This window comes from Martelella radicis (genome assembly GCF_014196625.1).
In the GTDB taxonomy this organism is placed as follows: Bacteria; Pseudomonadota; Alphaproteobacteria; order Rhizobiales; family Rhizobiaceae; genus Martelella; species Martelella radicis.
In genome coordinates, this window is record NZ_JACIDZ010000012.1 from 112,835 (window position 1) to 170,086 (window position 57,252).

Consider the following 57,252-nt stretch of genomic DNA (forward strand, 5'->3'; position numbering starts at 1 on the left):
TTCTCGGATCGAGGGGACGAAGGCGCCGGACATGCGCTCGCGCTGCAATCTCAGCATCATCACCACGTCGGCGTCCCTCAGCCCGTCTTCCATGTTGTCGAACACCTCGACGCTCATGTCGCGGATCCCGGCGGGCAGAAGCGTTGCCGGGCCGACAACGCGCACCCTGGCGCCCATCGTGTTCAACAGAATGATGTTGGAGCGGGCGACGCGCGAATGCAGGATGTCGCCGCAGATGGCAACCACGATATTGTCGAGCCGGCCCTTGGCCTGTCGGATGGTCAGCGCATCGAGCAGCGCCTGTGTCGGGTGTTCATGCGCGCCGTCTCCGGCATTGATGACCGAGCACGCGACCTTTTGCGAAAGCAGTGCTGCCGCGCCTGCCGAAACATGGCGGATCACCAGCACGTCGGGGTGCATGGCATTCAGCGTCATCGCCGTGTCGATCAGCGTTTCGCCTTTTTTCACCGATGAATTGCCGACCGACATATTCATCACGTCGGCGCCCAGCCGCTTGCCGGCCAGCTCGAAGGAAGCTTGCGTGCGGGTCGAGGCTTCGAAGAACAGGTTGATCTGGGTGAGCCCGCGCAGAACGCTGTTTTTCTTTTCGCGGGAACGATTGAATGCTATGGCCTCTTCGGCCTTGTCGAGAAGTGTCCCGATATCAATGGGCGAAAGGCCCTTGATGCCGATCAGGTGGCGGTGGGGAAAGAAGACCATGAAGCTTTCCTCCATATGAGGCCGTGCGGTCTATCGCTTGAAGTCCTGGCGTCTATAATGGCTCGCCGGCTCGGCTGCAAGCTTTGACAGATTATATCGAAGCATGCCAACTCTGTGATCTGTCTTCAAAAAGAAGTGCGTAAACGGCGATGCCCGATAATGATGTATTCAAGACGCTGAACCAGCCCAGGCCCTGGAGCGGGTACAACGCCTTTCATTCCGATCCGCTTCTTGGTGATCTGACGCGCAATCTGGCGCGTCCGTTGCGTGATGAGTTCGACACGATCGGGCGCTATGTGACTTCGCCGGAAGCGCAGGAACTGGCGCAAATGGCCAATACCAGCCTGCCGCAACTGAAGACCCACGGTCCCGCGGGCGAGCGGCTGGACACGGTCGCCTTCCACCCGGCCTGGCACGCGCTGCTGCGACGCTCGATGTCCTCCGGCCTGCATTCCTCCCTCTGGGAGCCGCCGCGCGACGCCGATTCGAAATCGAAGGCGCACAAGCTGAGAGCCGTTCGGCTGTTCCTGACGGCACAGCTTGAGTGCGGCCACCTGGAACCCTTGTCCTCCACCTCCGCCTCGCTTGCCGTTCTGGCGGCCACGCCGCAACTGCGTTCGGAATGGGCGCCGAAAATCCTGTCGCGTAAATATGATTCCACAAACCGTCCGCAGGCGCAGAAGACGGCGGCGACGATCGGGCTCGCGATCACGGAAAAACAGGCCGGCAGCGATATGCGCGGGCTTACCACGAAAGCCGCGCGCGTCAGCGAGGGCGTCTATCGCCTCACAGGCCACAAATGGTTCGTTTCCGCGCCGATGAGCGACGCTTTCATCATGCTCGCCGATGTCGACGGCAAGCCGGGCTGCTTCCTGGTGCCGCGCCTTCTCGACGAAGGACGGACCAATGCGCTTCGCTATCAGCGGCTGAAGGACAAGCTCGGCCTGCGCTCGAATGCGGCGGCCGAGATCGAGTTTTCCGATGCCTTCGGCTTTCTGCTCGGCGCGCCGGATGGCGGTCTCAGGACCATTCTCGACATGCTGACCCTGATGCGGCTCGACAGCGCGGTGATGGCATCCGGCCTGATGCGCGCCGCCCTTGCCGAGGCGACCCATGCCGCGCGCGGGCGCAGTGTGCAGGGCCACGCGCTGGTCGGCCGGCCGCTGATGATGCGGGTCCTGGCCGATCTGGCGCTCGATGTGGCGGCCGCAGGCGCGCTTTCCTTCCGTCTTGCCGAGAGCTTCGACCGCGCCCGCGACAGCGCCGAGGAAGCGGCCTACGCCCGGGTGATGACGCCGGTGACCAAATACTGGACGACCAAGATCGCGCCTGCCGTGGTGGCCGAGGCCATGGAGGTGATGGGCGGCAACGGCTTCATCGAGGACCGGCCGATCACCCGTCACTATCGCGACGCGCCGGGGCTTGCGATGCATGACGGCGCAGGCAACATGATGGCGCTTGATCTGAGGCGCGTCGTCGAGCACGGCAGCGACCTGTTCGAGGCCGTTTTCCAGGTGATCGCGCGGGATCTCGGGGCCTCCGGCGCCAAGATCGTCGAATTGCTCAGGGCCGCCATGGCGCTGTGCAAGAGCCATGAAAGTGCCGCCCGTATCTTCATCGAACAGTTGGCGCTTGCGGCAGGGGCCGCCGAACTCTACCGGCTGGGCGCCGGCCGCATCGCCGACGCCTTCCTCGAAACCCGGCTGGCGGCGGGCTGGCGCTCGACCTATGGCATGCTCGATACGCGGTTCGACGCGAGCTATGTCGTGGAGCTGCTGTTTCCGGAGATGGACTGAGGCCGACCATGAGGAAAGGGCCGTACCTTGCAGTACGGCCCTTCAGACTGCCGACAAGGCCTGTTGCAGACAGAAGCAGCTTACACACCCACTGTCCGTCATGCCGGCTCAAGGCCGGCATGACGGATGCGAGAGGTGAAAACATTTGCCAAAAGAAAGGGCCATGCCTTGCGGCACGGCCCTTGTTTTGCTGACCTGCGGCGCTCCGCGAGCGGGGAGGACGCTCAAGCAGATTGCGGGGTCTGCACGACGCTATTCTGGCGCCGGAACTCGGCTCGATTAGAACAACATCGAGCTGTTGGCGTTGCGGCGCAGTTCTGCGCGGGACTTGCCGATCTTCTTCAGGGACTCATCGTCGAGCTTCAGCAGTTCGGCATTGACGAAGCGGTTGGCCTGGCTCTGACGGGCATTGGCAATGTTCTTGTAAGCGCTACGGAAGAAACCCATTTCAGTTCTCCTTTTCCTGCGGATCGCACCGGACGGCCCTTCCGTCCTTCGATCCATTTTGCTTCGCGGCTATCAGTCCTGATCCTTTTGATCACCACCGGCGCGAAGCCTTCATCAATCAACTGTCTGGAATATAGATCGTCCCTTCCGCCTCTGGCAGGTGGGAAGCCGAATGGGAGCCATGCAGAAAACGCATGCACTTTTCGGGAACTGGCAAATCCCCTGTCATGATGCACGAATATTGTGCACCACTGCCTGAGCCGGATGCAGCCCCCGCCAAAAGCGCGGCGAGCCATTGCAAAGCCGATTGTTGTGATGCCGCCGCAAAGGCTCTATCGTCGCGCCGATCGAATTGATTGGTGATTTTCATGTTTCAGTCCTATGACGTTTCCGCCCGCCCGGAGCAGGCCGCCCCGCGCATCAAGGCCCTGCGCGCCTTGTTCCCATCCCTCGGCATCAACGCCTTTCTCGTGCCGCGCACGGATGAATATCAGGGCGAGTACGTGCCGCCGTCCGCCGAGCGGCTCGCCTTCCTCACCGGCTTTACCGGGTCCGCCGGCGTGGCGCTGGTGATGGCGGAGACCGCGATTGTCTTCGTTGATGGCCGCTACACTTCGCAGCTGAGGATCCAGACCGACCCGGCGCTGATTGCCGGCGGCGATCTCGTCGGCTGCCCGCCTGCTGCATGGCTCACCGAAAATCGCCCGGAAGGGATACGGCTCGGCATCGATCCCTGGCTGCATACGCCAAGCGAGGTCGAGCGGCTGAAGTCTGCGCTTGCCGAGATCGGCGGCGAGCTTGTTCTGCTTGCCGAAAACCCGATCGACCGGATCTGGCAGGACCGCCCGGCGCCGCCCGCAGCGCCGGTGACCGTGCAGCCGCAGCAATTTGCCGGAAAGCCTGCAAAGGAGAAGCTGGCCGAGATTGCGAAAGCGGCGCGCGGCAAGCGAGCAGACGCGGTGCTGATCGCCGATTCGACCTCGGTCGCCTGGGCATTCAACATTCGCGGCAATGACGTCGCCCATACGCCGGCGCCGCTCTCGCGCGCGATCGTGAAGGCGGACGGCAGCGCCGTGCTGTTCCTGTCCCCCGACAAGGTCTCCGGCGAGGCCAGGGCACATATCGATGATCTTGCCGAACTCGAAGCGCCCGAGGCCGTTTCGGCCCGTCTCGCGGCGCTTGCGGGCGAGGCGATCATGCTCGATCGGTCCGCCGTGCCTTATGCCTGTGTGCAGATCATCGAGACGGCCGGGGGCAGGGTGATCGACGCTGCCGATCCTGTCGTCGCCGCCCGTGCGATCAAGAATGAGGGCGAACAGGCCGGCACGCGCAAGGCGCATCTGCAGGATGGCGCGGCGATGGTCTCCTTCCTGAGTTGGCTTGACGGAGAGGCCCCCGGAACCGTCAGCGAAATTGCGGCCGCGACCAGGCTCGAGGCCGCGCGGGCTTCCGTCGGCGAGCGGATGCAGAACCCGCTGCGCGACATTTCCTTCGACACGATCTCCGGCGCCGGCCCGAACGCGGCGATCATTCATTACCGGGTAACGACCGAGACCGACCGCAAGCTTCAGGACGGGGAGATGTATCTCGTCGATTCCGGCGCGCAGTATCAAAACGGCACGACCGATATCACCCGCACGCTCGCCATCGGGGCGGTGGACGAGGAGAAGCGGCGGTTCTTCACGCTGGTGCTGAAGGGTGTGATCGCGCTCTCGACCGCGCGCTTTCCCGCCGGCACGCGTGGCATGGACCTCGATCCGCTGGCCCGCATCGCGCTGTGGAAGGCCGGCGTCGACTATGCCCATGGCACGGGCCACGGCGTCGGGTCCTATCTTTCCGTGCACGAGGGTCCGCAGCGGTTCTCGAGGCTTGGAAGCCCGGAACTGAAGCCCGGCATGATCCTGTCGAACGAGCCCGGCTATTATCGTCCCGGCGCATTCGGCATCCGCATCGAGAACCTGCTTCTGGTGAAGGAGGCGGAGGCGGTCGAGGGTGGCGAAATTCCGATGCTCTCCTTCGAGACGCTGACCTGGTGCCCGATCGACCTGCGCCTCGTCATGGCCGAACTGCTGACAGAGGAGGAGCGCGACTGGCTCGACGCCTACCACACTGAGACGCGCGAGAAGCTGATGCCGCTCGTTGCCGACGACAGGGAGCGGGCCTGGCTTGAAGCGGGGACCCGGCCGCTCAACCTATGATGAAATAGCGGCAGACCATGACCACCGACCAGCCGACCGCGATCATCGGCAATGGCGACTTGAAGCGCAGCCCCGTCAAGAGGGCTGCCCCGATCGCCAGCTTGCTCTCCCAGCCGCCGGCATAAAAGGCAGGCGCCACCAGCGTCGTCAGCACCGCCGCCGGAATGGCATTGAGCGCCGCTTCCGCGCGCGGCGGAATGTCCGAGACCACCGAGAGCAGGACATAGCCGGCAATGCGCGTCATGTAGGTGGCGACCGCCGCGCCGAGAATGACGAGGATCATGTGGTCATTGGTGAAATCGCTCATTGCGCCGCCTCCTTGGTCTTGCCGGGCGGCAGGAGGGCTGCGAGCAGGATGCCGGCGAGCGCGCCGATGCTGACATGCCAGGGCGAGCCGACCGTGGCATAGGCGAGGATCGATCCGAGCGCGCTTGCGGCGACGATCGGCAGATAGTTCGGCCGTTTCCTGAAGCCCATGACCAGGCTAAGGAAATAGATCGGCAGCAGGATGTCGAGGCCGAGCGCCTCCGGGTTCTTGATGAAACCGCCAAGCGTTGCGCCGATCAGCGTCATGATGTTCCAGAGGACATAGAGGACGAGACCCGCGCCGAGATACCAGGAGAAGGTGACGCGCTCCTCCTCTTCGTGGCGCTTAAGGGCTTCGGCAAATTGCGGATCGGTCATCAGGAAGAAGGCGATCAGCTTTTTCGGCAGCGAGAAATGCGCGATGACCGGCGTCAGCGCAGCGGAATAGAGCACGTGGCGGAAGTTCACGGCCACGATCGAGGCAATGATCAGCCAGGGCGCGACCCGTTGGCCGAAGAGTTCGACGCCGACGAGCTGGCTGGCGCCGGCAAAGATCGTCAGGCTCATCATCGCCGTTTCGAACACGCTCTGGCCTTGGGTGACGGACACCGCGCCGAACAACATGCCGAAGGGAGCGGCCGAAAGAGCCGGCACAATGCCGGAGCGAAGGCCGCTTGAAAATTCTGAACTCTCTGGCAAGGAAGGCGACTCCTGATCAATTCGGGCTGGTTCCCCATGGGAAGCGGCGGACAGGCTGCAGGAGGGGATGGGAGGTTGTCCACCCGTTTACCGTCTTTGCGTTGCGTGTACAAATGAGAAGAATTGATAATGCGATCAAACCGGAGGACCGCGTCATGATCAAACTCAGCGCCCGCGAAAAGGCCGCCCTATCGGAACGGCTCAGGGACTATTGCGCCGAGGAACTCGACTGCGAGATCGGCACGCTTCAGGCCGAGCTGTTTGCCGAAGTGATCGCGCGCGAATTCGCGCCGGTCTTCTACAACGCCGGCCTGCGCGACGCCGAGGCCCTGCTGATGAAGCGGATGGAAAGTTTCGGCGACGAGATCGCCGCTCTGGAAATGCCTGAGGCGAACCGCTAGGGCGGAACCGCCTCTTCAGGGGGTCAGGCAACGCCGTCAGCCGGCGATCGGGCGATTGCGGGGCCTGCCAACAGTGCCCGCTCCGCAAGGCCTTTTGTTGTGTCCATGTATTGTGATTGCGACCAGCCGCAGGCGCGCACCAGGCATTCCCAGTTTTCCACCGACAGCAGCATCCACAACAGATCGGTCGCTTCCTCTTCCGTCAGTTCGGCCGTCAGCCGGCCTTCCGCGGCGAGCGCCCGCACGGCGGCCGCGCATCCGTGGCGAACCGCCCGCATCCGGTCGTCCCAGGCATTGGCTGCCTCCTGGTCATTGTCGCGCATGGAACGCAGCGCGACCGATATGCCGTGAATTTCGGGGATATAGCCGGTCCATGCCTCGATGAAGGCATTGAGGCGCTCCAGCCCCGAGCCTGCCGAGCGGCTGGGCGCGAGCCGCTCGTCGACATTCTTCACGCGGTCGATGTGGCGTGTTGTTGCCACCAGGAGATCCGCCCGATTGGGAAAATGCAGATAAAGCGCCTGGCGGCTGATGCCGACCGCCTTGGCGATATCGGACATGCGCACGGCCTTGTCTCCGGATTCCAGCAGCTGCCAGGTGGTTTCGAGGATTCGTGATTTGGTATCGTTTTGATGACTTGACATGACGTCAAGATATCGCTTATTGACACCATGTCAACTTTACACGGTGTCAAGTTATCGGTTTGCACCCATCACGAAGGAGAATCGCAATGAAAGTCATCATATTCGGAGCCACCGGCAGCATCGGGCGTCTCGCCGTAGAAGAAATGCTCAAGGCCGGCCACGCGGTCACGGCCTTTGCCCGCCACCCGGAAAAGCTGAAGCTCGCCCACCCAGACCTCAAGCGTGTGGCGGGCGATGCGCTCAAGGCCGAAGATGTGCTCGAGGCGGTGGCCGGCCATGACGCGGTCGTCATTACGCTGGGCGCTGGTACGGCGCGCAAGGGCGTCATCCGCTCGCAAGGCACATTGAATGTCATCCGCGCCATGCAGGCCCACGGCGTGCGGCGCCTGATCTGCCAGTCGACGCTGGGCGCGCGCGAGAGCTGGCCGAACCTGAATTTCTGGTGGAAGCGGGTGATGTTCGGGGCGTTCCTGACGGAGGTGTTCCGCGATCATGAATTGCAGGAACAACTGGTGGAGGCGAGCGGACTCGACTGGACGATCGTGCGCCCCGCCGCCTTCACCGACAGGAAGACGCGCCGTCCGGTGATCGAGGACGTGTCGCCGGCGGCGCGCGGGCTGGACCTCAAGATCGCCCGGGCTGATCTTGCGCGTTTCCTCTCCCGCCAGGTCAGCGAGCGCACCTATCTGGGCCGCGCCGTCGGTCTGTCGAGCTGAAGGAGGCGCAAACAATGACGTTACTGCTTCTGACGGCCGGCCTTGCGATGGCGCTTCTGGCCGGTGTTCTTCTCAGCTTCTCCGATTTCGTCATGCGCGGGCTTGCCGAGGCGCCGGGAAATGCCGGCGCGGCCGGTATGGTCGGGCTGAACCGCACAGTCTATCGATCGGTCTTCATGGTTCTGTTCATCGGCTTCCTGCCGGGCGCGGCAGTGCTTGTCCTGCTGTCTGTCCTGCTGATCGAGGGGCCGGCGCTCATTCTGGTCCTGGCCGGCGCGCTCGTCTTCTATCTCGGCGTCTTCGCGGTCACCGGATTTGGCAATGTGCCGATGAACAAGCGGCTTGGGCGAATGTCTTCCCGGGCGGATCAGACAGCCGTCTACTGGCCGCATTATGTCCGGCGCTGGACCCGGCTGAACCATGTGAGAACACTCGCCGCAACCCTCACCGCAATGGCCTGGCTGATCGCGGCCAACACGCTCTGAATGGCAGGCGGGGCCAGTCGGTGCTTGTGCAAAAGACGGGCATTGGCGGGTCTTGCCGATCGCCGATGCCCGAGCTTGCCTGATGATTGTGATCTTCCGGTTGCTGCCGGTTCAGGAAGCGGGGCGAACCGCCGCGGCCTTTCTTGCAGCCCGGAGACCCGCTCCGCGCAACGGAGAGACGGCGAGGCGATAGCCGAGCAGAAAGGCAAGCGGGGAGAGGAGCGCGAACAGGAACTTCTGCAGCGCGATCGGCGGGCCCGCAATGTAGAGATGGTCGCGATAGGCATTGAGCTTGAGCGCGGTCGTCAAAAGCTTTGGATCGCCGTTTTTCGAGAAATAATGGGGCTTTTCCGCCGTCAGCCTTGCGAGGTCGATGAAGAAGCGCTGGTGCTGCTGCGCATTGGTGAAGGTTACGGTCGCTTCGGTTTCTCCGTCATGGGCGTTTCTGAAGAAATGCGCCTGTCCCGCGTGCACGGTCGCGCTTTGCCCGGCGTCAACGAAATGCTCTTCGCCGTCGATCGAGACCATCAGCCGGCCGCGCCGGACGGTGAAGATTTCGTCGGTCTTGGGGTGAATATGCGGGATGGCATTGCCGCCGCCCGAGCCGCCTGCGCCGAGAATGACATCGAAGCGCGTCGATGCGCCCCCATCATGGGGGTGGGTGAAAATGAAGGTCTCGCTGTCGAAGGGATTTGTGATGCGCGTTTGCGCCGGCACGATCTGGCCGCTCATGGTGTTCGCTCCGGATAAGGTTGAAAATGTCGAATGCTCAGCTTCAGATTGCCGCAGCCTCCTGAAAAGGCGTATAGAACTGGCGAAGGCACGGTTCAAACACCGTTCCTGCAATGTCGTTCACCGTTTTTGCAGAACCATGGCCGCTTCTATCGATTTTGACGATCTGCGCTTCTTGCTCGCCGTTGCCGAGAGCGGGTCGACGCTCGCCGCCGCGCGCCGTCTCGGAGTCAGCCAGAGCACGGTCGCCCGCCGGATCGCCGCGCTCGAGGCTTCGCTCGGGCGGCAGCTTTTCGACAAGCGTCGCGACGGCTACCGGCTGACCGCCGACGGCGAGAGCCTTCGCCCGGAGGCGGAGGCCGTCGAGACGGCGATGCGCGCCTTCGCGCTCGCGGCCGACGGGCTTTCGCGGGCTGTCGGCGGGACAGTACGCTTCACCACCAACGAGGTCATGGCCGGTCTCTTCGTGCCGGAGCTTGTAAGCCGGCTCAAGGCCCGGCATCCGGGCATCGGACTTGAGGTCGATGTGACGCCTGTGCTGCGGGATCTTGGCGCCGGGGAGGCCGATATTGCCTTGCGCGCGGCCCCGCCGCCGCAACAGGCGGGGTTGGTCGGCGTCAGGCTTGCCGAGGATCACTGGAGCCTCTATTGCGCCAGGACTTATGCAGAACGGCATGGAGCGCCCTCAAATGTGGAGGAACTCTCCCGTCACTGCCTGATCGGTCTTGTGCCGGACGGAAGGCACGACGTCGCGGTTGCCTGGGCGGAGCGGCATTTTCCGCCGGGCAATGTCGTCGTTCGCCAGAACTCCATTCCCTCGGCTTTCGCTTCCATCGCAAGCGGCATCGGAGTCGGATTCTATTCGGACATTCTGGCGCTCGGGCGCGACGACATCGTATTGTGCTTTCGCCCGGACATCCCGCCATCGGCCGAAGTCTGGCTTCTCACTCACGAGCGTCTCAGGCACGCGCCGCGCATTCGTGCGGTCATGGAGGAGACGAAGGCTTTGGTGGCGGGGCGGATACGCGCAAACGGGCAGTAGTTGCAGCCGGCGGGGGGCAAACGGAGAGCATTCGCCCTTGCCTGCGCCCTTCGTCTCCGGTCGCCGATGCTTCAGCCTGCCGTCAGGCTTCGATCGCGGTGCGCAGATCGATGAGCTCGACGCCGGCCTCGCTCATTTCGGCAAGCGCCTCTTCGACGCCGTCCTCGCTGATGCCGCGGCAGCCTTCGAGAATCACGCGGACGGTCACGCCGGGCAGCATTTCGCGCGCGTCGAGCGCGGTAAACCGGACGCAGAAGTCGAGCGCAAGCCCCGCAATGTCGAGCGTCGTGACGCCCTTCTGCTTCAGATAGTCGGCAAGCCCGGTGACGGCATGATGTTCATTGTCGCGGAAAGCCGAATAGGAATCGATCTGCGGATCCTGCCCCTTGCGCTGAATGTAATCGACGGCGGCGATGTCGAGATCGGGGTGGAATTCGGCGTCCTGCGTTTCCTGCACGCAGTGGTCCGGCCACATCACTTGCGGTTTGCCGTCAAGCTCGCCCATATCGAAGGGATCCTTGCCGGGATGGACCGAGGCAAACGAGCCATGACCTTCCGGGTGCCAGTCCTGTGATGCGGCAATGACGTCGTAGTCACCTTCGGCAATCAGCCTGTTGGCGATCGGCACGACCGCATCGCCATCGGCGACGGCAAGGTTGCCGCCGGGGCAAAACCCATTCTGGATGTCGACAAGCAGGAGGGCTTTCATGTTTTTGCTCCGAGTTCGAGCAATCGCAAAGGCGGGAGGTGCCCGCGACCGGCTCAGGGGTTCAGGTAGTAGGAAGCCGGCTGCGGAGGGCTGAAAAGGAAACCTTGAAGGCCTTCGCAGCCCTGATTGCGCAACCATGCTTCCTGTTCGCGCGTCTCGACGCCTTCAGCTATGATCGATATGCCGAGATGGTGGGCCATGGTGATGATCAACTCCACCAGCGATGTATCGCTGCTGTCATGCGGCACACCGGCAATGAAGGTCTTGTCAATCTTGAGTTCGTTCAACGGAAACTGCTTGAGATAGACAAGGGCCGAATAGCCGGTGCCGAAATCATCGATCGACAAACGGATGTTGAGCGCCCTGATTTTCCTGAGCTGCGAAAGCGCCAGGTCGAAATTGGCGATCATGAGGCTTTCCGTCATTTCCAGCGTCAGCCGTTCGGGCTCGAATTGGTATTGATCGAGCAGCAGCGCAAGGTCGTCGACGAATTTTTCGCGCAGGAACTGGCGAACCGATACGTTCACGGCCAGATGCAGGTCGGGGTTGCGGGCAAGCATCCTGCAGGCCTCCTCCAGAACCCAGGCGCCGATGGGCACGATCAGTCCCGTTGCCTCGGCGACATGGATGAAGCTGCCGGGACCGATGATGCCGCGCTCGGGATGATCAAGCCGCAGCAGCGCCTCGAAATGCCGTCCCGGCGCGCCCTCGATGATCTTTGGCTGGAGAAACAGCCTGAGGCCGCCGTTCTGCAGGGCCTTCTCCAGCGCGGTCTCGACATCGAACCGGGCAACGAGATCCTCCACCATTTCGGCGTGAAACCAGGTGATGCTGCCGCGACCGCGCGATTTGGCGTTGTGCATGGCCAGATCGGCGCGGCGCAATTCCTCATCCGCGCCTTCCGAGGAGGGGCTGACCAGAACCGCTCCGGCGCTGGCGCTTGGCGTGAGCTGGTTGCCGTTGATGAAGGCCTGGCGCGAAAGGCAGGCGTGCAGGTCCTCGATTTTCGCGTGCGCGGCGGCGCGTGCCTTGTCTTCCTCGCCTCCAAGCGCCGTCAGGAACACGACGAATTCGTCGCTGGACAGGCGTGCCGTGAAGGATCCGGCATCGATGTTGTCGCTCAGCCGGCGGCTGGTGGTTTTCAGCAGCGCGTCGCCGATATTGTGCCCGAAAATCGAGTTCACGGCGGCGAAACTGTCGAGGTCGAAGATCGCGATCGCCATATGTTGGCGGTTGACCCTGTGGGTCGCGAGGAAGCCGAGAAGCACTTCCTGTGCCTTGGCCCGATTGGCCAGCTTCGTCAGAGGATCGTAATAGGCAAGCGCCTCGATCCTGGCTTCCGTGCGCCTTCGCTCGGTGACGTCGCGCCAGACGCTGACCGAGCCGAGACGTTCGCCGCGCGCGTCGATCACCGGCGCCTTGATCATTTCCAGCGTGTACTTGCGTCCCGCGGGATTTGTGACCTCACCCTGATTGATTAGCTTGCCCTGGTTGTTCACGTCGGAGAAGACCTGCTGCATCAACAGCGCGTCTGTGCTCTTGCCAAAAATCTCCCGATCCGTCTTGCCGACGATCAGCTCGGCCGGCATGCCGACAAACTCGGCGGCGGCCTGGTTGCAGGCCTCCAGCGTGCCGTCAGGTCGCTTGAAATAGATCTGGTCGGGAATCGCATCGATCACGACGCGCAGGAGAAGGTGCTGTCGGCCGAGCGCGCGCACCAGCTTGCGCCCGCGAATGAGGACAATGGCGAGAATGATGACGATGCTCAGCAGAACCGCAATCGCGGAAATGAGCGTCAGGTTCAAGAGACCGTCGGTCGCCTTGAGTTCGGCCGATGTCTGACGAACGGCGTCTTCCAGATTGGATGAATAGGCGGCCAGCGGCTCGTCGCCCATGTGCAGGTTTTCGGCCTCCGCGATTACCGAGAAAAGCCTGGTCTTCTGCTGGAAAATGATAGGCCAGGAGAATATCCGGACCGTGTGGATGGACCCGTCCTTGAAGCGGTGGGGGAACAGGAAATAGCGCTGTTCGCCGTCGCGCGCATTCTCCATCTGTCGCTTGATCTTGTCTTCGGACATCTGGTTGAGATCGTGCACGAACAGTTCCCTGAACTCGGTGGAAGTCCAGCCGTAAAGGGATTGCGCGGCGTGATTGGCAGCAAGGATCTTGCCGTCGGCCGGCTCGATCAGCAGCATTGCGACGGGGCTGCCCTCGAAAAAGTCGGGAAGGCGGATGAGCGGGACCTGAGCCCTGAGTTGCGCGGTAGCGACGGCCATGAACATGAAGACCGCCAGGAAAACGCCGGCCAAACGGCGTTCGTATCGTTGCGCCTTTCTCATTGCCATCTGCATGTTACGGGGAGGCCCTGTGAATCGAGATGAAACGTGTACCCAATAAAACCTATGAGCGAATAAACGGAATACGATTAGTGTGTAAGCTTACACTAAATAACGGCAGGTTAAATAAATAAAAAAATCTTCCCGGACCTTGCATTGTGCAGTGCAAAAGGCAAGGGGGGAAGAGCATTGATCTAACACTGGGATACACGAACGAGCGCGTTGCAGGCGTCTCAGATCGCGACGGGCGCCTGTTTTGGCCGAGGCGGTGTCTGGATGTGAGCTTGGGGTGGCTAGATAGGGTCGGGGCTGCCGTGCGATAGCCCCTGGATTGGCGCCAAGGTGTCGCCGCCGAGGAGGCTGTTCGCCGAACGGCAAACCTAGTCATGGCATTCCTTTTCGAACTGCGGGAGCCCGTCTGCCGGCCCAGCGGCCGGCACCCGCGCGAAGAGGGGCGGCAACGGCTAGGCCGGCTTGACGAAACCATCCAGAACCCGCTTCTGTCCGGCCTTGTCAAAGTCGATCGTCAGCTTGTTGCCCTCGATCGCAGCGATGTTTCCATTGCCGAACTTCAGATGAAAAACGCGGTCGCCGATGGCAAACCTGGACGGCGTCTCTTCGCTGCTGCGGGCAACGAGTTCTCCCTCGATCGTCCGTCCGCGCGGGCCGCTTTCGCCATAGCCGATGCGTTCGACGGCATGGCCAGAACGCGTGCCCCAGTTGTCACGGGTTGCATCGGTGCGATTTTCCTGCGCCCGTTTCCAGCCGGGCGTGGCATAGGTATTGGAAAACGGCGCCGCCCGGTCGAAGCGCGACTGGCCGTAACCGCCATAGGAGACTTCGGTCTCGCCGACCTCCACATGGTCTTCCGGCAACTCATCGAGAAAACGCGACGGCATGGTCGACTGCCACAACCCGTGAATGCGCCGGTTGGAAACGAACCAGATGTGGCAATTGCGTTTGGCTCGCGTCAGCCCGACATAGGCGAGGCGGCGCTCTTCTTCGAGGCCGGCGCGGCCGCTTTCGTCCAGCGCACGCTGATGGGGAAAGAGGCCTTCCTCCCAGCCGGGCAGGAACACGGTCTTGAATTCCAGTCCCTTGGCAGAATGCAGCGTCATGATCGAGACGGCGTCCATCTCCTCGTTCTGGTCGGCGTCCATCACCAGCGAGACGTGCTCGAGAAAGCCGCGCATGCTCTCAAACCCGTCCATGGAGCGGATCAGCTCCTTCAGGTTTTCAAGCCGGCCGGGCGCTTCCGCCGAACGGTCGTTCTGCCACATCTCGGTATAGCCGCTTTCCTCCAGAATGATTTCGGCAAGCTCCGTGTGCGGCGTGGTTTCCAGCAACTCCTGCCAGCGGGTGAACTGGGTGACGACGTCGAACAGCGCCTTGCGCGGCTTCGGCTTCAGTTCGTCGGTGTCAATCATCTCCCGGGCAGCGGCCAGCATCGGAATGTCGCGGGCACGGGCATAATCATGGATCTTGCGCACGCTGGCATCGCCCAGACCGCGCTTCGGCGTGTTGATGATCCGCTCCAGCGCCAGATCGTCGGCCGGCTGGCAGGTGAGGCGGAAAAACGCCATGGCGTCGCGGATTTCGAGCCGCTCGTAAAAGCGCGGTCCGCCGATGACGCGGTAGTTGAGGCCAAGGGTCACAAACCGGTCCTCGAATTCGCGCATCTGGAAGGAGGCGCGCACAAGGATGGCCATGTCGTTCAGAAGCTCGCCCCGGCGCTGCAGCTGTTCGATTTCCTCGCCGATCGCGCGCGCTTCCTCTTCGGAGTCCCAGGCGGCGTGAACCTGTACCTTGTCGTCGTCCGGCTCGGCGCGTTCGGTGAAAAGCGTCTTGCCGAGCCGCCCGTCATTGTGCTCGATGAGTTTGCCGGCAGCGCCGAGAATATGCGCCGTGGAGCGGTAATTGCGCTCCAGCCGGACGACCTTTGCGCCGCGGAAATCCTTCTCGAAGCGCAGGATATTGTCGACCTCCGCGCCGCGCCAGCCATAGATCGACTGGTCATCGTCACCGACGCAGCAGATGTTGACCGGTCCGTCGTCCTCGCCGGGGCGCTGGGCCAGAAGCCTCAGCCACATATATTGCGCCGTGTTGGTGTCCTGGTATTCGTCCACCAGAATGTAGCGGAAGCGGCGGTGATACTCCTTCAGAATGTCCGGGTTTTCGCGGAAAAGCCGGATCGGATGCAGCAGAAGGTCGCCGAAATCGCAGGCGTTCAGCGTCTTCAACCGGTCCTGATAGGCTTTGTAGAGCTCACGGCCCTTGCCGTTCGCGAAGGCGCGGGCGTCGCCCTCCGGGATGAGCTCCGGCGTCAGGCCCTTGTTCTTCCAGCCGTCGATCATCGAGGAAAACTGTCGCGCCGGCCAGCGCTTGTCGTCAAGCCCTTCGGCCTGGATCAACTGCTTGATGAGACGGATGACATCGTCCGTGTCGAGAATGGTGAAATCGGACCTGAGTCCGGCCAGTTCGGCATGGCGGCGCAGGAGCTTGACGCCGATGGAGTGGAACGTGCCGAGCCAGGGCATGCCCTCGACCGCGCCGCCGACGAGGATGCCGATACGCTCCTTCATCTCGCGCGCAGCCTTGTTGGTAAAGGTCACGGCCAGGATCTGGCTTGGATAGGCCCGCCCGGAGGCAAGAATATGGGCAATGCGGGTTGTCAGCACCCGCGTCTTGCCGGTGCCCGCGCCCGCCAACACCAGAAGCGGGCCTTCGATGGTCTCGACCGCGTCGCGTTGTTCGGGGTTGAGCCCGGTCAGGTAATCGGGGGCTTCCGGCGCGCGCCGCGCCGCCATGGCGCGCGCGGCAAGGCCGCCCGTCTGCCGCGCGGTCTCTCCGGATCGGGGCGCCGGCTTGCGCGGTTCGTCGTCGTCATCAAAGAACGGTATGTCGTCGTGGCCGTGAATCATGGGGCCAATCTAGTGGCTTGAAGGGCAAAGGTGAAGGCGTGCATCGAAATGAGAACAAAATATGCACAGACGACGCTCCTTCTCCGCCGAAACCGCGCCGCAATCAAAGTGATGAATGGGCCGGAACATTACAATTTTGTGAGGTTCAATTCCTTGGCTTGCAGTGCGACGGGTGATCTGGATAATTCCACTCATATTCTTTTATCTTTCCGCACGCCGCCATTTTCGGCATCTTCTTGAAAACCGGGGTTTTTGATGCGTTTCTACCAACAGGTTGCCGTCAGTGTCTGTCTTCTGGCGATCGGGTCGGCTGCCTGGCTTTTTCTGGCGCCCGGCGGGCGCGCTGTGCTGACTTCCTATGGCGTACTTGAGGCGGAACCGGCTGCCGGCAGCGGCGGACGTCCCCCCGGCGGGTTCTCGGGCGGCGGCATACAGGTCGTGACCGCGCCGGTGACGACGGGCACCGTCAACGACGAACTGACGGCGATCGGCAGCGGCGAGGCGATCCGTTCGGTCACGGTGCTGCCCGAAGAGGCAGGGACCATCACCGAGCTCAATCTTTCTTCCGGCGACATGGTCGAGAAGGGCGAGGTCATTGCCGTGCTTGATGACCGCGAACAGGTGCTCGCCCGCAACCTTGCCGAGGTTGCGCTCGAAAGCGCGACCCGCCAGGCAGAGGTCAACCGCCGGATAAAATCCGCAATCTCCGATCTCGAAGTCTACAATGCCGAGATTGCCGAGCGATCGGCCGAACTCGACCTCGAGGCCGCCGAGCTTGATCTCTCGCGCCGCCGCATCGTCGCGCCGATCGACGGTATTGCCGGCATCGTCGCCGTCAATGTCGGGGATTACGTCACGACCTCTTCCGAAATCGTCACCATTGACGACCGCTCCTCGATCCTCGTCGACTTTTCCGTGCCCGAGCGTTTCGCGACCGCAATCCGCTCCGGCGCGCCGGTGGAGGCGAGCCTCGTTTCCGCCCCCCAGCAGGTGTTCGAAGGTGAGGTGCAGGCCGTCGACAACCGCATCGACGCGGCAAGCCGCACCTTCATGGTGCGCGCGCGGCTCGACAACGAGGACGACGCGCTGCGCGCCGGCATGTCCTTCGATGTGTCCATGCGCTTTCCGGGCGATGTCTATCCGGCCGTCGATCCGCTCTCGATCCAGTGGGATTCCGACGGGGCCTATGTCTGGCAACTCGTCGACGGCAAATCGACCAAGACGCGGGTCCGCATCATCCAGCGCGACCCGGACGTGGTCCTGGTCGATGCCCAACTGGGCGAGGGGGACAGTGTCATCATCGAGGGCATACAGCGCCTGCGCGAGGGGGCGTCCGTCAGCGACATGACCTCCGGCGCGCCGCAGCGCGAAAGCGCGGGGTCCGCATCATGAGCGACCTCGAGAACGACAAGACGCCTGGCGAAGAGACGGCGGCCGAGAACCAGACGAGCGATGCCCGCAGCGAAGCGGAAAAGGCGATCGCCGAGCATGAGAGCGAGCACGGCTTTACCGCTCTCTTCGTGCGCCGGCCCATTCTTGCTGCGGTGTTCAACGCCCTGATCGTCGTGGCCGGTCTCGCCGCCTTTTTCGGCGTCGAAGTGCGCGAGCTGCCCGATGTCGACCAGCCGGTCATCACCGTGCGCACCACATTTTCGGGCGCCGCGCCCGAGACAGTTGACCGCGAGGTGACCAATGTCATCGAGGGCGCGGTGGCGCGCGTACCGGGCCTGCAGTCGATGTCCTCCCAGTCGTCCACCGGCTCAAGCCGGGTGACGCTGGAATTCAGCAAGGATACGGATATCAATGTCGCCTCGATGGATGTGCGCGATGCTGTCGGCCGGGTCGAGGGGCAATTGCCGGACGATGCCGACGAACCGCGCATCGTCAAGGCGGATTCCGACGCGCAGCCGGTCGTCCGGCTGGCGATCACGTCCTCCACGCTCGATATCGACGACCTGACGGAGCTTGTCAGCGATGAGATCGAGGATCGGTTCGCCGCCGTGCCGGGCGTGGCCGACGTTGCCGTCTATGGCGAGCGGGAGAAGATCTTTCGCATTGATATCAACCAGGCGGCCCTTGCGAGCCGGGGCCTGTCAGTGGCCGACCTGACATCGGCGCTTTCCGATATCTCCTGGGACGTGCCGGCGGGCTCTCTGACCAGCACCACTCAGGCGCTCGGCGTGCGCGCCACCGCCGACATCACCACGCCGGAAGAGTTTGCCGATATCCGCGTAGCCGAAAATGTCCGTCTCGGCGATGTCGCCACCGTCGTCTTCGGACCGGATACGGCGGCAACGGCGCTGCGCTACAACGGCCAGCCCGGCATCGGCCTCGGTATCGTCCGCCAGGCGAAGTCGAATACGCTGGAAATTTCCGAGGGCGTCCACCGGGTCGTCAACGAGATTGCGCCGAACCTGCCCGAAGGCACGACGATCCGCGTTTCGAGCGACGACGCCGTGTTCATTTCCGGTTCGATCGAGGAAGTGGTGCGCTCGCTCATCCTCGCGGCGATGATCGTGGTCGCCATCATCTACGTCTTCCTGCGCGACTGGCGCGCCACCATCATTCCGGCGATCACCCTGCCGGTGGCGCTGGTCGGCACGCTGGCCGCGATCTATGTGGCGGGCTTCTCCGTCAATATCCTGACACTTCTGGCGATCGTGCTGGCGACCGGCATGGTCGTCGATGACGCGATCGTGGTTCTGGAAAACATCGTGCGTCTCAGGGCAAACGGCATGGGGCCGCGCGCGGCCGCCGTGCTTGGCACGCGCCAGGTGTTCTTCGCCGTCATCACCACGACCGCGACGCTTGCCGCCGTCTTCGTGCCGCTCTCCTTCCTGCCGGGGCAGGCGGGCGGGCTGTTCCGCGAATTCGGCTTTGTGCTGGCCTTTGCCGTGATGCTGTCCTCCTTCGTGGCGCTGACGCTCTGCCCGATGCTGGCATCGCGCATTCTGGTGAGCCACAAGGATCAGAAGCCGGGGCCGGTCGCGCGTTTCGGCTCGGCCCTTGCGCGGATCTATGCCGTGACGCTCGGCTGGGTGCTGGCCGCGCCGCTGGTGCTGCTGTCGCTGGCCGGCCTGCTGATCTTTGGGGCCTATCTCGCCTATGCCAACCTCACCACCGAGCTTTTGCCGCGCGAGGACCGGTCGATGCTGATGATGCGGGTCTCAGCACCCCAGGGCGTCAGCCTCGATTATACCCGCGACCGCATCCAGCAGGTGGAGGAAAAGCTCCAGCCGCTGATCGACAGCGGCGAGATCGAGAGCGTCTTTTCCATTTCCGGCTTCGGCAGCAACACGAACAGCGGCTTCGTCGTCATGTCGCTTGCGCCCTGGGCGGATCGTGAGCGCACTCAGGACCAGATCGCCCGCGACGTGAACGCGGCCTCGGGCAGCATTCCGGCGGTGCGTGCCTTCGCCTTCCAGCCGAACTCGCTCAATATCCGCGGCGCCGGCAACGGGCTCTCCGTCGCCCTTGTCGGCTCCAGCCATGAACGGCTGACGGAAGCCGCGAGCGCGCTGGTGGCGGCGATGGAGGCCGATCCGATGTTCTCTGCGCCGCGCCTGTCCGAGGATGCGACGCAGGCGCAACTGGCGCTAACGCTCGATCGCCGCCGCGCTGCCGATCTCGGCATCGATATCAGCGGGCTTTCGCAGGCGCTGATGGCCTTGCTTGACGGCCGGTCGGTCGGCGAGGTGTTCATCGACGGCGATTCCTATGATGTCCAGCTTCGCGCCGATACCCGCAAGGTCGACGATCCGAGCGATTTGCGGAATATTTTCCTGCGCACCGGCGACGGCCGCATCGTGCCGCTGTCGACCATCGCCTCGCTCGAGGAAAAGTCCATCGCGCCGACGCTCGAGCGCGAGCAGCAGCAGGCCGCCGTCTCGCTTTCCTCAAGCCTCGGGGCTGGCGTGGCGCTGGGTGACGCCTATCAACGGCTTCTGGAACTTGCCGAGCCGCTTCTGCCGCCAGGTTCCCATGTGGAAGCCCAGGCGGAAGCCGCGGCGCTGGATGAAAACGCGTCCGGCATGGGCATGGTGTTCGGCTTTGCCATCATCATCGTCTTTCTCGTGCTTGCCGCCCAGTTCGAGAGCGTTTGGAGCGCGCTGATCATTCTGGCGACCGTGCCCTTCGGCATCGGCTGCGCCTTCATCGCCATGCTTCTGACCGGGACGAGCCTCAACATCTATTCGCAGATCGGCCTCGTGCTTCTGATCGGCGTGATGGCGAAGAACGGCATTCTGATCGTCGAATTCGCCAACCAGCTCAGGGATCGCGGCGAGAGCGTGCGCGATGCGATCGAACATGCGACCATGCTCAGGCTTCGGCCGGTGATGATGACGATGATCTCCACCGTGCTCGGCGGCATTCCGCTGGTCGCCGCCTCCGGCGCAGGCGCCGAGGCGCGTATCGCGCTCGGCTGGGTGATCGTCGGCGGGCTTGGCCTTGCCACCATCGTCACGCTCTACGTCACGCCGGTCGCCTATTACCTGCTTGCGCGCTTCTCCAAGCCGAAATCGGATGAGGAGCGGCGTCTCAATGCGGAAATGCACGAGGCGGCGTCGATCAGTCACTGACGGTGAGGGTATCCGCTTTGGTTTCCATGGAAAACCTTGCTAAAGCGGGCACTATACTGTTGTTATAGGCCTTCAACGCAATGATCGGCATGACCGATTCCGATAGTCCTGAAGGGGGAAACATGAAAGCCAAGATCATCACGGCCATCTTCGCAACCGCGCTGCTTGCGGGCTGCGCGGCCAACACGCAGAACAGCGTGAACCAGGCGCCCGAGGAAGTATCGGTCACCAATATCTCCGTCAGCGATCCGGCGGCCTATATGGACCGCCAGGAAAGCGAGATGCGCCAGCAGCTCGAAGGCACCGGCGTTACCATCGTGCGCACGCCGAAATATATCGCGCTGGTCTTCGATTCGAGCATCACCTTTGCCACCGACAGCTCCGATATCGTGCCGTCCTTCGGCCCTTCGCTCTCCGTCGTTGCCGGTCTGTTGCAGAAGTATAACGCCACCGATATCGACGTGAACGGCTATACCGATTCGACCGGTTCGGACGCCTATAACCTGAAGCTCTCGCAGCAGCGCGCCAATGCCGTTGCCGGCGCGCTGATCCAGCGCGGCGTCAGCCCGCAGCGCATCATGCCGGTGGGTTACGGCAAGGCCGATCCGGTGGCATCCAACGACACGGCCGACGGCCGCGCCCAGAACCGCCGTGTCGAGATCCGCATTGCACCGCCGCCGGCGGCGGATGAAATGGCGGCAGCGACCAACTGAGTTTTTTGAAACAAACGATGAAAGCGGCGGCCCCGGACATGTCTCCGGGCCGCCGTCGTAGCGGTGCGGCGACTCCGCCATATCATTGCCGCAATGAGGCGGCTTGAGATTGATTAAGGCTTTTCTTATTCGAGGGACACCATGCTGAAGAAAATGACCATTGCTGCGGTAAGCGTTGCGTTTCTTGCCGGCTGCACGACCACGGACCCCTATTCGGGGCAGACCGTCAACAACAATACCGGAACCGGCGCGCTCGCCGGCGGCGCGCTCGGCGCGCTGGCGGGCCTTGCCGTTGGCGGTGACGCAAAGGGCGCGGCGATCGGCGGCGCGATCGGCGCGATCGCCGGCGGCGGCATCGGCGCCTATATGGACAGCCAGGAACGCGAGTTCCGTCAGGCTCTGGCCGGTACCGGCGTTACCGTCGTCCGCAACGGCGACATGCTGACGCTGGTCATGCCGGGCAACGTCACCTTCCCGACGGACGGGTATTCGATCCTGCCGAACTTCTACTCGACGCTGAATGCGGTTTCGACGGTGCTGCGTAAATATGACCGCACAGCGGTCAATGTGAACGGCTACACGGATTCGACCGGCTCGGTCGAATATAACCAGAGGCTGTCGCAGGACCGCGCCAACAGCGTCGGCAACTATCTGGTTCAGTCGGGCGTTGGCGCCAATCGCATCTCCGCCGTTGGCTTCGGGCCGTCCAACCCGATCGCATCCAACGCGACGCCGGAAGGCCGGGCGCAGAACCGGCGCGTCGAGATCCAGATCTCCGCCGTCAAGATGTGACGCAGGCCCTGAAGGGCTTGCCGAAACGACAAAAGGCGCCGCGCGGCGCCTTTTTTCATGGCTGTACTCGAAAGAAACCGTCAGCGCAGTCTGAGGTTGACCGGCGCGCGTCCGTCACGGTCGGCGCGGATATAGAGATGGATGCGGGCTGAAGGCTGGACGGCGCGCGCGGCGCGCTCTCCTTGGCTTGTCAGGAGGCCGACAAGCTCCCTTGCCTTGTAGCGGCCCTGGAACCGGGCATATTCCGCCAGCTTCTGGGCTGCTTCGTGGAGCGGATTGAAACCGCTGCGGCGGGCGGTTGCGGGTTCGATATTGCCTGACATCATGCCGGAACGCTGTTTCCTGTTCACTTCAATCCCCATCGCTACGCAGGACAGATAATGGGCTTTTCCATGGCGCCGAAAGCTTTTGCGTTTCTTGCTTTCTGAAACCTTACCGATGAGGCTAGCGGATAAATCTTTCGAAACCCTTTACGCAAAAACGCCGGCCCGCGATGCGGACCGGCGTTTTATTCCGGCATTCTGTGCCGGTGCATGGGAGCACCGGTTTTTAACTTCGGTTTTACTGCAGGCTTGCCCAGCAACTTACGCCGTTGCGCTTCAGCGCGCGGCAAGCCTTGACCGCCTCTTCCTGGTCGGGGAAGCCGCCGAAGCGGGCGCGGTAGATCTCCTGGCCGCCATTGTTATAGGCAAGGGCGAAGGGTTCGGACTTGTCGAGCGCGCCACCGGCCTTGCCCCGGGTGCGGGTCAGAAGCGCGCGGGCGCCTTCGGCGGTTGCGGCCGTGCCGACCTGGACGACCCAGCCGCGCGGCTGACTGATCGAGGCCGTCTTGATCGAGGTGTCGGGCGCGCTTTCCGAGGCCTGGGCCGCGGGAATAATCGCATCGCCGACGGCATCGGCGACAGTGTCGGCCGTTTGCAGCACATCCTCGACGCTCAACCCTTCGTCATTGTCGGCCGGGCGGCGTTCGCTCGGCAGCGGCACGTTGGAGACGAGCTCGGCCTGGACGCCGGTGAGGCCAGCCGAAGCGGTCGGCGCGGCGTTGTCGTTTGCCGCATAGGCAAGCGCGACGCCGCCCTCTGCCACCGGACGCGGATAGGGGATCGGGCCCTTTTCGGGGAAGACCATGGTGTCGGCGCGGGCGATCACGAAATTGCCGCCGCGGCCGTTGGAAGCCTTGGGCAGATAGGTTGTCACCAGACGCGTTGCCCACTGGTTGCGGCTTGCCCCGGTCGCGCCGCCCATGACGATGGCGACGATCGAGCGGTTGCCGGAAACGGCGGAGGTCGCAAGATTGTATCCCGAGGCGTTGGTGTAGCCGGTCTTGATGCCGTCGACGCCCTTCACCTGGCCGAGAAGGCGGTTGTGGTTGCCGATATTGTATTTGCCGTATTTGAAATTGCGCGTGCCGAAATAGTGATAATATTCCGGAAAATGCTGGCGCAGCGCGATGCCGAGCCGGGCTTGGTCGCGCGCGGTGGTCTTCTGCGCGCTGTTGGGCAAACCGTGGGCATTGCGATAGGTCGTACGCGTCATGCCGAGCGCGTGCGCCTTGTTGGTCATCATCCTGGCGAAATTGCTCTCCGAGCCGCCGAGATATTCACCGACGGCGGTGGCGACGTCATTGGCAGAGCGGGTGATGAGCGCATAGATCGCGGTTTCGACGGTAACGCTGCTGCCTGCAGGAATGCCCAGCTTGGTCGGCGGCTCGGCTGCCGCGTTCTTTGAAAACGGGATCTTGGTGTTGAGAGTGACGCGGCCATCATCAAGCGCTTCGAACAGCATGTAGAGCGTCATCATTTTGGTCAGCGATGCCGGATAGCGCGGCGCATCGGGCGCCTCGCTGTAGAGAACTTTTCCGGTATGGGCGTCAATCACGATGGCCGCGTCGTTGGAATCGGCGCGGGCCTCGTTAACGGGTAGGCCGGTGAGGAGGGTCATGAGTGCCGCGAAAACCATCACGGCATTGAAAAACCGGCTCAAACGGAAGCGGCGGTTTGCCTGTCTCTGCATTCGAAAAACTCTTGCGAAATCTGGCGGTTGTTGGTTCCTGGCGAAGCCGTGCCGGCATGATACCGGCCGCGTTCATCCAATACTAGGCTGTGGCGAAATCTGATCAAATCGCGGTTAATATTCGTTTAAGTTACCGGCGCGACGACATTTTTTCGTTCTGCCCGTGTCCGTCAAAGGCGCTGTTGCGGGCCTTTTCTGCCACGTCTGCCGATGCTTTTCAAACGGGGCGCGATCGGATAATCAGAAGCCGAACAGGAGCAAGACCCATGCGCACACCGCGAACCGGCGGCGACCCCTTCCAGCCCCAGAGGCGCGAGCCGCCGATCAACCTTCCGCCGGTCGTGCTGGCGGCACTTGCGGCGCTGTTTGCGGTCTTTCTGCTGCAGGAATTCGTTCTCGGCTACGCGACCAACATGATGGTGTGGCAGGAATTCGGCTTCATTCCGGCGCGTTATGTCCATGCGCTCGGATCCCAGGATCTCGCCTGGCTATGGTCGCCGCTCACCTATTCTCTTCTCCACGGCGGCTGGAGCCACATCATCTTCAACGCGATCTGGCTGGCGATCTTCGGCGCGCCGGTCGCCAAAAGGCTCGGGCCGGTGCGGTTTCTTCTCCTGTGGCTGACAAGCGCTGCCGCCTCCGCCTTTTTCTTCGCGCTCACGGACTGGGGTGCTGCAACCGTGCTGATCGGCGCTTCCGGCGTGGTCTCGGCCTATATGGGCGCTGCCTGCCGTTTCGTCTTTGCCGGCGGACGGTTCCTGCCGCAGGCGCATCTCGGCCCCAGGCTTTCGATCGGCGCGGTCTTCGCCGATCCGACGGCGCGCGCTTTCGTCCTGGTCTGGCTCGTCGGCAATCTTCTTGTCGCCGTTGGCGTCAGCTTCATCGGCGTCAGCGCGGCCGATATTGCCTGGCAGGCGCATGTGGGCGGTTTCCTGTTCGGCTTCCTGGCTTTTCCGCTGTTCGACGTGAAGACGCCGCGCACGCTGATCTTCTAGCGCATCGGGCAAGGAGCGGACCGCACGGGTTTTCTTGCAATCGCCCAATTCCTCATGCACCATAATCGTCCGCGCAGCGCCCTGGAGGAGGGATGCGCAGAAGGTGCCGGAAACGAGGAGGTTTTGATGGCGATCACTGTCAGGATGATACTGGACGAGAAGGGCAGGGCGGTCGTGACCGCGCCGGCGACGACGTCAATTTCCGAGGTGGCGGTCATCCTCCACCAGAACCGCATCGGCGCCGTGGTGATCGCCGACGAGGGCGGCAGGATCGCCGGCATCTTCACCGAGCGCGACCTCGCCGCCGCCGTCGGCAAGCACGGCGCGCGTGCCCTGACCGCGCCCGTCTCCCAGGAAATGACGGACAACGTCTACCGCTGCGACGAGGGCACCACCGTCAATGAACTGATGGAGGTGATGACCAAGCGGCACTTTCGCCATGTGCCTGTCGAGGTTGACGGCAAGCTTGCCGGCATTATCTCGATCGGCGACGTGGTGAAGTCGCGCATTCGCGAGGTCGAGCAGGAGGCCGAGCACATCAAGTCCTATATCGCCGGCTGAGCCTTATTTGCCGTAGACCGCCTTCGGATCGAACGCCTTGTGGTCGTCGATGCTTTCGAGCACGGCCTTGCCGCCAGCGAGCGTCACCTGGCGGTAGAAGCAGGAGCGTCGGCCGGTGTGGCAAGCCGCGTCATGGCCTGTCATCGAGACCTTCAGCAAAACCGCGTCCTGATCGCAGTCAGCCAGCACCTGTTCCACCTTCTGCAGGTTGCCGGAAGTCTCGCCCTTCTTCCAGATCGTGTCGCGCGAACGGCTGTAATAATGGGCAAAGCCGGTCTCAAGCGTCAGCGACAGGGCTTCGGCGTTCATGTGGGCCAGCATCAGCACCGCACTGTCGCGGGCATCGGTGACGATGGCGGTGACGAGCCCCTTGTCATCGAAGCGCGGCGTGAAAACGGAGGCCTCGTCGAGCAGGGCCTTGTCCTGCGGCGGCTTTTCGAATTGCGGCATGGTCTTTCCTGTCGTTGCTGCCGGCGTTGATAGACCGGTCGCTTGCGCTTGGCAATGCGCCGGGGCTTGCCGCAGCCTTGCCGAAATCCCATGTTTTCCTGTAACCAGTCAATTCCGGCCCGCCTTTTCCGGAAAGGGTCCCACGGAAAGCGAAGATGGACGATATCTATTCCGCACGCATCCTCGGCCATGCCGGCAATGTCACCCGGCTGGGCGCCCTTGGCGATGCAGATGCCAGCGCCGCGGCCCACTCGAAGCTGTGCGGCTCGCGGCTGACGGTCTATGTGAAGCTCACGGACGGGGCGGTCAGCGACTTTTCCCATGAGGTGAAGGCCTGCGCGCTCGGCCAGGCCTCCTCGGCGATCATGGCTGCCTCGGTGATCGGCGCGACGCCCGACGAGATCCGCGTAGCGCGCGCCGAGATGCGTTCAATGCTGAAAGAAGGCGGCGACGGACCCGACGGACGGTTTGCGGAAATGCGCTGTCTGCTGCCGGTCCGGGACTATCCCGCGCGACACGGCTCGGTGATGCTGACCTTCGAGGCGCTGGTGAAGGCGCTTGATGAACTGGATGCCGCCGCGCCGGAACAGCATGAGGTCGTCCGAACCGATGTGTGAGAGCCATGGCGGGACGAAGCCGTCTTCACGCAACTGGCAAGGGCCGTTCCGCAAGACGCCCGGTCGCCTGTTCGGGCTTGGCTTCATCCGTTTCTACCAGCTGACATTCTCCAGCCTGATCGGCCAGTCCTGCCGGCATCTGCCGACCTGTTCGGAATATGGTTATGAGGCAATCGCCCGCCACGGCCTCTGGGCCGGCGGCTTCCTGACGCTCTTCCGCGTCGGGCGCTGCGGGCCGGGCGGCACCCATGGCTTCGATCCCGTGCCCGAGACGCTGGACCCCGAGTGGCGCTGGTATACGCCATGGCGTTTCTTCTACGCCGGCCGGCGTTCTCACGCTTCCGAGTAGCGGGCAATCACCAGATAGCCCGGCGTCGGCCTTCCGTTTTCGAAGCGGACATTGATGTCGGTGACGTCGACCGTTTGGAACCCGGCCTTTTCCAGGCTTTCCGTCAGATAGGCAAGGCCGTGGGCGAAACGGTGATGCGGGGCGACCATGTAGTCGCGCCCGGCCAACACGTCATCCGGCAGGGTTTCCGCGGAAAAGGCGAGGATGCCGCCGCCGGCCGTGCTTTTCGCCGCGCCTGAGAAAAACGCGTCGAGCGTGCCGAGATAGGGCAGCACGTCGGCGGCGATGATCAGATCGAACGCCTCCTCGCCGTCGTCGTTGAGAAATTCCTCGACTTCCGCGACGAACAGCGTGTCGTAGAGTTCCTTCTCATAGGCGATCTCGACCATTTTCTCCGAGATATCGAGCCCGGTGATGTCGCCCGCCATATCGCCGAGCGCGCTGGCGCCAAGCCCTGTGCCGCAGCCAAGATCGAGCATGCGCTCGAACGGCCCGAGTTCCAGCGCCTGGAAGCGCTGGCGCATGATCATCGGCACGCAATAGCCGAGTTGGTCGACGAGAATGTCCTCGAAATCCTCGGCATGCTGGTCGAACAGGGTCTCGACATAGGCGTCCGGCGCCTTTTTCGGCGCTTCGCCGAAGCCCATCGCGGCAAGACGCACGGCAGCGCCGCCGTGATCGTCCGGGTCGATCGTCAGCACTTCGCGGTAGGCCTCGGCCGCCTCGGCGAACTTGCCCGCCTTTTCGAGCGCAAGCGCCCGGTTATAGGCTTCCGCCAGTCTTTCCTCGTCGATCATGCGTGCCATTGCGCTTATCCCGTTGAATATCCGCCATGCTCTATGCCGGGATCGGCCGCGGCGCAACCGGCTTTCAGGTCTGCGCGATCCGTTTTGCGATGTGACGGGCGGCGGCGAGATCATCCGGCGTATTGACGTTGAAGAACGGATCGATTGCGCCGTCTTCGGCCGGGATCAGCGGAAAATCGACGATCCGGCTTTGGTGTTCCCGGACAAAATCCATCAGTCGCCGGTTGACGCCGGACGCCAGCCAGTCTTCCAGCGGCTCGCGCAGGACAAGCGGCCAGAGGGCGAAGACCGGATGGACGCGATCATCCGTGCGGGCAAGCACGATCGCGTCGGGCGCGGGGCTGGCGGCAGCCAGGCGTTCAACGAGATCGGCCGGGAAAAACGACGTGTCGACGGCGAGCGAAACCATATGCGTGGCCTCAGAACCCTGCGCGGCGAGGTGACGGAGACCCGCAAGGATGCCGGCAAGCGGACCTTCGTGCCCGGTCCCGGCGTCGCGGATGACGGTGGCGTCAGGCAGCCCCGCCAGATCATCGCCATGCCGGCTGATGAGAACCGGGTGCGCCTGCGTCTTGATCCGCCGATGCGCCCGCGCGAGAAGGGTTTCGCCCTCAAGCGTCAGCATCGCCTTGTCCGTGCCCATGCGCCGCGAGGCGCCGCCGGCGAGGATGACGGCGGGAAACGGCGTCATTTTCTCTCCTTCAGCATGTCTTCCTCCGCCCTGACGATCGGTCCGCCGCCTTCCGAGGCGACAGGCTGACCGGTTTCGGCGAGCGGCTCCAGCCCCTTCTTGCGCTCGCGGTAGAAGGAGTAGAGCCCTGCCAATACGACGATCGCGCCGCCGACAAGCACGTTCACGTCCGGATAGGTCCGGAACAGGAGGATACCCAGAAGCGTCGCCCACAGCAGCCCGGCATAGCGGAACGGCGCGATATAGGAAATATCGGCAAGTCGCACGGCAAAGACGACGAACTGGTAGCCGGACAAGAGGAAAATGGCGGCGAGGACGAGCTTCAGCATGATCGGCCAGCTCATCATGCTCCAGTCCTGCTCGAGCGTGCCCAGAACCGCGCCGCCGATCGTCAAGAGCACGGCGGTGGCCAGCGTGATGATGATGGCCGGAACGTCGGATCGGATCGTCTTGGTCAAAAGGTCCCTGGCTGAAGCCGCGAGCATGGCGATCACGGCATAGCCCGCGCCCTGCTGAAAACCGTCCGGACCGGGCTGGATGATGATCATCACGCCGACGAAGCCGACGATGATGGCGCTCCAGCGCCGCCAGCCGACCGGCTCTTTCATGAAGAGCGCCGCGCCGAGAGTCACGGCCAGCGGCAGGCACTGTATGATCGAGGCGGCATTGGCGAGCGGCATCTGTTTCAGCGCCTGAAGAAAGGCGACTGCGGCAACGAGTTCGCACAGGCTGCGCACGATCACCCGCCGGTCGGAAATCGCGCCAAGGCGGGAAAGCGCGCGGCTGCGCCAGGCGATCAGCACTGTGAACACGGTGAGGATGATACCCCGGACGAACATGATCTGACCGAGGCCGATTTCCTCGGTCAGCAGTTTGGCGGTCGCGTCGGTCAGGGAAAAGCCGGCCATCGCCGCGATCATAAAGGCGGCGCCGGTAACATTGGAGGAGGTGCGCATCATTGGTCTCGTTATCTTATGTCTTGTTCATATAGACGATCAACGAGACTGAGAAGTGATCTGTGTCACTTGGCTCTCCGCTATCCGGCCGGAAGGGATCAGCCGCCGGTCATGCTCATGTGGCGGGCGACGGCAACGCGCGAATGGGTTTCATCGAGCTCGAAATTGTGCTCCTCCGGCTTGCGGGCGATCGCGCTGTCGATCGCGCGGTGCAGCACCGCGTCGTCATCGGGATTGTCGCGCAACACCTTGCGGAAATCGGCATTGTCGTCGTGGCCGAGACAGAGATAGAGCATGCCGGTGCAGGTCAGCCGCACGCGGTTGCAGGATGCGCAGAAATTATGCGACAGCGGCGTGATGAAGCCGAGCTTGCCGCCGGTCTCCGCTACCGTGACGAAACGGGCCGGGCCGCCGGTGGTCATCGGAATATCGGTGAGGGTGAAATTCTCCTCAAGATCGCGGCGAACCTTGCTCAGCGGCAGGTATTGGGAGGAGCGGTCGGTATCGACCTCGCCGAGCGGCATTGCCTCGATCAGCGTCAGATCCATGCCGTTATCGTGAGCGAAACGCAGCAGTTCCGGAATTTCGTGCTCGTTGAAGCCGGCAAGCGCAACGGCGTTGAGCTTGACCTTGAGGCCTGCCTTGCGAGCGGCTTCCAGCCCGGCCATGACCTTGTGGAAATCGCCCCAGCGGGTGATCTCGCGGAATTTCTGCGGGTCGAGCGTGTCGAGCGAGACATTGATGCGGCGCACGCCGGCGGCATGGAGATCGTCGGCAAAGCGCGCAAGCTGCGAGCCGTTGGTCGTCAGCGTCAGTTCGTCAAGCGCGCCTTCGCCGATGCGCTTCCCGAGGTTCCTGATCAGCTGCATCACGTTCTTGCGCATCAGCGGCTCGCCGCCGGTCAGGCGGAGTTTCCTGACGCCCTTGTCGATGAAGGCGTTGCAGAGCCGCTCAAGCTCCTCCAGCGTCAGCAGGTCGCGTTTCGGCAGGAAGGTCATGTTCTCCGCCATGCAATAGGTGCAGCGGAAATCACAGCGATCCGTGACCGAGACGCGCAAATAGGTGATCTGCCGGCCGAAGGGGTCGATCATCGGCGTCGGCTGGTCTGCGACGGGCTGTTTGTCGAGCAGGTGCTGGTTCACAGGGAATTCTCCTTGAGCCGAACATGGAGCGGGCCTTGGCAAGCGTCAAGTGAAGTGCGAAACACAGCCGCGTGATTTTGTCGAACCACCGGGATGGACCATGACTGCGACACCCACAGAAATCCGCGTCTCGCGCGACCGCAAGACGCTGACAGTCTCCTTCGACGATGGCGCGCGTTTTGCGCTTCCCGCCGAAATGCTGCGCGTGCTTTCGCCTTCAGCCGAGGTCAAGGGCCACGGACCCGGCCAGGCGGTGACGGTGCCTGGCAAGCGGAATGTGGAGATCATGACGGTCACGGCCGCCGGGAACTACGCGATCCGTATCGGCTTTGACGACATGCACGACAGCGGCATCTACACCTGGACCTATCTGCGGGAACTCGGCGAGGATGGCGCGCGGATGTTTGCCAATTACGAGGCCGAGCTTGCCGAAAAGGGCATGACCCGCGACAGGGCGGAACGACCGCGCTGACGGCTGCCGGGCTATTGGCCGGGCGAGGGCAGGCTCAGCTTGCGGCGGGTTTTCTGCTTGCGCGGCCCTCCGCCGAGAATATCCGCCACCCATTTCAGCGAGGGGATGTTCTCGCACACCGTCAGAAGCGCGATCGTGATCGGCACGCCGAGAAAGGTGCCGAACAGGCCCCACATGAAGGTCCAGAAGAAGATCGAGAACACCACGACGAAGGGCGAGATCGACAGCGTCGAGCCTGAGACCATCGGCTCCACGTAATTGCCGATGATGAACTGGATCAGGTTGAGGCAGACGAACAGCGCCAGCGCCGTCTCCCAGTGCTCGAACTGGATGACGCCGTAAAGCGAGGGGAATACGGTGGCGATCACCGAGCCGATGAAGGGAATGTAGTTCAGCGCAAAGGCGATGACGCCCCATTCCACGGGGAAGTCGAGGCCCGTCAGCGTCGCCGAGCTCCAGAACAGAACGCCGGTCATCGCGCTCATCTGCGTGCGCACCAGCATGTAGCGGCCGAACTTTTTCGCCGTCGCATCGGCAATGCGGATGGCGGCGGAGGCGAATTCCGGCTTGGAGAGGGCCGCGATCTTGTGGCGGAGCTTGTCCACTTCGGTGAGGCCGAGAACGACATAGGCAAGCACCACAAGCCAGAAGCTCAGCGTCGTGCTCGCCTGTCCCGTCACCTGCCGCGCGGTGCGGGCGATCAGGCCGACATTGAAAATGTCATTGAGCGAGCTTGCGACGGAAAAGCCCTTTTCCCCCAGCCAGGCAACAGCATCCTGATAGGCGGCCTGAAGCTGCCAGGCGGCATCGACGAAGGAGGTCGCCATGCGCGAGAAGCCCCAGATGACCAGCGTCGCGAAGATGACGAAAACGACGATGGTGCTGATGACGGTGACCGCAAGGGCCAGTAGCGGCGGCATCACCTTCTGCAGCGCGTTCTTGATCGGCCAGGTGACGGCGATGATGAACAGCGCAAGCGCAACAGGCTTCAGGAAACCGCCCGCCCAGCGGATCGCGATCAGGAGCACGATGACGAATATCAGGGATGTGACGACGGTGACGCCGCGTCGCGAGCCCGTTGGCCCAGTTTCAGACATTCGTGTCTCTTAAAATGACTAGCTTGAGCGGATGTGACTGAAAATGTATCGTTCCCGCCAGTCATACGCAAGCGCCCCCATGCGCTGCCACACGCGATTGTGCGCGGGAAGGAAAGTCATGAGTGAGTTCATCGAAACCGTCGCCAGCCCCGATCAGGTGCTTTCCTTCTGGTTTGACGAACTGACGCCGAAGGACTGGTTCCAGCCCGATGATGTCGCCGCCCTCGACAACGCCATTCTCTACCGGTTCTTTGCCACCCACAGGGCGCTCGCACGCGATGTCGACGCTCCCTGGCGGGCGACGCCGGAGACCCAGCTTGCCGCCGTGATCGTGCTCGACCAGTTTCCCCGCAACATCTATCGCGCCACGCCGATGGCCTTTGCCACCGACATGCTGGCGCTTCGGGAGGCAAAGCTCGCGATTGCCAGCGGTGCCCATGAGAAGGTTTCCGAAAACCGCCGGGCCTTCTTCTTCATGCCGTTCGAACATTCCGAAAACCTTGCCGATCAGGACCGTTCCGTGGCGCTGTTTGCCGCGCTTGGCAATGACGAGTTCTCTTCTTATGCGGAAAGCCACCGGGAGGTGATTGCCCGCTTCGGCCGTTTTCCCCATCGCAATCCGATCCTGAAGCGCCGGTCGACCCGCGCGGAACTGGCCTATCTCGCAGGCGATGAAAATACCGGCTGGGGTCAGAAATAGGCGTGCATTTGCCATCAAAACGGCGCGATTTGACGGTGGAAGGCGCATCTGCCGGGGTTTGCAAACAGGAAAGGGAACTGATGAAGCGGGTTGAGGCGAGGGGCGTTTTCCGGTTTTTCCTGGTGTTCGCGGCGCTCTTTTGCGTTCTGTCCGGCGCGCCCGCTTTTGCCCAGCAGGCGCAGCCCGCGAGCCAGTCCGCGTCAACCGGCACGGGGCAGCAGCCGAATGACGCGGTGGCGCCGGCAAGCGATCCTTTCATCGCCGAGACATCGACCGCGCTCGACGAATATGCCAAGGCGCTTTCCGCCGTCTCCGACGTCGTCGGCAGGGGGAGCAACGACGACGGCGCACTCTCCAGGCTTCAGGTCCAGGTCGACCAGCTGCAGACCGAGCTTTCCAAGACCGAAAGCGCCATACAGGCACGGCTGTCCGACGTCCGCTCCCAGCTTTCGGAACTCGGCAGCGCGCCGGGTCCGGGCGAAGCGCAGGAGCCGGACGTGACGACGCAGGAACGCAACACGCTTCTGGCCGAGCGGTCCGAACTCAATGCGCTTGCCGACCGGGCGAGCAAGCTTGCGTCCTCCGCCGGCGACACCTCCGATCAGATCTCCAGCATCCGTCGGGAGCAGTTTGCCCGGGCGCTGTTCAAGCACACCGATCTGCAGGACCTGTTCTCGACCGATTTCGCAGCCCTCTGGCGCCAGCAGATTGCCACCTTCAACGCCTCCTATGGCGGCTGGCTCAGCTATATATGGCAGTCGAAGCGCATACAGTTCCTCATCGCCAACCTGTTGTCGATCCTTGCGGCCGCCTTCGCCTACCGTCTCTCCACGCGCTTCGTCGAACGCACGAAACTGGACCTGCAGATGGAGGAGCCAGATTATGTGATCCGCCTGCTCGCCGCCTTCTGGACCACGGTGATCCCCTGTCTCGCGCTCCTTGCCTTTCTGACGGTCTCCTATGTGCTGTTCGTCGGGATGGGAATTTTCCTGCCCGATGTCGAGCGCTTCGTGCTGCAGGCCTATATTTCGGGCTCGATCATCTTCTTCGTGTTCCTTCTTTCGCGCAATGTGCTGACGCCCGGCCGGCCGCAATGGCGGTTGATGCCGATCGGCAATTCGGCCTCGCGCAATCTCATGTTCGCCTTCACTGCCATGGCCTTCATCAACTGGGTCGACATCCTGATCGGGGTGCTGAACGAAACGCTTGATGCCGGCGTCCAGGTTGATGTCCTGCGCAGTCTGATCTCCTCGGTGCTGATCGGGGCGATACTGGTGGCCGTCTCTTTCATCCGGCTCAGGGCCCCGGCCAAGGAAGAAAGCAAGCGCACGCGCACGATCGACCTGCTGTTTCCCTCCGCCATTGCCTTTTCCGCCCGTGTCGTCGGCCTGTTCGTGGTTCTTTGTGCGCTGATCGGCTACGTGGCGCTTGCCCGGTTTGCGGCCAAGCAGGTGGTGCTGACGGGCGCCGTGCTGATCACCATGTATATCGGCATCCTCGTCGGCCAGGCGGTCTCGCAGGCCGGCAGCATCGCCCGCACCAGTTTCGGCAAGCGCTTCGTCGAGCGCTTCCAGCTTTCCGCCGTGCGCGCCGATCAGCTTTCGCTTCTGGGCGGGCTGTTGATCTATGCGATGACGCTGATGATCGGCATTCCCCTGGTGCTTCTGTCCTGGGGCGTGCGCTATGAGGAGATGCGGCTCTGGGCGGCCAACAACCTCACTTCCGTCAGCATCGGCTCGATCACGATCTCGCTCGGCGGCATTCTGATCGGCGTTCTTCTGTTTGTCGGCGGTTTCCTGGTGACGCGCTGGTTCCAGGGCTGGTTCGACAACAACGTCCTCCTGCGCTCGCGCGCCGATGCCGGCGTCCGCAATTCGGTCAAGACGGGCATCAGCTATCTCGGCATCGCGCTTGCCGGACTGCTGGCGATCTCGGCGGCCGGCGTCAATCTCTCCAGCCTGGCGCTGGTGGCGTCCGCCCTTTCCATCGGCATCGGCTTCGGTCTGCAGACCATCGTGTCAAATTTCGTTTCGGGTCTCATCCTGCTGGTCGAGCGGCCCTTCAAGGTCGGCGACTGGATCGTTTCGGGGACGACGGAAGGTTTCGTCAAGCGCATCTCGGTGCGCGCCACCGAGATCGAGACCTTCCAGCGCCAGTCGATCATCGTGCCGAATTCCGAGTTGATCAACGCCTCGGTCGGCAACTGGATGCACCACAACCAGATGGGCCGTTCCGAGGTTGCCGTCGGCGTCTCCTATGACAGTGATCCGCGCAGGGTGATGGATATCCTGATGGAGATCGGCACCTCGCATCCGCTGGTGCTGCAGAACCCTGAGCCCATGGTGATCTTCATGGGGTTTGGCGAATCGACGCTCGATTTCGAGGTGCGCGTCTATCTCGCTGATGTGTTCAACGGCATTGCCGTGCGCAACGATATCCGCGTGGCGATCTTCGAGCGCTTCAAGGACGAGGGCATCACCATCCCCTATCCGCAACGCGACCTGCATATCATTCCGCAGAAGGAACGGCGCGACGAGCTGGCGGATTCGATCCGCAAGCACACGAAGAAGGCGGCCCCGGCGGAACCGGTCGAGCCGCAGGCAGAGGTCCGACCGATGTTCGACCACCCCGATGCCGGCAATGACGACAGCGGCGAGCGGTAAGCAAATCGAGCCGCGTCGCGCCCGCAGGACTGCATGTCGCAAACGGGCTGTTTCCGTTTCGGCGCCCGTTGCATAGTCATCTGAAGCGATGCCCGGCGGGCGGGCGGTCAATCACGGCGGCAAGAGGCGGAACGGATGACGACGAAGACAAGGGCTCTGGTGATCGGCGGCGGCGTCGTCGGCGTATCGACGCTTTATCATCTGGCGAAGAAGGGCTGGGACGATGCGGTCCTGATCGAGCGCAAGGAACTGACCTCCGGTTCGACCTGGCACGCGGCCGGCCTTCTGCCGCTGTTCAACATGAGCTATTCGGTTGGCCAGCTGCACAAATATTCGGTCAATCTCTATTCGGCGCTCGAGGAAGAGACTGGGCTCAATGTCGGCTTCTCGAAGGTCTCCAATATTCGCCTGGCGATGACCAAGGACCGGATGGACGAGTATCTCTATTATTCCGGCATTGCCGAGACCATCGGCGTTGATTTCAAATTCCTGACGCCCGAGGAAGTCAAGGAAGTCTGGCCGCTCTGCGAAACCGACGGCATTCTGGGCGCGATCCAGCATCCCGACGACGGCTATATCCAGCCCGCCGACCTGACCCAGGCGCTGGCCAAGGGCGCGCGCGACAACGGCGCGCGGATCATGCGCAACACGACGGTGACCGAGATCCGCCAGAACCCTGATGGCACCTGGCACGTGGAAACCGACAAGGAGAGTTTCACCGCGGACCACGTGATCTCCTGCACCGGCAATTTTGCCCGAAAGACCGGCGAAATGGTCGGCCTCAACGTGCCGGTCATCCCGGTCGAGCACCAGTATATCGTCACCGAGCCGCACCCGGCGATCCTGGAGCGGAAGAAACAGGGCTTGCCCGAAATGGGCGTGCTCCGCGAGTCCGACAGCGCCTGGTACATGCGCGAGGAAGCGGGCGGTCTGATCCTCGGGCCTTATGAGGTCGGCGCGCCGGTCTGTTATGTCGACGGGCCGTCTGCCGACAGCGAATACGAGCTGTTCCAGGAAGAACTCGATCGGCTGATGCCGCATATCGAGACGGCCTTTACCCGTGTTCCGGCCTTTGCCGAGGTCGGCATCAAGAAGGTCTATAACGGCGCGATCGCCTATACGCCCGACGGCAACCCGATCGTCGGGCCGGCGCCGGGACTGAAAAATTTCTGGCTCAATGAGGGCCATTCCTTCGGGATTACGGCTGCCGGCGGCGCCGGCTGGCAGCTTGCCGAGTGGATCGTCAACGGCGAGCCGACCGTGGACCTTGCCGGTGTCGATCCGCGCCGCTTCGGGCCCTACGCGACCGAGGGCTATCTCATCGCCAAGAATGAGGAAGCCTATGCCAACGTCTTCACCATGCATTATCCGGATGAGGAGCGCGGGGCGGCCCGGCCGCTGAAGGTCTCGCCGGTCTATGAGCGGCTGAAGGCGCTTGGCGGCGTGTTCGGCTCCGTCTATGGCTGGGAACGCGCCAACTGGTATGCGCCGGAAGGCTATGCGCTGGATGAGAGCGAACTCGGCGTCGGCGCTGATGTGCTGACCAATCACAATTACGCCCCGGCGCTGGACGATGGCCGGATCGTGGAAAAATGGTCGTTCCGCCGCTCCAACTACTTCGAGCATGTCGGCAACGAGGTGAAGCATGTGCACGAGAAGGTCGGCATTCTCGACATGACGCCCTTTGCCAAGATGGAGGTTTCCGGCCCCGGCGCGCGCGACTTCCTTGACTCGATCTTCGCCAATGCCGTGCCGAAGAAGCAGGGCCGCATCGCGCTTTGCCATCTTCTCGGCAGCCAGGGCGGCGTGCGCGCGGAATTCACGCTCTATGAATGGGCGCCCGGCCGCTTCTATCTGGTTTCCGGCGCGGGGCTTGAAAGCCACGACCACGATCTTCTGGCAAAGCTCGCACCGACAGACGGTTCCGTGACGCTGAGGCCGCTGACCATGGAAATGGGCGTGCTGGTGATTGCCGGACCGAAGTCGCGCGACCTGTTGAAGAAGCTGACGCGGACATCGCTGGAAAATGCTGATTTCCCCTGGCTCACCGGCCAGCCGATCTCGATCGGCGCGGCGAGCTGTCATGCGCTGCGCGTCAATTTCGTCGGCGAACTCGGCTGGGAACTGCATCACCCGATCGCCATGCAGACCTATATCTTTGACAAGCTGATGGAAGCGGGCGCCGAATTCGGGATAAAACCCTTCGGCATCCGTGCAATGGGGTCGATGGCGCTGGAAAAATCCTACCGCGCCATGCAGCGGGAGATGACCATCGAATATACCGCCTACGAATCGGGCCTCGATCGCTTCATCAAGCCGAAGAAGGATTTCATCGGCAAGGAGGCCCTGCTGTCGAAGAAGGAGGAGGGGCTTTCCGCCGTCTTCGCCACGCTGATCGTCGATGGCGTCACCGATTGCGATGCCCGTGGTTCCGAGGCGATCTACGACCTCGACGGCAATCTGGCCGGCCGCGCCACCCAGGGCGGCTTCGGCTGGCGCATCGGCAGGTCGATCGCACTCGCCATGCTGAAGCCGGACTATGCCGCGCCGGGCACGAAGCTGAAAATCCGCATTCTCGGCGATCTGTTTGATGCGACGGTGGTGGAGGAAAGCCCGTTCGATCCGGAGAATGAGGCGCTGAGAGCCTGACGCGGGCGGAATGTCCCCAATATCTGCCGCCATCCCGGCTCAAAGTCGGGATGAGAAAGTGCAGGGGTAAGCAATCGGGACCATAGTTGTTCTGATTTTGTTGGCTTTGTGCCTCACAGGCGTTTGGCCGGAAGCGGGTTGATGGGCCAAGTCCTTCCGCCTGATGGGAAAGGGGCACTTTGGCGCGAACAGCTCGTGGTGAACACTCGATGTCCTGCAGGCCATCCGCTATCGTTTTCCGTGACTTCGCAATATCATAGCTAATGACAGCTAAGCTGGGATAACTACAAAAAGCATAGTTTTGAAGCAGCCAAAGCGATCCAGGGTTCATCAGTCGCTCCGGAACAGCCACGGACGGCGAGGTTCGGCCCGCGGGGCAGTATTGCCGCTATCAGGGGCATGACGCGAAGGGTCACAGACTATTGGCTCTATCACGGAAGCTTGAAACCTGTTTTGAGCCGGAATTATTGCGCGAAAAAAAGCGAAGTATGACATATATTGAACATGAATTTGCGTTTACTTCCGGGCACAACTCAAGCGGCCAGTTCTCAAGCTTGAGTTTGCTCAAAAGAATATACCGGCGGCAAATGGAATTTCAAAATGCGCTACCAGCAGATAGACGATGTTCTCGATTTCATCTCTGATGAGTTTGAGGGAGGAGCCGGAGGTAACTATAAAAACATTTTATCGAATGAATTATATGGCATATCTGAACATGAAAAAGAATTAATAGACAATTTTCTGAATTTTGGAGCGACAAGTCATTTCTTTCAAAGAGATAGGACAATCGAGAAAAATAATAATAAAATTCAAATCATCAAATCGATTCTTCTGGCGTACTATCTTTTCTCACAGCGAGGCATTTCACAGCTTGAGGTCATCAAATCTCGGATCTCGGGTTGTTCCGTATCCGAACTGATAAGGATTTTTCGCAGCAGGTTACCTCCGGTCGTGGGTTTCAACGATAGGCGCGCCTGGAATCCGTCAAGTATGACTGATCCTAGAAGCTTGGTGGCATTCCAACGGTTCCGCCCCGAACTTTCGGAATTGACGCTCCCTTCGCCGAGTTTTAGGTTTATCGTTCATGGTTGCAACTGGAGTTATATAGAGCAGTTTAAGAATACTTTAAAATATGATAAAGATGATATACTTTCTACGAGCCTAATAAGCAATACTCGTTTCTATACATATCGTACATTTGGGGTTATTTTTAAAGTTCCCGAAAATAATATTCTTGTGACATCGATAACTGATGCCGGGGTTCATAACCGTGCCCAAAGCGTTCTGAAGCGGGTGGATACCGGGTCCCGTACGGCGACAGAGGAAATTTTGACTTTGTCTGATCGGTGGGGAGGGATTGTCTCACCGGAGGCGATCTTGCACGGTACATTCAGGGGTGCCTACAACGAGATTGTTATTACCGGGCGCGAAAATGTGCCGCTTTCGCATGGATGCACGGGTAAACTGGAAGTCGTCGGGTTGTTTCTGGTGTTGGACAGTGCAGGCCAGCCAATACGCCTCTTTCATGATCCTCCGGGTGATTACCCTAGATTGCGGGAAATTGTGGAGGAGAAGGCAAGGCGCGAGGGGCTTCCATTGATATACCTGCCGCGTCAAAGGCGTGGGTGACGGTATGGCAGGGTCCGGTCTTCCCCGCAGTTCGAATCCGTCGGTGTTATCAAGCGGGCGCGGCCCTCGAATTATTGAAAAACACTCTTGCCAAGCGCGCCTCATCCCCGTAAATGGGGCGCCAGATCGGATGGGGCCGCGCGGAAACGCTGGCGGCCTGATTTGATGAAGGGGTATAGCTCAGTTGGTAGAGCGGCGGTCTCCAAAACCGCAGGTCGGGGGTTCGAGCCCCTCTGCCCCTGCCAGTTCGACGGTTCTGCCAGCGCGGTGCGCGGCGGCTCGCGTGAACGTGATACAAGAAAATTTCGTTTTTCTCTTGTCTGAGCGAAAAACGATGATATGTAATGCAAAACAGACTCGCGGTGCGTGGAGCTGGTTACTTCCGCTTTACGTGCCGTAAAGGTGTGGGCAGTTTATGGCATCGAAAACCAATCCATTCACGTTTCTGCAGCAAGTACGCGCTGAGACGGCCAAAGTCGTTTGGCCTTCCCGGCGCGAAACTGTGATCTCGACTCTCATGGTCATGGTGATGGTTGTCGTGGCAGCGTTCTTCTTCTTCGCGGCTGATCAGCTGATGAGCCTGGCGATGAATTTCATCCTCAATCTCGGCGCCTGATCGGGAAAAGGGGAGAAGCACTATGGCGATGCGCTGGTATATTGTTCATGCCTATTCCAACTTCGAAAAGAAGGTGGCCGAGGCAATCGAGGAGAAGGCCAAGCAGAAGGGCCTCGATCATTTCTTCGATCGTATCCTCGTCCCGACCGAAAAGGTCGTCGAAGTCCGTCGCGGCCGCAAGGTCGATTCGGAACGCAAGTTTTTCCCGGGCTATGTTCTGGTGCGGGCAGACCTCAATGACGAGGTCTTCCACCTGATCAAGAACACGCCGCGGGTAACCGGTTTTCTCGGTAGCGACCAGAAGCCTGTACCGATTCCGGATTCCGAGGCCGAGCACATTCTCGGCCAGGTTCAGGAAGGCGTCGAGCGCCCGAAGGCGACCGTGTCTTTCGAAATCGGCGAGAATGTCCGCGTTTCCGACGGCCCGTTCGCCTCGTTCAACGGCGTCGTGCAGGATGTCGACGAGGAGCGCGCCCGCCTGAAGGTCGAGGTCTCGATCTTCGGCCGCGCAACGCCGGTCGAACTGGAATACGCCCAGGTCGAAAAAGTTTGATTTTTGCCCCTCGGGGCAATTTCGCGTGGAAGGGCAGGGCGCTTAGCCGGTGTCCATCAAACCCGCACCACGCAACCGCAGCCGCCGGCAGGTGCCGGCATGATGGGCCGGCAAGCCGGTCCGAGATGAGAAAGGCAGAGTAATGGCTAAGAAAGTTGCAGGCCAGCTCAAGTTGCAGGTCCCGGCAGGTTCGGCAAATCCGTCCCCGCCGATCGGTCCCGCTCTTGGTCAGCGCGGCATCAATATCATGGAATTCTGCAAGGCGTTCAATGCCGCCTCGCAGGAAATGGAAAAGGGCATGCCCATCCCGGTAATCATTACCTATTACCAGGACAAGTCCTTTACCTTCGTCATGAAGCAGCCCCCGGTCGCTTACTTCCTGAAGAAGGAAGCGAAGATCAAGTCGGGTTCCAAGACCCCGGGCAAGGCGAGCGCAGGTTCGATCTCCTCCGAGCAGGTCCGCAAGATCGCGGAAGCCAAGATGAGCGACCTGAACGCCGCCGATATCGAAGGCGCAATGCGCATGGTCGAGGGCTCCGCCCGCGCCATGGGCCTGGAAGTGACGGGTTGATTGCCATGACGAAGATTGCAAAGCGTATTCAGAAGACCCGCGAGGGCATCGACGTCAACAAGCTTTACCCGCTTTCCGAGGCCGTTCAGATGGTCAAGGAACGGGCTGTTGCCAAGTTCGACGAATCCATCGAAATCGCGATGAACCTGGGCGTTGACCCGCGTCACGCCGACCAGATGGTCCGCGGCGTCGTCAACCTGCCGAACGGCACGGGCAAGAGCGTCCGCGTTGCCGTGTTCGCCCGCGGCCCGAAGGCTGATGAAGCCAAGGAAGCCGGTGCGGATGTCGTCGGCGCGGAAGACCTCGTCGAGCAGGTTCAGGCCGGCAATATCGACTTCGACCGTTGCATCGCGACCCCGGACATGATGCCGCTCGTCGGCCGTCTCGGTAAGGTTCTCGGGCCCCGCGGCATGATGCCGAACCCGAAGGTCGGCACCGTCACCATGGACGTGAAGGCCGCCATCGAAGCCTCCAAGGGCGGCGCTGTCGAGTTCCGCGTCGAAAAGGCCGGTATCGTGCATGCCGGCGTTGGCAAGGCCTCGTTTGACGTAAGCGCGCTGGAAGAAAACATCCGCGCCTTCGCCGATGCCGTCGTCAAGGCAAAGCCGGCCGGCGCCAAGGGCAACTACGTCAAGCGCGTCGCGCTGTCGTCGACGATGGGCCCGGGCGTCAAGATCGACTTCTCGTCGGTCAACGCTTAAGTTTTGAATTTCCGGAAGCGATTGTCTTCCGGTGAAAAGTTTCCGGGCTCCAGGGCCCGGAAAATGACCGGGACGAAAATCCCGGTTTCCTGTCCGAGATTGCAGGTGGGCAACCTTAATTCAATGCCTGCATGAGACGGGTGAGACCAATTTTCCCGCGATGGAAGGCGGCAAGCCTCCTGCGGTTAAGTTCGGTTCGAACCTGGTGTGCCTAGGCGCTTGAGAAATCGCGCGCCGAAGGGGGCAGGATCCTCGAGCGTCGCTTGGGATCTTGGGTCAAAGCAAGTCCCTAGCGGCAAAGGCAACCGACAGGTCCGTCAATGGGCCTGTCAACTGGAGATAGGCAGTGGAAAGAGCGGAAAAACGCGAATTCGTCACGGAACTGAACGAAGTCTTTAAGGCTTCCGGCTCGGTTGTCGTGGCCCACTATGCCGGTGTCACCGTTGCGCAGATGAACGACTTCCGTTCGAAGATGCGTGAAGCGGGCGGCACTGTCAAAGTCGCGAAGAACCGCCTGGCCAAGATTGCCCTTCAGGGTACGGAGTCCGAGGGAATGGCTGACCTGTTCACAGGTCAGACGCTCATCGCTTATTGCGATGACCCGGTGACGGCTCCGAAGGTCTGCATGGATTTCGCCAAGGGCAACGACAAGCTCGTTGTCATCGGCGGCGCCATGGGGGCAACCGTGCTCGATGCTGATGGCGTCAAGTCGCTTGCGACGATGCCTTCGCTGGACGAGCTGCGTGCGAAGCTGGTTGGTATGATCCAGACCCCGGCGACCCGCATCGCGACGATTGCTTCTGCACCCGCAAGCCAGCTTGCGCGCGTGCTCAACGCCTACGCCACGAAGGACGAAGCCGCTTGAGGCGGTTTTTCGCTGTTTATGAAATTTCGACCCAGTTCGAACCAAACACACTGAAGGAAGACTAACATGGCTGATCTCGCCAAAATCGTAGACGAACTTTCTGAACTGACGGTTCTCGAAGCCGCTGAACTGTCCAAGATGCTCGAAGAGAAGTGGGGCGTTTCCGCCGCTGCTCCGGTCGCCGTTGCTGCTGCCGGTGGTGCTGGCGAAGCTGCTGCCGCTGCTGAAGAGAAGACCGAATTCGACGTTGTCCTGGCTGAAGCCGGCTCCAACAAGATCGGCGTCATCAAGGAAGTTCGCGCCATCACCGGTCTCGGCCTCAAGGAAGCCAAGGAACTCGTCGAGAGCGCTCCGAAGGCTATCAAGGAAGCCGTTTCCAAGGGCGAAGCCGAAGAGCTCAAGGGCAAGCTGGAAGCAGCTGGCGCCAAGGTCGAGCTCAAGTAAGCTTTACTTTACTGTTCCGCGGGCGGGCGCAAGCCTGCCCGTGGGGCGACAATTGAACTGAAACCATTACCCAAAGTCCCATTTCGGGCCTTTGGGTAATGGGTTCTCTTCAGGACCCTTTCGACGGGCAGCGCTGCCGGCAACGGCCTGACGCTCGGATAGTCGAGAAATTATGGAGATCGAGCCTTTCCGGCGGAATTGGAAAAGGCTCTCAAATAACGACGGAGCCGACTGGCCATCGGTACCCGTCTGTTGCAGGCCCGGATGCAGATTGACAAGGAGCGACGATGGCTCAGACCCTTTCCTATAATGGTCGCAGGCGCGTGCGCAAGTTTTTCGGTAAGATCCCGGAAGTGGCGGAGATGCCGAACCTCATCGAGGTTCAGAAGGCTTCCTACGACCAGTTCCTCATGGTTGACGAGCCCAAGGGCGGCCGTCCCGACGAAGGACTGCAAGCAGTTTTCAAATCCGTCTTCCCGATGACAGATTTTTCGGGCGCTTCCATGCTGGAATTCGTGTCCTACGAATTCGAACAGCCGAAGTTTGACGTCGAGGAATGCCGTCAGCGCGACCTGACCTATGCAGCGCCGCTGAAGGTCAAGCTGCGCCTGATCGTGTTCGATATCGACGAGGATACGGGCGCGAAGTCGATCAAGGACATCAAGGAGCAGTCGGTCTACATGGGCGACATGCCGCTGATGACCAACAACGCGACCTTCATCGTCAACGGCACAGAGCGCGTCATCGTCTCGCAGATGCACCGTTCTCCGGGCGTGTTCTTCGACCACGACAAGGGCAAGAGCCATTCGTCGGGCAAGCTGCTTTTCGCTGCCCGCGTGATCCCCTATCGCGGTTCCTGGCTCGACATCGAGTTCGACGCCAAGGACATCGTTCATGCCCGTATCGACCGTCGCCGCAAGATCCCGGCAACGTCGCTCCTGATGGCGCTCGGCATGGATACCGAGGAAATCCTCGACACCTTCTACGAAAAGGCGACCTATGAGCGTGATGGCGACGGCTGGAAGGTTCCCTTCTCGCCCGAGCGCCTGCGCGGCCAGAAGGCTGTGACCGATCTGATTGACGCCGACAGTGGCAAAGTCGTGATCGAGGCCGGCAAGAAGCTGGCGCCACGCATGCTGAAGAAGCTTGCCGAGGGCGGCCTGAAGGCGCTCAAGGTCAGTGACGAAGAGCTCTACGGCACGTTCCTTGCCGAGGACATCGTCAACATGGAAACCGGCGAGATCTATCTCGAAGCCGGTGAAGAGCTTGACGAGAAGAATCTCGCCGGCATCATCGAGCAGGGCATTGACGAACTGGCGATCCTCAACATCGACCACGTCAATGTCGGCGCCTATATCCGCAACACGCTTGTGGCCGACAAGAACGAGAACCGTCAGGACGCGCTTTTCGATATCTATCGCGTCATGCGTCCGGGCGAGCCGCCGACCATGGAATCGGCGGAAGCGATGTTCAATTCGCTGTTCTTCGATGCCGAACGCTACGATCTGTCGGCCGTTGGCCGCGTCAAGATGAACATGCGTCTCGACCTCGACGCTCCGGACACGATGCGCGTCCTGCGCAAGGAAGACATCCTGGCCGTCGTCAAGACGCTGGTTGATCTTCGCGACGGCAAGGGCGAGATCGATGATATCGACAACCTCGGCAACCGCCGCGTCCGCTCCGTTGGCGAGCTGATGGAGAACCAGTATCGTCTGGGCCTCCTGCGCATGGAGCGCGCGATCAAGGAACGCATGTCCTCGATCGAGATCGACACGGTGATGCCGCAGGATCTGATCAACGCCAAGCCGGCGGCTGCCGCCGTGCGCGAGTTCTTCGGCTCCTCGCAGCTTTCGCAGTTCATGGACCAGATCAACCCGCTGTCGGAAATCACCCACAAGCGTCGTCTCTCGGCTCTTGGTCCGGGCGGTCTGACGCGCGAACGCGCGGGCTTCGAAGTTCGCGACGTGCATCCGACCCATTACGGCCGTATCTGCCCGATCGAAACGCCGGAAGGCCCGAACATCGGTCTGATCAACTCGCTGGCGACCTTTGCGCGCGTCAACAAGTACGGCTTCATCGAAAGCCCGTATCGCAAGATTTCCGAGGACGGCAAGCTCACCGACGAGGTGATCTACCTGTCGGCCATGGAAGAGGCCAAGTACTATATCGCCCAGGCCAATTCTGTGATGAATGATGACGGTACCTTCGTTGAAGAGTTCGTCGTCTGCCGTCATGCGGGCGAAGTGATGCTGGCGCCGCGCGAAAACATCAACCTGATGGACGTTTCGCCGAAGCAGCTCGTTTCCGTTGCAGCGGCGCTCATTCCGTTCCTGGAAAACGACGACGCCAACCGCGCTCTCATGGGCTCGAACATGCAGCGTCAGGCCGTGCCGCTTCTGCGCGCCGAAGCGCCGTTCGTTGGAACCGGCATGGAGCCGATCGTTGCCCGTGACTCAGGTGCTGCCATCGGCGCCAAGCGCGGCGGCGTGGTCGACCAGGTGGACGCGACGCGTATCGTTATCCGCGCGACGGAAGATCTTGATGCCTCGAAGTCCGGCGTTGATATCTACCGGCTGATGAAGTTCCAGCGTTCCAACCAGAACACCTGCGTCAACCAGCGTCCGCTGGTGCGCGTCGGCGACGTGGTCAACCGTGGCGACATCATCGCCGACGGTCCGTCCACGGACCTCGGTGACCTGGCGCTCGGCCGCAACGCGCTCGTCGCGTTCATGCCGTGGAACGGCTACAACTACGAGGACTCGATCCTGCTTTCCGAGCGGATCGTTTCGGATGACGTCTTCACCTCGATCCATCTGGAAGAATTCGAGGTCATGGCCCGTGACACCAAGCTCGGTCCGGAAGAAATCACCCGCGACATTCCGAACGTCTCGGAAGAAGCGCTGAAGAACCTCGATGAGGCGGGTATCGTCTATATCGGCGCGGAAGTGCATCCGGGCGACATTCTCGTCGGCAAGATCACGCCGAAGGGCGAAAGCCCGATGACGCCGGAAGAAAAGCTTCTGCGCGCCATCTTCGGCGAGAAGGCCTCCGACGTTCGCGACACCTCGATGCGCATGCCGCCCGGCACCTTCGGTACCGTGGTTGAAGTTCGCGTCTTCAACCGTCACGGCGTCGAGAAGGACGAACGCGCCATGGCGATCGAGCGCGAGGAAATCGAGCGTCTCGCCAAGGACCGTGACGATGAGCAGGCCATTCTGGACCGCAACGTCTATGCGCGTCTTGCCGACATGCTGCGCGGCCACACCTCGATTGCAGGCCCGAAGGGCTTCAAGAAGGGCGTCGAGCTCTCCGACGAGGTGATCAACGCCTATCCGCGTTCGCAGTGGTGGATGTTCGCCGTCGAGAACGAGGAAGCCCAGGGCGAACTCGAAGCGCTTCGCGGCCAGTATGACGAATCCAAGGCCCGCCTTGAACAGCGGTTCATGGACAAGGTCGAGAAGGTCCAGCGCGGCGATGAAATGCCTCCGGGCGTGATGAAGATGGTCAAGGTCTTCGTGGCTGTGAAGCGCAAGATCCAGCCCGGCGACAAGATGGCCGGCCGTCACGGCAACAAGGGTGTGGTCTCCCGCATTCTTCCTGCCGAAGACATGCCGTTCCTGGAAGACGGAACCCATGTCGATGTCGTGCTGAACCCGCTTGGCGTGCCGAGCCGCATGAATGTCGGTCAGATCCTTGAAACGCATCTCGCGTGGGGTTGTGCCGGCATGGGCAAGCGCATTGGCCAGATGCTCGAAGAGTATCAGGAGACCAATGACATCAAGCCGCTGAAGGAAACGCTGACCAAGGTCTATGCCTCGGAAGCCAAGGATGAAGTCTCGAATTTCGACGACGATAGCCTGGTCCGTCTGGCCGATGAAGCCAAGCGTGGCGTCTCCATCGCTACGCCGGTCTTCGACGGTGCGCATGAGGGCGACGTCTCCGAGATGCTGTCCTGGGCGGGTTACAATCCGTCGGGTCAGTCGACGCTTTACGACGGCCGTACGGGCGAGCCCTTCGACCGCCAGGTCACCGTGGGCTACATGTACATGATCAAGCTCAACCACCTGGTTGACGACAAGATCCATGCCCGTTCGATCGGTCCGTACTCGCTCGTTACCCAGCAGCCGCTGGGCGGCAAGGCGCAGTTCGGCGGTCAGCGCTTCGGCGAAATGGAGGTCTGGGCTCTGGAAGCCTATGGCGCCGCCTATACGCTGCAGGAAATGCTGACCGTGAAATCGGATGACGTTGCCGGCCGTACCAAGGTCTATGAGGCGATTGTCCGCGGTGATGATACGTTCGAGGCCGGTATTCCGGAATCGTTCAACGTTCTCGTCAAGGAAATGCGTTCGCTGGGCCTTTCCGTCGAGCTTGAAAACCGGGCGGACGAGCCCGGCGAGGAAGCCGACGAAATGCCGGACGCTGCGGAATAAGATCAGAACACGGTGCGCCCGCCGCCAAAAGCCGGGCGCACCTTTGACACCGAGCGCATGGTAAGCGCGAAGTGTCATTTTTGCCGCATTTAGCGGCTATCACCGTTTCAAGAGACATGAGTTCCGGCATCGGGGTTTGGCCGGAATGATCTGTCAGCAAGGGCGATGCCGCCCAGTCAAGGAGACAGGCATGAACCAAGAGGTCATGAATCTTTTCAATCCGCAGGCGCCGGCGCAGGTCTTCGATTCGATCCGGATCTCGATCGCCAGCCCGGAAAAGATCCTTTCCTGGTCTTATGGCGAAATCAAGAAGCCGGAAACCATCAACTACCGCACGTTCAAGCCCGAGCGTGACGGCCTGTTCTGCTCGCGCATCTTTGGTCCTATGAAGGACTATGAGTGCCTGTGCGGCAAGTACAAGCGCATGAAATACAAGGGCATCATCTGCGAAAAGTGCGGCGTCGAAGTCACGCTGTCGCGCGTTCGCCGCGAGCGCATGGGCCATATCGAGCTCGCCGCTCCGGTTGCCCATATCTGGTTCCTGAAATCGCTGCCGAGCCGCATCTCGACCCTTCTCGACATGACGCTGAAGGATGTCGAGCGCGTTCTCTATTTCGAGAACTACATCGTCACCGAGCCTGGCCTGACGGATCTGAAGGAAAATCAGCTCCTGTCGGAAGAGGAATACATGCTGGCCGTCGACGAGTTCGGCGAGGACCAGTTCTCGGCCAATATCGGCGCCGAAGCCATCTACGAGATGCTGGCCGGCATGGATCTCGACAAGATCGCGGGCGACCTGCGCGCCGAGCTTGCCGACACCACGTCGGACCTGAAGCAGAAGAAGCTGATGAAGCGCCTCAAGATCGTCGAGAACTTTCTTGAGTCCGGCAACCGCCCGGAATGGATGATCATGAAGGTCGTTCCGGTGATCCCGCCGGACCTGCGCCCGCTCGTGCCGCTCGACGGCGGCCGTTTCGCGACGTCGGACCTCAACGATCTCTATCGTCGCGTGATCAACCGTAACAACCGTCTGAAGCGCCTCATCGAGCTGCGCGCGCCGGGCATCATCATCCGCAACGAGAAGCGCATGCTTCAGGAATCGGTTGACGCCCTGTTCGACAACGGTCGTCGCGGCCGAGTCATCACCGGCGCCAACAAGCGTCCGCTGAAGTCGATCTCCGACATGCTCAAGGGCAAGCAGGGCCGCTTCCGTCAGAACCTGCTCGGCAAGCGCGTCGACTATTCCGGCCGTTCGGTCATCGTGACCGGCCCGGAACTGAAGCTGCACCAGTGCGGCCTGCCGAAGAAGATGGCGCTCGAGCTGTTCAAGCCGTTCATCTACGCGCGTCTCGATGCCAAGGGCTATTCCTCGACCGTCAAGCAGGCGAAGAAGCTGGTTGAAAAAGAACGTCCGGAAGTCTGGGACATCCTCGATGAGGTCATCCGCGAGCATCCGGTTCTCCTGAACCGCGCGCCGACGCTGCACCGTCTGGGCATCCAGGCGTTCGAGCCGACGCTGGTCGAAGGCAAGGCCATTCAGCTGCATCCGCTCGTCTGCACGGCCTTCAACGCCGACTTCGACGGCGACCAGATGGCCGTTCACGTGCCGCTGTCGCTCGAAGCCCAGCTTGAAGCCCGCGTGCTGATGATGTCGACCAACAACATCCTGCATCCGGCAAACGGTCAGCCGATCATCGTGCCGTCGCAGGACATGGTTCTCGGCCTCTACTACCTCTCGATCATGAACGAGAACGAGCCCGGCGAAGGCATGGCCTTTGCCGACATGGGCGAACTGCACCACGCGCTGGAAAACAAGGTCGTCACGCTGCATGCCAAGATCAAGGGCCGTTTCAAGACGGTCGACGAGGACGGCAACGAAGTCTCGAAGATCTACGAGACGACGCCCGGCCGCATGATCATCGGCGAGCTTCTGCCGAAGAACTCGAACGTGCCGTTCGAAACCTGCAACCAGGAAATGACCAAGAAGAACATCTCCAAGATGATCGACACGGTCTACCGCCATTGCGGCCAGAAGGACACGGTCATTTTCTGCGACCGGATCATGTCGCTCGGCTTCGGCCAGGCGTGCAAGGCCGGCATTTCCTTCGGCAAGGACGACATGGTCATCCCGGACGCCAAGCACGGCATCGTCGCCGAGACAGAAGCGCTGGTGAAGGAATACGAGCAGCAGTACAATGACGGCCTCATCACCCAGGGCGAAAAGTACAACAAGGTTGTCGACGCCTGGGGCAAGGCGACCGAGAAGGTTACCGAAGAGATGATGGCCCGAATCAAGGCCGTCGAATTCGACCCGGAGACCGGTCGCCAGAAGCAGATGAACTCGATCTACATGATGAGCCATTCCGGCGCGCGTGGTTCGGTGAACCAGATGCGTCAGCTTGGCGGCATGCGCGGCCTGATGGCGAAGCCGTCGGGCGAGATCATCGAAACGCCGATCATCTCGAACTTCAAGGAAGGCCTGACCGTGAACGAGTACTTCAACTCGTCTCACGGCGCCCGTAAGGGTCTGGCCGATACGGCGCTGAAGACCGCGAACTCGGGCTACCTGACCCGTCGTCTCGTCGACGTGGCCCAGGACTGCATTGTCAACACGCCGGATTGCGGAACCGACAAGGGCCTGACCATGACGGCCATCGTCGATGCCGGTCAGGTGGTTGCCTCCATCGGTCAGCGTGTGCTCGGCCGTGCGGCGCTTGTCGATATCGAGGATCCGGTCACCGGCGAACTGATCGTCGAGGCCGGCCGTCAGATCAACGAAGCCGATGTCATCAAGATCGAGGCTTCGGGCATCCAGTCGGTCCAGATCCGTTCGGCGCTGACTTGCGAAGTCCAGACGGGCGTCTGCCAGGTCTGCTACGGTCGCGACCTTGCCCGCGGTACGCCGGTCAATATCGGTGAAGCCGTCGGCGTTATCGCAGCCCAGTCGATCGGTGAGCCCGGCACGCAGTTGACCATGCGTACCTTCCACCTTGGCGGTACGGCGAACGTGGTTGACCAGTCGTTCCTGGAATCCTCCTATGAGGGGACGGTGCGGATCAAAAACCGCAATGTTCTGCGAAACTCCGACGGCGTTCTGGTGGCAATGGGCCGCAACATGGCGATCCAGATCCTCGACCAGCGCGATCAGGAGCGGTCTTCGCAGAAGGTTGCCTATGGTTCGAAGCTGTTCGTCGATGATGGCGACAAGGTTCGCCGCGGCCAGCGTCTTGCCGAGTGGGACCCCTATACCCGCCCGATGATGACGGAAGTCTCCGGTACGGTCGACTTTGAAGACCTTGTTGAAGGCCTCTCTGTCACCGAAACCACCGATGAGGCGACCGGCTTCACCAAGCGTTCGGTTATCGACTGGCGTTCGACGCCGCGCGGTTCGGATCTGAAGCCGTCCATCGTCATCAAGGACGAGAACGGTGACGTGCTGAAACTGCCGCGTGGCGGTGACGCTCGCCTGCCGCTTTCGGTTGACGCGATCCTTTCGGTCGAGCCCGGCCAGAAGGTCAGCCAGGGTGACGTGCTTGCGCGTTCGCCGCTGGAAAGCGCCAAGACCAAGGACATTACCGGTGGTCTGCCGCGCGTTGCGGAACTGTTCGAAGCTCGCCGTCCGAAGGACCATGCCGTGATCGCCGAGATCGACGGTACGATCCGCTTCGGCCGCGACTACAAGAACAAGCGCCGCATCCAGATCGAGCCTGCGGAAGACGGTGTCGAGCCGGTGGAATACCTCATTCCGAAGTCGAAGCCGTTCCATCTGCAGGATGGCGACTACATCGAGAAGGGCGACTACATCCTCGACGGCAACCCGGCCCCGCATGACATCCTTGCCATCAAGGGCGTCGAGGCGCTGGCCTCCTATCTCGTCAACGAGATCCAGGAAGTCTATCGTCTGCAGGGTGTGGTCATCAACGACAAGCACATCGAGGTGATCGTTCGCCAGATGCTGCAGAAGGTCGAGATCACCGCTTCGGGCGACAGCGGCCAGATCACCGGCGATATCGTCGAGGCGATTGCCTTTGACGATATGAACGAGGAACTGATTGCCCAGGGCAAGCGGCCCGCCGAAGGCGAACCCGTGCTGCTCGGCATCACCAAGGCCTCGCTGCAGACGCCGTCCTTCTTCTCGGCTGCCTCCTTCCAGGAGACCACCAAGGTGCTCACGGAAGCCGCGATTGCCGGCAAGGTCGACACGCTGCAGGGCCTGAAGGAAAACATCATCGTCGGCCGTCTGATCCCGGCCGGCACGGGACGCGCGATGGGCCAGGTTCGCCGCATCGCCACCCAGCGCGACGACCTCATCATCGACGCCCGCCGCAAGGCTTCCGGCGCCGACGAGGCCACGCCGATGCTGTCTTCCATGAACGAGGAGCCGCAGCCGGGCGAATAAGCGCCGGCTCCGGGCCTTGCGCCCGGTCGCTTTCAAGCTCATCAATGTCTGAGGCCGCCGATTTCGGCGGCCTTTTTCATTTTCTGCTAAAATGCTAACGTTAGCATCTTCTGTTTGCGCGGGTCTTGTCGTCGCCCATTCGATGGAAGAATGATTGTCGGAGCGATTTGCGCTTTTGCAGGCTGGCTCGGGAGGCTGCCTCGATGGCGCGACTGCGGAGAGGACGCGCTGTGGAGGTCGGCAGGCGCAACATCTGGATCATCGGTCTCGTCTGGGCGTTCGTGGGCGGGATATGTTCCCTGCTGATCGCGGAATTCTTTCAAAACCATACTGCCGACGAATATGTCGACTACTATGGCTCCGATGTCTTTCGCAATGCCGTTTCCGTCGCCGAAACCGGTTTGACGGTGTTGGGCACGCTCGACCAGTCTCCCGATGAACCATGCTCGGCAAGCGATGTGGAAGCCATGCGCAGCATCGTTTTCAGTGTCCCGTTTCTGGCCGATGTCGGACGCTTGCAGGATGGGAAACTGGTCTGTACCGGGATATGGGGCGAACTCGCGGCGCCCGTGACCATGCCGCCCCGCTCGAAGGTCATTGCCGTCAACGGGACGATCCTATGGAAAGCAACCGACGGCATTGTCCCGGCGGGCCTCACGGCCGATATGGCCTCTTTCGGAAACAGCGTCGTCATGACCGAGCCGAGCGCGTTTGCGCGCTACGAACACCCGGAGTCGCGTCTTGCCGCACTCGTACTGACGCATGACGGCAGCCATATCTTTCAGTCCTTCGGAGAAACCGAAGGACTGCCTCAATTGCTTGGACAAAAGAGCGACTGGTATCGTCTCGCACGGCGCCGGGTCTATTCGCGGTGCAATGACCATGTCGATGTCTGCGTGGTCGCGGCCTATAACGCGCCGCCCATGTTTCGCGCCGCACCCTTCGATTTTCTGCTTGTCCTGGCCGGCGGCGTTGCTGTCGGCGGAGGCATCGGCCTCTGGCATGCACGGCTCTATCGCGAAAGTTTGTCCTGGCGCTACAAGCTGCAACGGGCGCTCGATGACGATCGACTGATCGTCCATTATCAGCCGATCGTCAGGCTCACCGATAACACGCTGCGCGGCGCCGAGGCGCTTGTTCGGTTGGTTGATTTTGACGGGACGATGATTCCGCCTGACCAGTTTATCCCTGCCGCCGAGACATGTGGTTTCATCCGACAGATCACGCGGAGCGTCGTGAGGCAGACATTGCTCGACATGGCTGCGCATTTGTCGGCGGATTCCAGTTTCTATGTCAGCATCAATGTCGCCGCAGAAGATATCTTGAGTCCTGATTTCCTTTTGTTCCTGAAAAGCGAGACAGAAGACTACGGGATTGCGGCCGGACAGGTTGCGCTGGAACTGACCGAGCGTTCGACCGCCAGCCATGACAGGTTGACCGAGGCCATGGAGGCATTCAACAGACGGGGATACAAGATCCTGATCGATGATTTCGGAACAGGTTATTCCAACCTTGCCTATATCGCCCGCATGCCGATAACGGGGATCAAGGTCGACCGGATGTTTACCCAGGCGCTCGACCAGCAGGCGATCGGCGGCGTGATCGTCAGCAAGGTCTGCGAGATCGCCGAGGCGCTAGACGTGACGCTGATCTGCGAGGGCGTGGAAACAAGGGAACAGGCCGCGACGCTTCTTGCCATCTATCCTGAAGTCTGCGCCCAGGGCTTCCTGATCGGGCGGCCGATGCCGGCAGAAGCGTTTTCGCACGCTTTCCCCGCAGCCTCTCATGCCGAGGGGGTATGATCGGCCCTTCAGTCCAGCGTCTTGTTGAAACGGCTGACGGCGATGGCGATGGCGACGAGCGCGATGGCTGCCAGCATGGCGCTGTCGAAGCCGAGCACCTTGATGTTCGCGCCCTTCAGCATGATCGCCCGCACGATCCTGAGGTAATGGGTCAGCGGCAGGATCTCTCCCAGATATTGCGCCCAGCGCGGCATGCCGTCGAAGGGGAACATGAAGCCGGAAAGCAGAATGCTCGGCAGGAAGAACATCATCGACATCTGCACGGCCTGAAGCTGGTTCTTCGCGACCGTGGAGAACGTGTAGCCTATCGACAGATTGGTGACGACGAAGAGCAGGGTCAGTAGCGCCAGCGACCATGGGTCACCTAGGATCGGAACGTCGAAGATGAACAGGCCCGAGGTGATGATCAGGGCCGCCTGGAAGGCGCCGACGAAGACATAGGGCATGATCTTTCCCATCATGATCTCGATCGGCCGGATCGGCATGGCGAGCAGGTTTTCCATCGTGCCGCGTTCGATCTCGCGGGTGACGGCAAGCGCCGTGAAGATCAGCAGCGTCATCGTCAGGATGGTGCCGAGCAGGCCGGGCACGATGTTGAGCGTCGACTTGCCCGCCGGATTGTAGCGGCGGTGCTGGATGATGTTGAAGGCCGGCTGCTGGGGCTCTGCGATTGCAATGCCGTGCAGGCCGGTAAGGGCGGTGGAGACCACGCCCGAAAGCGCGCCGAGCGCGGAGGAGGCGGCGACCGGGTCCGTCGCATCGGCCGCCACCAGCAGGGAAGGGGACTGCCCGCGTCTGAGATCGCGCTCGAAATCCGGCGGGATCTCGACGACGAACAGGACCTCGCCCGACTCGAGCAACCGGTCCATGTCCGCATCACTGGTGACGATGCCGGTGATGTTGAAGAAGTCGGTATTTTCCAGCGATGCCAGGATGGCGCGGGAGGCATCCGTGCTTTCCGACAGCATGACGGCTGTCGGCAGGTGGTGCGGGGTCGTGTTGATGGCGAAGCCGAACAGCAGAAGCTGCATGATCGGCAGCATGATCATCATGCCCATGGTCAGCCGGTCGCGCGTCATCTGGATGAATTCCTTGACCGTCATCGCCCAGAAGCGGCGGAAGGCGGGAAAACGTTGTGGTCGTTCATCCGTCATCGAAATTGTCCTTCGAGGCGTTCATCATGTAGATGAAGGCATCCTCCAGCGTCGCCTCGCTCGGGCGGCATTCGGTATCGGGGCGGTCGCGATAGGGTTGAACGGCGCGCTCGAGCGCCGCTTTGTCATGCCCGCAAACGTGAAGTGACGAGCCGAAGGGGGCGACGAGATCGACGCCGTCGGCCTTTTCCAGTTCCGCCTGAAGGTCATGAACATGGGCACCGGTGATCAGGTAGCTCTCGAGCTTCGAGGCGGCCACAACCTCCTTCACCGTGCCGGTCACCATCAGCTTGCCATAGGCCATGTAGGCGATCTCGTGGCAGCGCTCGGCCTCGTCCATATAGTGGGTGGAGACCAGGACGGATAGGCCGTCTGCGGCCAGCGCATGGATTTCGGCCCAGAATTCGCGCCGCGCCTTGGGATCGACGCCGGCTGTCGGCTCGTCGAGCAGCAGCAGGTCTGGGTCGGGCAGGGTACAGGCCCCGAGCGCGAGCCGTTGTTTCCATCCGCCGGAAAGATTGCCGGCAAGCTGCTTTTCCCGTCCGCCAAGGCCGAGCCGCTCGATCGCGTCCGAAACCTTCTTGCGCGGATCCCGCAGGCCGTGGATGCGGGCGACGAAATCGAGGTTCTCGCGGATCGTCAAGTCTTCATAGAGTGAAAAGCGTTGGGTCATGTAGCCGACATGGCGGCGGAGCCGCTCGCCGTCGCGGGTGATGTCATAGCCAAGGCAGGTTCCGGAGCCGCTGTCGGGCGTCAGAAGGCCGCAGAGCATGCGGATCGTGGTGGTCTTGCCCGAACCGTTGGGCCCGAGAAAGCCGTGGATCGTGCCCTTGCGCACATTCATGGTCAGGTGGTCGACCACGGTGCGCCCGCCGAAGCTCTTGGTCAGTCCCTCGACGGATATGACGTTTTCCTCCGCAGCCATCAGCGCGCCTCCGTCTCGACATTGACCGGAAGACCGACGGCAAGCGCCGCGGGGTCTTCAGGTCGCGCCTTCAGCCGGTAGACCATCTTGGCGCGCTCCTCGCGCGAGAAGATCTCCGGCGGGGTATATTCGGCGTCCCTGGCGATGAAGAAGACAGTGGCGTCCTGCGGACGGCAGCCGTCGCAGGTGATGCGCACCCTGTCGCCGACCGCAAGCGAAGCCCGCTCGCGCTCGGGCACGAAGAATTCGATCTTGATGTTTTCCGGCGGTAGCAGCGCGACGACCGGGCGGCCCGCCGGCACCACTTCGCCAGTCCGATAGTAAATCAGCTCAATGCTGCCGGTCGCAGGCGCCATGACCGTCTTCAGCGAAAGCGCTGCGTCGGCGGCGGAAAGCTCCGCGCGCGCGGCGGCAACGCTCTGCTCCGCCTGTTCGATCTGCTGGTCGCGCTGCGGCAGTTCGCCAAGAGCGATCTGCGCGTTGATCTTGTCGAGCGCGGCCTTGGCCTGCGCGTAGGAACTGACGGCGCTGTCGAGATTGGCCTTGGTGCCGCTTTCCTGCTGGAACAGAGACCGCGCCCGCGTCAGGGATTTGTCGGCATAGTCGAGCGCCGCCTCTGCCTCCTTGCGCGAGGCTTCGAGCGCTTCCAGTTGTTCCTGCCGGTCCTGCGGGGCGCGGGCGAGCGAGAGGGCCGCCCTTGCCTTTTCGAGGTTGGCGCGAGCGGTTTCGACCGCGGCCCTGTCGGTGTCCGCTTCAAGCGAAAAC

The 57,252-nt window shown here is 61.8% G+C and carries 49 protein-coding genes and 1 tRNA gene (2 of these 50 only partly in view); 29 read left to right on the top strand and 21 right to left on the bottom strand.

The window, feature by feature from the left end:
• A protein-coding gene (locus tag GGR30_RS16930) for an aspartate carbamoyltransferase catalytic subunit (RefSeq protein ID WP_183488532.1) crosses the window boundary here: on the bottom strand, window positions 1-720 show its 5' portion. Its footprint begins 222 nt before the window's first position; only the first 720 of its 942 coding nucleotides appear in the window; it begins with the start codon at window positions 718-720; its stop codon lies off the left edge, out of view.
• 149 nt (window positions 721-869) lie between these two features.
• On the opposite strand from GGR30_RS16930, the gene GGR30_RS16935 reads away from it, so the two are divergent.
• Window positions 870-2,516 (top strand): acyl-CoA dehydrogenase family protein, encoded by a 1,647-nt coding sequence (locus tag GGR30_RS16935; protein ID WP_183488534.1) that lies wholly within the window; start codon window positions 870-872, stop codon window positions 2,514-2,516.
• Window positions 2,517-2,795: 279 nt separating this feature from the next.
• Here the strand turns inward: GGR30_RS16935 and GGR30_RS16940 are convergent, their stop codons facing one another.
• Complete coding sequence (locus tag GGR30_RS16940; protein ID WP_183488536.1) at window positions 2,796-2,963, bottom strand: hypothetical protein; 168 nt, start codon at window positions 2,961-2,963, stop codon at window positions 2,796-2,798.
• Window positions 2,964-3,081: 118 nt separating this feature from the next.
• Window positions 3,082-3,333 (bottom strand): hypothetical protein, encoded by a 252-nt coding sequence (locus tag GGR30_RS16945; RefSeq protein WP_183488538.1) that lies wholly within the window; start codon window positions 3,331-3,333, stop codon window positions 3,082-3,084.
• Here GGR30_RS16945 and GGR30_RS16950 point away from each other — a divergent pair.
• Window positions 3,332-5,161 (top strand): aminopeptidase P family protein, encoded by a 1,830-nt coding sequence (locus tag GGR30_RS16950; protein ID WP_183488540.1) that lies wholly within the window; start codon window positions 3,332-3,334, stop codon window positions 5,159-5,161. The genes GGR30_RS16945 and GGR30_RS16950 overlap by 2 nt on opposite strands.
• Here GGR30_RS16950 and GGR30_RS16955 read toward each other — a convergent pair.
• Window positions 5,151-5,468: an AzlD family protein gene (locus GGR30_RS16955; protein WP_183488542.1), complete on the bottom strand. Its 318-nt coding sequence runs from the start codon at window positions 5,466-5,468 to the stop codon at window positions 5,151-5,153. The two genes, GGR30_RS16950 and GGR30_RS16955, sit on opposite strands and share 11 nt — an antisense overlap.
• Entirely contained in the window at window positions 5,465-6,166 is a 702-nt protein-coding gene (locus GGR30_RS16960; RefSeq protein ID WP_183488544.1) for an AzlC family ABC transporter permease, read from the bottom strand. The genes GGR30_RS16955 and GGR30_RS16960 overlap by 4 nt, the downstream gene beginning before the upstream one ends.
• A gap of 155 nt (window positions 6,167-6,321) precedes the next feature.
• On the opposite strand from GGR30_RS16960, the gene GGR30_RS16965 reads away from it, so the two are divergent.
• Window positions 6,322-6,567, top strand: coding sequence for a DUF2164 domain-containing protein (locus GGR30_RS16965; RefSeq protein WP_183488546.1), 246 nt, complete (start codon window positions 6,322-6,324; stop codon window positions 6,565-6,567).
• A 23-nt stretch (window positions 6,568-6,590) separates the two neighbouring features.
• On the opposite strand, the gene GGR30_RS16970 is transcribed toward GGR30_RS16965, so the two are convergent.
• Window positions 6,591-7,211 carry a TetR/AcrR family transcriptional regulator gene (locus GGR30_RS16970; protein WP_183488548.1) on the bottom strand — a complete coding sequence of 207 codons (621 nt, stop codon included), beginning with the start codon at window positions 7,209-7,211 and terminating at the stop codon, window positions 6,591-6,593.
• An 86-nt stretch (window positions 7,212-7,297) separates the two neighbouring features.
• Here GGR30_RS16970 and GGR30_RS16975 point away from each other — a divergent pair, with 86 nt between their 5' ends.
• Window positions 7,298-7,927: an NAD(P)-dependent oxidoreductase gene (locus GGR30_RS16975; RefSeq protein ID WP_183488550.1), complete on the top strand. Its 630-nt coding sequence runs from the start codon at window positions 7,298-7,300 to the stop codon at window positions 7,925-7,927.
• 14 nt (window positions 7,928-7,941) lie between these two features.
• Window positions 7,942-8,412, top strand: coding sequence for an anthrone oxygenase family protein (locus GGR30_RS16980; RefSeq protein WP_183488552.1), 471 nt, complete (start codon window positions 7,942-7,944; stop codon window positions 8,410-8,412).
• Between the two features lie 111 nt (window positions 8,413-8,523).
• On the opposite strand, the gene GGR30_RS16985 is transcribed toward GGR30_RS16980, so the two are convergent.
• On the bottom strand, window positions 8,524-9,144 hold the full coding sequence (locus tag GGR30_RS16985; protein ID WP_183488554.1) for a cupin domain-containing protein: 621 nt from the start codon (window positions 9,142-9,144) through the stop codon (window positions 8,524-8,526).
• 139 nt (window positions 9,145-9,283) lie between these two features.
• Here GGR30_RS16985 and GGR30_RS16990 point away from each other — a divergent pair, with 139 nt between their 5' ends.
• Window positions 9,284-10,186, top strand: coding sequence for a LysR family transcriptional regulator (locus GGR30_RS16990; RefSeq protein WP_183488556.1), 903 nt, complete (start codon window positions 9,284-9,286; stop codon window positions 10,184-10,186).
• Between the two features lie 82 nt (window positions 10,187-10,268).
• On the opposite strand, the gene pncA is transcribed toward GGR30_RS16990, so the two are convergent.
• The 3 genes from pncA to GGR30_RS17005 form a co-directional block, all read right to left on the bottom strand.
• A complete protein-coding gene (gene pncA / locus GGR30_RS16995) occupies window positions 10,269-10,895 on the bottom strand; it encodes a bifunctional nicotinamidase/pyrazinamidase (RefSeq protein WP_183488558.1) in 627 nt (208 codons plus the stop codon).
• 53 nt (window positions 10,896-10,948) lie between these two features.
• Window positions 10,949-13,234 carry a sensor domain-containing phosphodiesterase gene (locus GGR30_RS17000; RefSeq protein WP_183488560.1) on the bottom strand — a complete coding sequence of 762 codons (2,286 nt, stop codon included), beginning with the start codon at window positions 13,232-13,234 and terminating at the stop codon, window positions 10,949-10,951.
• A 461-nt stretch (window positions 13,235-13,695) separates the two neighbouring features.
• On the bottom strand, window positions 13,696-16,152 hold the full coding sequence (locus tag GGR30_RS17005; protein WP_183488562.1) for an ATP-dependent helicase: 2,457 nt from the start codon (window positions 16,150-16,152) through the stop codon (window positions 13,696-13,698).
• 255 nt (window positions 16,153-16,407) lie between these two features.
• On the opposite strand from GGR30_RS17005, the gene GGR30_RS17010 reads away from it, so the two are divergent.
• The 4 genes from GGR30_RS17010 (at window position 16,408) to GGR30_RS17025 (ending at window position 22,237) form a co-directional block, all read left to right on the top strand.
• Entirely contained in the window at window positions 16,408-17,544 is a 1,137-nt protein-coding gene (locus GGR30_RS17010; RefSeq protein WP_183488564.1) for an efflux RND transporter periplasmic adaptor subunit, read from the top strand.
• A complete protein-coding gene (locus GGR30_RS17015; protein ID WP_183488567.1) occupies window positions 17,541-20,732 on the top strand; it encodes an efflux RND transporter permease subunit in 3,192 nt (1,063 codons plus the stop codon). Before GGR30_RS17010 ends, GGR30_RS17015 begins: the two co-directional genes overlap by 4 nt.
• Window positions 20,733-20,854: 122 nt before the next feature.
• The gene (locus GGR30_RS17020; RefSeq protein ID WP_183488569.1) at window positions 20,855-21,445 is read left to right on the top strand and encodes a YiaD family glycine zipper/OmpA-like lipoprotein; all 591 of its coding nucleotides are present in this window, start codon (window positions 20,855-20,857) and stop codon (window positions 21,443-21,445) included.
• 141 nt (window positions 21,446-21,586) lie between these two features.
• Window positions 21,587-22,237, top strand: coding sequence for a YiaD family glycine zipper/OmpA-like lipoprotein (locus GGR30_RS17025; protein ID WP_183488571.1), 651 nt, complete (start codon window positions 21,587-21,589; stop codon window positions 22,235-22,237).
• 80 nt (window positions 22,238-22,317) lie between these two features.
• Here GGR30_RS17025 and GGR30_RS17030 read toward each other — a convergent pair whose 3' ends face one another.
• Both GGR30_RS17030 and GGR30_RS17035 read right to left on the bottom strand, forming a co-directional pair.
• Window positions 22,318-22,587 carry a hypothetical protein gene (locus GGR30_RS17030; RefSeq protein ID WP_343066515.1) on the bottom strand — a complete coding sequence of 90 codons (270 nt, stop codon included), beginning with the start codon at window positions 22,585-22,587 and terminating at the stop codon, window positions 22,318-22,320.
• A 211-nt stretch (window positions 22,588-22,798) separates the two neighbouring features.
• Window positions 22,799-24,250, bottom strand: coding sequence for a D-alanyl-D-alanine carboxypeptidase (locus tag GGR30_RS17035; protein ID WP_183488573.1), 1,452 nt, complete (start codon window positions 24,248-24,250; stop codon window positions 22,799-22,801).
• Between the two features lie 266 nt (window positions 24,251-24,516).
• Between GGR30_RS17035 and GGR30_RS17040 the strand changes: the two genes are divergently transcribed.
• Together GGR30_RS17040 and GGR30_RS17045 are read left to right on the top strand one after the other, a co-directional pair.
• Window positions 24,517-25,245 (top strand): rhomboid family intramembrane serine protease, encoded by a 729-nt coding sequence (locus GGR30_RS17040; RefSeq protein WP_183488575.1) that lies wholly within the window; start codon window positions 24,517-24,519, stop codon window positions 25,243-25,245.
• Window positions 25,246-25,371: 126 nt separating this feature from the next.
• Window positions 25,372-25,806 (top strand): CBS domain-containing protein, encoded by a 435-nt coding sequence (locus tag GGR30_RS17045; protein ID WP_183488577.1) that lies wholly within the window; start codon window positions 25,372-25,374, stop codon window positions 25,804-25,806.
• A gap of 3 nt (window positions 25,807-25,809) precedes the next feature.
• Here the strand turns inward: GGR30_RS17045 and hisI are convergent, their stop codons facing one another.
• The gene (hisI, locus tag GGR30_RS17050; protein WP_183488579.1) at window positions 25,810-26,256 is read right to left on the bottom strand and encodes a phosphoribosyl-AMP cyclohydrolase; all 447 of its coding nucleotides are present in this window, start codon (window positions 26,254-26,256) and stop codon (window positions 25,810-25,812) included.
• A gap of 155 nt (window positions 26,257-26,411) precedes the next feature.
• Between hisI and GGR30_RS17055 the strand changes: the two genes are divergently transcribed.
• Together GGR30_RS17055 and yidD are read left to right on the top strand one after the other, a co-directional pair.
• Window positions 26,412-26,873, top strand: coding sequence for an iron-sulfur cluster assembly scaffold protein (locus GGR30_RS17055; RefSeq protein ID WP_183488581.1), 462 nt, complete (start codon window positions 26,412-26,414; stop codon window positions 26,871-26,873).
• Window positions 26,848-27,222 carry a membrane protein insertion efficiency factor YidD gene (yidD, locus tag GGR30_RS17060; RefSeq protein WP_183488583.1) on the top strand — a complete coding sequence of 125 codons (375 nt, stop codon included), beginning with the start codon at window positions 26,848-26,850 and terminating at the stop codon, window positions 27,220-27,222. Before GGR30_RS17055 ends, yidD begins: the two co-directional genes overlap by 26 nt.
• Here yidD and GGR30_RS17065 read toward each other — a convergent pair.
• From GGR30_RS17065 to moaA, 4 genes are all read right to left on the bottom strand, one after another.
• Window positions 27,207-28,028 (bottom strand): class I SAM-dependent methyltransferase, encoded by an 822-nt coding sequence (locus GGR30_RS17065; protein WP_183488585.1) that lies wholly within the window; start codon window positions 28,026-28,028, stop codon window positions 27,207-27,209. The genes yidD and GGR30_RS17065 overlap by 16 nt on opposite strands.
• Before the next feature lie 64 nt (window positions 28,029-28,092).
• Complete coding sequence (mobA, locus tag GGR30_RS17070) at window positions 28,093-28,719, bottom strand: molybdenum cofactor guanylyltransferase MobA (RefSeq protein ID WP_183488587.1); 627 nt, start codon at window positions 28,717-28,719, stop codon at window positions 28,093-28,095.
• Window positions 28,716-29,678: a DMT family transporter gene (locus GGR30_RS17075; protein WP_183488589.1), complete on the bottom strand. Its 963-nt coding sequence runs from the start codon at window positions 29,676-29,678 to the stop codon at window positions 28,716-28,718. Before GGR30_RS17075 ends, mobA begins: the two co-directional genes overlap by 4 nt.
• A gap of 95 nt (window positions 29,679-29,773) precedes the next feature.
• On the bottom strand, window positions 29,774-30,766 hold the full coding sequence (moaA, locus tag GGR30_RS17080; RefSeq protein ID WP_210288092.1) for a GTP 3',8-cyclase MoaA: 993 nt from the start codon (window positions 30,764-30,766) through the stop codon (window positions 29,774-29,776).
• Between the two features lie 151 nt (window positions 30,767-30,917).
• Between moaA and GGR30_RS17085 the strand changes: the two genes are divergently transcribed.
• Window positions 30,918-31,289, top strand: coding sequence for a gamma-butyrobetaine hydroxylase family protein (locus tag GGR30_RS17085; RefSeq protein ID WP_183488593.1), 372 nt, complete (start codon window positions 30,918-30,920; stop codon window positions 31,287-31,289).
• A gap of 11 nt (window positions 31,290-31,300) precedes the next feature.
• On the opposite strand, the gene GGR30_RS17090 is transcribed toward GGR30_RS17085, so the two are convergent.
• Window positions 31,301-32,386: an AI-2E family transporter gene (locus GGR30_RS17090; RefSeq protein WP_183488595.1), complete on the bottom strand. Its 1,086-nt coding sequence runs from the start codon at window positions 32,384-32,386 to the stop codon at window positions 31,301-31,303.
• A 118-nt stretch (window positions 32,387-32,504) separates the two neighbouring features.
• On the opposite strand from GGR30_RS17090, the gene GGR30_RS17095 reads away from it, so the two are divergent.
• The 14 genes from GGR30_RS17095 to GGR30_RS17160 all read left to right on the top strand — a co-directional run bounded on the left by GGR30_RS17095 (window position 32,505) and on the right by GGR30_RS17160 (window position 54,408).
• On the top strand, window positions 32,505-33,086 hold the full coding sequence (locus tag GGR30_RS17095) for a DUF924 family protein (protein WP_183488597.1): 582 nt from the start codon (window positions 32,505-32,507) through the stop codon (window positions 33,084-33,086).
• Window positions 33,087-33,166: 80 nt separating this feature from the next.
• Window positions 33,167-35,749: a mechanosensitive ion channel domain-containing protein gene (locus tag GGR30_RS17100; RefSeq protein ID WP_183488599.1), complete on the top strand. Its 2,583-nt coding sequence runs from the start codon at window positions 33,167-33,169 to the stop codon at window positions 35,747-35,749.
• A gap of 135 nt (window positions 35,750-35,884) precedes the next feature.
• A complete protein-coding gene (locus GGR30_RS17105) occupies window positions 35,885-38,398 on the top strand; it encodes a GcvT family protein (RefSeq protein WP_183488601.1) in 2,514 nt (837 codons plus the stop codon).
• A 600-nt stretch (window positions 38,399-38,998) separates the two neighbouring features.
• A complete protein-coding gene (locus GGR30_RS17110) occupies window positions 38,999-40,027 on the top strand; it encodes a hypothetical protein (RefSeq protein ID WP_183488603.1) in 1,029 nt (342 codons plus the stop codon).
• A gap of 169 nt (window positions 40,028-40,196) precedes the next feature.
• A tRNA-Trp gene (locus GGR30_RS17115) sits at window positions 40,197-40,272 on the top strand.
• A gap of 170 nt (window positions 40,273-40,442) precedes the next feature.
• Window positions 40,443-40,643: a preprotein translocase subunit SecE gene (gene secE / locus GGR30_RS17120; RefSeq protein WP_183488605.1), complete on the top strand. Its 201-nt coding sequence runs from the start codon at window positions 40,443-40,445 to the stop codon at window positions 40,641-40,643.
• Window positions 40,644-40,665: 22 nt separating this feature from the next.
• Window positions 40,666-41,196, top strand: coding sequence for a transcription termination/antitermination protein NusG (gene nusG, locus GGR30_RS17125; RefSeq protein ID WP_024707355.1), 531 nt, complete (start codon window positions 40,666-40,668; stop codon window positions 41,194-41,196).
• A gap of 142 nt (window positions 41,197-41,338) precedes the next feature.
• On the top strand, window positions 41,339-41,767 hold the full coding sequence (rplK, locus tag GGR30_RS17130) for a 50S ribosomal protein L11 (protein WP_138748006.1): 429 nt from the start codon (window positions 41,339-41,341) through the stop codon (window positions 41,765-41,767).
• A gap of 5 nt (window positions 41,768-41,772) precedes the next feature.
• Window positions 41,773-42,468, top strand: coding sequence for a 50S ribosomal protein L1 (gene rplA, locus GGR30_RS17135; RefSeq protein WP_183488607.1), 696 nt, complete (start codon window positions 41,773-41,775; stop codon window positions 42,466-42,468).
• Window positions 42,469-42,814: 346 nt separating this feature from the next.
• Complete coding sequence (gene rplJ, locus GGR30_RS17140; protein ID WP_183488609.1) at window positions 42,815-43,333, top strand: 50S ribosomal protein L10; 519 nt, start codon at window positions 42,815-42,817, stop codon at window positions 43,331-43,333.
• A 66-nt stretch (window positions 43,334-43,399) separates the two neighbouring features.
• Window positions 43,400-43,777 carry a 50S ribosomal protein L7/L12 gene (gene rplL / locus GGR30_RS17145; protein WP_183488611.1) on the top strand — a complete coding sequence of 126 codons (378 nt, stop codon included), beginning with the start codon at window positions 43,400-43,402 and terminating at the stop codon, window positions 43,775-43,777.
• Window positions 43,778-44,064: 287 nt separating this feature from the next.
• Entirely contained in the window at window positions 44,065-48,207 is a 4,143-nt protein-coding gene (gene rpoB / locus GGR30_RS17150) for a DNA-directed RNA polymerase subunit beta (RefSeq protein ID WP_183488613.1), read from the top strand.
• 190 nt (window positions 48,208-48,397) lie between these two features.
• Window positions 48,398-52,606 carry a DNA-directed RNA polymerase subunit beta' gene (rpoC, locus tag GGR30_RS17155; RefSeq protein ID WP_183488615.1) on the top strand — a complete coding sequence of 1,403 codons (4,209 nt, stop codon included), beginning with the start codon at window positions 48,398-48,400 and terminating at the stop codon, window positions 52,604-52,606.
• Between the two features lie 203 nt (window positions 52,607-52,809).
• Window positions 52,810-54,408: an EAL domain-containing protein gene (locus GGR30_RS17160; protein ID WP_183488617.1), complete on the top strand. Its 1,599-nt coding sequence runs from the start codon at window positions 52,810-52,812 to the stop codon at window positions 54,406-54,408.
• 8 nt (window positions 54,409-54,416) lie between these two features.
• Here GGR30_RS17160 and GGR30_RS17165 read toward each other — a convergent pair whose 3' ends face one another.
• The 3 genes in view from GGR30_RS17165 to GGR30_RS17175 are tightly spaced (each overlapping or abutting the next) and all read right to left on the bottom strand, a layout consistent with a single transcriptional unit that may run on beyond the window.
• Entirely contained in the window at window positions 54,417-55,562 is a 1,146-nt protein-coding gene (locus GGR30_RS17165) for an ABC transporter permease (protein WP_183488619.1), read from the bottom strand.
• Complete coding sequence (locus GGR30_RS17170; protein ID WP_183488621.1) at window positions 55,552-56,487, bottom strand: ABC transporter ATP-binding protein; 936 nt, start codon at window positions 56,485-56,487, stop codon at window positions 55,552-55,554. Before GGR30_RS17170 ends, GGR30_RS17165 begins: the two co-directional genes overlap by 11 nt.
• On the bottom strand, window positions 56,487-57,252 hold the 3' portion of the coding sequence (locus tag GGR30_RS17175) for an HlyD family secretion protein (RefSeq protein WP_183488623.1). 197 nt of this gene lie beyond the right edge of the window; 766 of the gene's 963 nt are visible here — the last part of the coding sequence; its start codon lies off the right edge, out of view; it ends in the stop codon at window positions 56,487-56,489. Before GGR30_RS17175 ends, GGR30_RS17170 begins: the two co-directional genes overlap by 1 nt.

Coding starts and splice junctions, on each gene's coding strand:
- GGR30_RS16935 (WP_183488534.1), top strand. CDS start 870: ATGCCCGATAATGATGTATTCAAGACGCTGAACCAGCCCAGGCCCTGG.
- GGR30_RS16940 (WP_183488536.1), bottom strand. CDS start 2,963: ATGGGTTTCTTCCGTAGCGCTTACAAGAACATTGCCAATGCCCGTCAG.
- GGR30_RS16950 (WP_183488540.1), top strand. CDS start 3,332: ATGTTTCAGTCCTATGACGTTTCCGCCCGCCCGGAGCAGGCCGCCCCG.
- GGR30_RS16945 (WP_183488538.1), bottom strand. CDS start 3,333: ATGAAAATCACCAATCAATTCGATCGGCGCGACGATAGAGCCTTTGCG.
- GGR30_RS16955 (WP_183488542.1), bottom strand. CDS start 5,468: ATGAGCGATTTCACCAATGACCACATGATCCTCGTCATTCTCGGCGCG.
- GGR30_RS16965 (WP_183488546.1), top strand. CDS start 6,322: ATGATCAAACTCAGCGCCCGCGAAAAGGCCGCCCTATCGGAACGGCTC.
- GGR30_RS16970 (WP_183488548.1), bottom strand. CDS start 7,211: ATGTCAAGTCATCAAAACGATACCAAATCACGAATCCTCGAAACCACC.
- GGR30_RS16975 (WP_183488550.1), top strand. CDS start 7,298: ATGAAAGTCATCATATTCGGAGCCACCGGCAGCATCGGGCGTCTCGCC.
- GGR30_RS16980 (WP_183488552.1), top strand. CDS start 7,942: ATGACGTTACTGCTTCTGACGGCCGGCCTTGCGATGGCGCTTCTGGCC.
- GGR30_RS16985 (WP_183488554.1), bottom strand. CDS start 9,144: ATGAGCGGCCAGATCGTGCCGGCGCAAACGCGCATCACAAATCCCTTC.
- GGR30_RS16990 (WP_183488556.1), top strand. CDS start 9,284: ATGGCCGCTTCTATCGATTTTGACGATCTGCGCTTCTTGCTCGCCGTT.
- pncA (WP_183488558.1), bottom strand. CDS start 10,895: ATGAAAGCCCTCCTGCTTGTCGACATCCAGAATGGGTTTTGCCCCGGC.
- GGR30_RS17000 (WP_183488560.1), bottom strand. CDS start 13,234: ATGAGAAAGGCGCAACGATACGAACGCCGTTTGGCCGGCGTTTTCCTG.
- GGR30_RS17005 (WP_183488562.1), bottom strand. CDS start 16,152: ATGATTCACGGCCACGACGACATACCGTTCTTTGATGACGACGACGAA.
- GGR30_RS17010 (WP_183488564.1), top strand. CDS start 16,408: ATGCGTTTCTACCAACAGGTTGCCGTCAGTGTCTGTCTTCTGGCGATC.
- GGR30_RS17015 (WP_183488567.1), top strand. CDS start 17,541: ATGAGCGACCTCGAGAACGACAAGACGCCTGGCGAAGAGACGGCGGCC.
- GGR30_RS17020 (WP_183488569.1), top strand. CDS start 20,855: ATGAAAGCCAAGATCATCACGGCCATCTTCGCAACCGCGCTGCTTGCG.
- GGR30_RS17025 (WP_183488571.1), top strand. CDS start 21,587: ATGCTGAAGAAAATGACCATTGCTGCGGTAAGCGTTGCGTTTCTTGCC.
- GGR30_RS17035 (WP_183488573.1), bottom strand. CDS start 24,250: ATGCAGAGACAGGCAAACCGCCGCTTCCGTTTGAGCCGGTTTTTCAAT.
- GGR30_RS17040 (WP_183488575.1), top strand. CDS start 24,517: ATGCGCACACCGCGAACCGGCGGCGACCCCTTCCAGCCCCAGAGGCGC.
- GGR30_RS17045 (WP_183488577.1), top strand. CDS start 25,372: ATGGCGATCACTGTCAGGATGATACTGGACGAGAAGGGCAGGGCGGTC.
- hisI (WP_183488579.1), bottom strand. CDS start 26,256: ATGCCGCAATTCGAAAAGCCGCCGCAGGACAAGGCCCTGCTCGACGAG.
- GGR30_RS17055 (WP_183488581.1), top strand. CDS start 26,412: ATGGACGATATCTATTCCGCACGCATCCTCGGCCATGCCGGCAATGTC.
- yidD (WP_183488583.1), top strand. CDS start 26,848: ATGAGGTCGTCCGAACCGATGTGTGAGAGCCATGGCGGGACGAAGCCG.
- GGR30_RS17065 (WP_183488585.1), bottom strand. CDS start 28,028: ATGGCACGCATGATCGACGAGGAAAGACTGGCGGAAGCCTATAACCGG.
- mobA (WP_183488587.1), bottom strand. CDS start 28,719: ATGACGCCGTTTCCCGCCGTCATCCTCGCCGGCGGCGCCTCGCGGCGC.
- GGR30_RS17075 (WP_183488589.1), bottom strand. CDS start 29,678: ATGATGCGCACCTCCTCCAATGTTACCGGCGCCGCCTTTATGATCGCG.
- moaA (WP_210288092.1), bottom strand. CDS start 30,766: ATGATCGACCCCTTCGGCCGGCAGATCACCTATTTGCGCGTCTCGGTC.
- GGR30_RS17085 (WP_183488593.1), top strand. CDS start 30,918: ATGACTGCGACACCCACAGAAATCCGCGTCTCGCGCGACCGCAAGACG.
- GGR30_RS17090 (WP_183488595.1), bottom strand. CDS start 32,386: ATGTCTGAAACTGGGCCAACGGGCTCGCGACGCGGCGTCACCGTCGTC.
- GGR30_RS17095 (WP_183488597.1), top strand. CDS start 32,505: ATGAGTGAGTTCATCGAAACCGTCGCCAGCCCCGATCAGGTGCTTTCC.
- GGR30_RS17100 (WP_183488599.1), top strand. CDS start 33,167: ATGAAGCGGGTTGAGGCGAGGGGCGTTTTCCGGTTTTTCCTGGTGTTC.
- GGR30_RS17105 (WP_183488601.1), top strand. CDS start 35,885: ATGACGACGAAGACAAGGGCTCTGGTGATCGGCGGCGGCGTCGTCGGC.
- GGR30_RS17110 (WP_183488603.1), top strand. CDS start 38,999: ATGCGCTACCAGCAGATAGACGATGTTCTCGATTTCATCTCTGATGAG.
- secE (WP_183488605.1), top strand. CDS start 40,443: ATGGCATCGAAAACCAATCCATTCACGTTTCTGCAGCAAGTACGCGCT.
- nusG (WP_024707355.1), top strand. CDS start 40,666: ATGGCGATGCGCTGGTATATTGTTCATGCCTATTCCAACTTCGAAAAG.
- rplK (WP_138748006.1), top strand. CDS start 41,339: ATGGCTAAGAAAGTTGCAGGCCAGCTCAAGTTGCAGGTCCCGGCAGGT.
- rplA (WP_183488607.1), top strand. CDS start 41,773: ATGACGAAGATTGCAAAGCGTATTCAGAAGACCCGCGAGGGCATCGAC.
- rplL (WP_183488611.1), top strand. CDS start 43,400: ATGGCTGATCTCGCCAAAATCGTAGACGAACTTTCTGAACTGACGGTT.
- rpoB (WP_183488613.1), top strand. CDS start 44,065: ATGGCTCAGACCCTTTCCTATAATGGTCGCAGGCGCGTGCGCAAGTTT.
- rpoC (WP_183488615.1), top strand. CDS start 48,398: ATGAACCAAGAGGTCATGAATCTTTTCAATCCGCAGGCGCCGGCGCAG.
- GGR30_RS17160 (WP_183488617.1), top strand. CDS start 52,810: ATGGCGCGACTGCGGAGAGGACGCGCTGTGGAGGTCGGCAGGCGCAAC.
- GGR30_RS17165 (WP_183488619.1), bottom strand. CDS start 55,562: ATGACGGATGAACGACCACAACGTTTTCCCGCCTTCCGCCGCTTCTGG.
- GGR30_RS17170 (WP_183488621.1), bottom strand. CDS start 56,487: ATGGCTGCGGAGGAAAACGTCATATCCGTCGAGGGACTGACCAAGAGC.